The organism is Pseudoduganella sp. SL102 (genome assembly GCF_027856995.1).
In the GTDB taxonomy this organism is placed as follows: Bacteria; Pseudomonadota; Gammaproteobacteria; order Burkholderiales; family Burkholderiaceae_D; genus Rugamonas; species Rugamonas albidiflava.
On sequence record NZ_CP115554.1, the window covers coordinates 3,270,327 to 3,327,997 of the forward strand.

The 57,671-nt window shown below is 66.6% G+C and carries 38 protein-coding genes, 2 tRNA genes and 3 rRNA genes (2 of these 43 cut by a window edge); 23 read left to right on the forward strand and 20 right to left on the reverse strand.

Features of this window, described 5'->3' with window-relative positions:
- From OU994_RS13920 to rrf, 5 genes are all read left to right on the forward strand, one after another.
- Positions 1–150: ribosomal RNA gene (locus OU994_RS13920) — 16S ribosomal RNA — on the forward strand; it begins 1,381 nt to the left of the window's first position.
- Between the two features lie 97 nt (positions 151–247).
- A tRNA-Ile gene (locus tag OU994_RS13925) sits at positions 248–324 on the forward strand.
- 24 nt (positions 325–348) lie between these two features.
- A tRNA-Ala gene (locus tag OU994_RS13930) sits at positions 349–424 on the forward strand.
- A 222-nt stretch (positions 425–646) separates the two neighbouring features.
- Positions 647–3,520: ribosomal RNA gene (locus OU994_RS13935) — 23S ribosomal RNA — on the forward strand.
- Between the two features lie 131 nt (positions 3,521–3,651).
- Positions 3,652–3,764, forward strand: a 5S ribosomal RNA gene (gene rrf, locus OU994_RS13940).
- Together the 16S, 23S and 5S rRNA genes with 2 tRNA genes alongside form the textbook arrangement of a ribosomal RNA operon.
- Before the next feature lie 424 nt (positions 3,765–4,188).
- Here rrf and pqqE read toward each other — a convergent pair.
- The 7 genes from pqqE to OU994_RS13975 form a co-directional block, all read right to left on the reverse strand.
- On the reverse strand, positions 4,189–5,391 hold the full coding sequence (gene pqqE, locus OU994_RS13945; protein ID WP_373922617.1) for a pyrroloquinoline quinone biosynthesis protein PqqE: 1,203 nt from the start codon (positions 5,389–5,391) through the stop codon (positions 4,189–4,191).
- Positions 5,348–5,629, reverse strand: a complete 282-nt coding sequence (gene pqqD / locus OU994_RS13950) for a pyrroloquinoline quinone biosynthesis peptide chaperone PqqD (RefSeq protein ID WP_373922592.1) — start codon at positions 5,627–5,629, stop codon at positions 5,348–5,350. Before pqqD ends, pqqE begins: the two co-directional genes overlap by 44 nt.
- Positions 5,626–6,318 carry a pyrroloquinoline-quinone synthase PqqC gene (gene pqqC / locus OU994_RS13955; RefSeq protein WP_281611242.1) on the reverse strand — a complete coding sequence of 231 codons (693 nt, stop codon included), beginning with the start codon at positions 6,316–6,318 and terminating at the stop codon, positions 5,626–5,628. The genes pqqD and pqqC overlap by 4 nt, the downstream gene beginning before the upstream one ends.
- Complete coding sequence (gene pqqB, locus OU994_RS13960; protein ID WP_281611243.1) at positions 6,315–7,268, reverse strand: pyrroloquinoline quinone biosynthesis protein PqqB; 954 nt, start codon at positions 7,266–7,268, stop codon at positions 6,315–6,317. The genes pqqC and pqqB overlap by 4 nt, the downstream gene beginning before the upstream one ends.
- A gap of 66 nt (positions 7,269–7,334) precedes the next feature.
- Positions 7,335–7,409 (reverse strand): pyrroloquinoline quinone precursor peptide PqqA, encoded by a 75-nt coding sequence (pqqA, locus tag OU994_RS13965; RefSeq protein ID WP_131149146.1) that lies wholly within the window; start codon positions 7,407–7,409, stop codon positions 7,335–7,337.
- 341 nt (positions 7,410–7,750) lie between these two features.
- Positions 7,751–9,202 (reverse strand): sensor histidine kinase, encoded by a 1,452-nt coding sequence (locus tag OU994_RS13970; protein ID WP_281611244.1) that lies wholly within the window; start codon positions 9,200–9,202, stop codon positions 7,751–7,753.
- Positions 9,202–9,891, reverse strand: coding sequence for a response regulator transcription factor (locus OU994_RS13975; protein WP_281611245.1), 690 nt, complete (start codon positions 9,889–9,891; stop codon positions 9,202–9,204). Before OU994_RS13975 ends, OU994_RS13970 begins: the two co-directional genes overlap by 1 nt.
- Before the next feature lie 117 nt (positions 9,892–10,008).
- Here OU994_RS13975 and OU994_RS13980 point away from each other — a divergent pair, with 117 nt between their 5' ends.
- From OU994_RS13980 to galA, 5 genes are all read left to right on the forward strand, one after another.
- Positions 10,009–11,277 carry an ABC transporter substrate-binding protein gene (locus OU994_RS13980; protein WP_281611246.1) on the forward strand — a complete coding sequence of 423 codons (1,269 nt, stop codon included), beginning with the start codon at positions 10,009–10,011 and terminating at the stop codon, positions 11,275–11,277.
- Positions 11,274–12,563, forward strand: coding sequence for an ABC transporter substrate-binding protein (locus OU994_RS13985; protein WP_281611247.1), 1,290 nt, complete (start codon positions 11,274–11,276; stop codon positions 12,561–12,563). Before OU994_RS13980 ends, OU994_RS13985 begins: the two co-directional genes overlap by 4 nt.
- A gap of 406 nt (positions 12,564–12,969) precedes the next feature.
- Positions 12,970–15,963 (forward strand): TonB-dependent receptor, encoded by a 2,994-nt coding sequence (locus OU994_RS13990; RefSeq protein ID WP_281611248.1) that lies wholly within the window; start codon positions 12,970–12,972, stop codon positions 15,961–15,963.
- Between the two features lie 24 nt (positions 15,964–15,987).
- On the forward strand, positions 15,988–17,265 hold the full coding sequence (locus OU994_RS13995) for a glycoside hydrolase family 27 protein (RefSeq protein WP_281611249.1): 1,278 nt from the start codon (positions 15,988–15,990) through the stop codon (positions 17,263–17,265).
- A 308-nt stretch (positions 17,266–17,573) separates the two neighbouring features.
- Positions 17,574–20,453, forward strand: coding sequence for a beta-galactosidase GalA (gene galA, locus OU994_RS14000; protein ID WP_281611250.1), 2,880 nt, complete (start codon positions 17,574–17,576; stop codon positions 20,451–20,453).
- Positions 20,454–20,491: 38 nt separating this feature from the next.
- Here galA and OU994_RS14005 read toward each other — a convergent pair whose 3' ends face one another.
- Genes OU994_RS14005 through OU994_RS14015 form a run of 3 tightly spaced genes read right to left on the reverse strand, consistent with a single transcriptional unit; the run spans position 20,492 to position 23,053 of the window.
- Positions 20,492–21,958: a hypothetical protein gene (locus tag OU994_RS14005; RefSeq protein WP_281611251.1), complete on the reverse strand. Its 1,467-nt coding sequence runs from the start codon at positions 21,956–21,958 to the stop codon at positions 20,492–20,494.
- Positions 21,955–22,380, reverse strand: coding sequence for a biopolymer transporter ExbD (locus OU994_RS14010; RefSeq protein WP_281611252.1), 426 nt, complete (start codon positions 22,378–22,380; stop codon positions 21,955–21,957). The genes OU994_RS14005 and OU994_RS14010 overlap by 4 nt, the downstream gene beginning before the upstream one ends.
- Positions 22,370–23,053, reverse strand: a complete 684-nt coding sequence (locus OU994_RS14015; protein WP_281611253.1) for a MotA/TolQ/ExbB proton channel family protein — start codon at positions 23,051–23,053, stop codon at positions 22,370–22,372. Before OU994_RS14015 ends, OU994_RS14010 begins: the two co-directional genes overlap by 11 nt.
- Positions 23,054–23,479: 426 nt before the next feature.
- On the opposite strand from OU994_RS14015, the gene OU994_RS14020 reads away from it, so the two are divergent.
- Complete coding sequence (locus OU994_RS14020) at positions 23,480–24,271, forward strand: SDR family oxidoreductase (protein ID WP_131149145.1); 792 nt, start codon at positions 23,480–23,482, stop codon at positions 24,269–24,271.
- Between the two features lie 238 nt (positions 24,272–24,509).
- On the opposite strand, the gene OU994_RS14025 is transcribed toward OU994_RS14020, so the two are convergent.
- On the reverse strand, positions 24,510–24,848 hold the full coding sequence (locus OU994_RS14025; protein ID WP_281611254.1) for a hypothetical protein: 339 nt from the start codon (positions 24,846–24,848) through the stop codon (positions 24,510–24,512).
- A gap of 514 nt (positions 24,849–25,362) precedes the next feature.
- Here OU994_RS14025 and OU994_RS14030 point away from each other — a divergent pair.
- The 8 genes from OU994_RS14030 to OU994_RS14065 all read left to right on the forward strand — a co-directional run bounded on the left by OU994_RS14030 (position 25,363) and on the right by OU994_RS14065 (position 35,135).
- Positions 25,363–27,075, forward strand: coding sequence for a lactate permease LctP family transporter (locus tag OU994_RS14030; protein WP_281611255.1), 1,713 nt, complete (start codon positions 25,363–25,365; stop codon positions 27,073–27,075).
- Positions 27,076–27,159: 84 nt separating this feature from the next.
- Positions 27,160–28,050, forward strand: a complete 891-nt coding sequence (locus OU994_RS14035) for a LysR substrate-binding domain-containing protein (protein WP_281611256.1) — start codon at positions 27,160–27,162, stop codon at positions 28,048–28,050.
- A 93-nt stretch (positions 28,051–28,143) separates the two neighbouring features.
- Complete coding sequence (locus OU994_RS14040) at positions 28,144–29,754, forward strand: FAD-linked oxidase C-terminal domain-containing protein (protein ID WP_281611257.1); 1,611 nt, start codon at positions 28,144–28,146, stop codon at positions 29,752–29,754.
- On the forward strand, positions 29,747–30,814 hold the full coding sequence (gene glcE / locus OU994_RS14045; RefSeq protein WP_281611258.1) for a glycolate oxidase subunit GlcE: 1,068 nt from the start codon (positions 29,747–29,749) through the stop codon (positions 30,812–30,814). Before OU994_RS14040 ends, glcE begins: the two co-directional genes overlap by 8 nt.
- A gap of 2 nt (positions 30,815–30,816) precedes the next feature.
- Positions 30,817–32,103 carry a glycolate oxidase subunit GlcF gene (glcF, locus tag OU994_RS14050; RefSeq protein WP_281611259.1) on the forward strand — a complete coding sequence of 429 codons (1,287 nt, stop codon included), beginning with the start codon at positions 30,817–30,819 and terminating at the stop codon, positions 32,101–32,103.
- A 28-nt stretch (positions 32,104–32,131) separates the two neighbouring features.
- Positions 32,132–32,920: a (Fe-S)-binding protein gene (locus OU994_RS14055; RefSeq protein ID WP_281611260.1), complete on the forward strand. Its 789-nt coding sequence runs from the start codon at positions 32,132–32,134 to the stop codon at positions 32,918–32,920.
- A gap of 92 nt (positions 32,921–33,012) precedes the next feature.
- On the forward strand, positions 33,013–33,693 hold the full coding sequence (locus OU994_RS14060; protein ID WP_281611261.1) for a lactate utilization protein: 681 nt from the start codon (positions 33,013–33,015) through the stop codon (positions 33,691–33,693).
- Positions 33,690–35,135 (forward strand): LutB/LldF family L-lactate oxidation iron-sulfur protein, encoded by a 1,446-nt coding sequence (locus OU994_RS14065; protein WP_281611262.1) that lies wholly within the window; start codon positions 33,690–33,692, stop codon positions 35,133–35,135. Before OU994_RS14060 ends, OU994_RS14065 begins: the two co-directional genes overlap by 4 nt.
- Positions 35,136–35,153: 18 nt before the next feature.
- On the opposite strand, the gene OU994_RS14070 is transcribed toward OU994_RS14065, so the two are convergent.
- The 8 genes from OU994_RS14070 to OU994_RS14105 form a co-directional block, all read right to left on the reverse strand.
- On the reverse strand, positions 35,154–35,801 hold the full coding sequence (locus OU994_RS14070) for an NUDIX domain-containing protein (RefSeq protein WP_281611263.1): 648 nt from the start codon (positions 35,799–35,801) through the stop codon (positions 35,154–35,156).
- Positions 35,802–36,049: 248 nt separating this feature from the next.
- Positions 36,050–36,838: a ThuA domain-containing protein gene (locus tag OU994_RS14075; RefSeq protein WP_281611264.1), complete on the reverse strand. Its 789-nt coding sequence runs from the start codon at positions 36,836–36,838 to the stop codon at positions 36,050–36,052.
- 34 nt (positions 36,839–36,872) lie between these two features.
- Positions 36,873–37,760, reverse strand: coding sequence for an alpha/beta hydrolase (locus tag OU994_RS14080; protein ID WP_281611265.1), 888 nt, complete (start codon positions 37,758–37,760; stop codon positions 36,873–36,875).
- Between the two features lie 3 nt (positions 37,761–37,763).
- Positions 37,764–40,784, reverse strand: a complete 3,021-nt coding sequence (locus tag OU994_RS14085) for a glycosyl hydrolase family 28-related protein (RefSeq protein ID WP_281611266.1) — start codon at positions 40,782–40,784, stop codon at positions 37,764–37,766.
- 239 nt (positions 40,785–41,023) lie between these two features.
- Entirely contained in the window at positions 41,024–42,334 is a 1,311-nt protein-coding gene (locus OU994_RS14090) for a gluconate:H+ symporter (protein WP_281611267.1), read from the reverse strand.
- Positions 42,335–42,348: 14 nt separating this feature from the next.
- Positions 42,349–45,144: a TonB-dependent siderophore receptor gene (locus OU994_RS14095; protein WP_281611268.1), complete on the reverse strand. Its 2,796-nt coding sequence runs from the start codon at positions 45,142–45,144 to the stop codon at positions 42,349–42,351.
- Between the two features lie 418 nt (positions 45,145–45,562).
- Positions 45,563–46,096 (reverse strand): gluconokinase, encoded by a 534-nt coding sequence (locus OU994_RS14100; RefSeq protein WP_281611269.1) that lies wholly within the window; start codon positions 46,094–46,096, stop codon positions 45,563–45,565.
- A 453-nt stretch (positions 46,097–46,549) separates the two neighbouring features.
- Positions 46,550–48,289: an HAD family acid phosphatase gene (locus OU994_RS14105; protein ID WP_281611270.1), complete on the reverse strand. Its 1,740-nt coding sequence runs from the start codon at positions 48,287–48,289 to the stop codon at positions 46,550–46,552.
- Between the two features lie 196 nt (positions 48,290–48,485).
- Between OU994_RS14105 and OU994_RS14110 the strand changes: the two genes are divergently transcribed.
- The 4 genes from OU994_RS14110 to OU994_RS14125 all read left to right on the forward strand — a co-directional run bounded on the left by OU994_RS14110 (position 48,486) and on the right by OU994_RS14125 (position 55,181).
- Positions 48,486–48,788, forward strand: a complete 303-nt coding sequence (locus tag OU994_RS14110; RefSeq protein WP_281611271.1) for a hypothetical protein — start codon at positions 48,486–48,488, stop codon at positions 48,786–48,788.
- Between the two features lie 131 nt (positions 48,789–48,919).
- Complete coding sequence (locus OU994_RS14115; RefSeq protein WP_281611272.1) at positions 48,920–50,329, forward strand: GntP family permease; 1,410 nt, start codon at positions 48,920–48,922, stop codon at positions 50,327–50,329.
- Between the two features lie 185 nt (positions 50,330–50,514).
- Complete coding sequence (locus OU994_RS14120; protein WP_281611273.1) at positions 50,515–51,627, forward strand: Gfo/Idh/MocA family protein; 1,113 nt, start codon at positions 50,515–50,517, stop codon at positions 51,625–51,627.
- 401 nt (positions 51,628–52,028) lie between these two features.
- The gene (locus tag OU994_RS14125; protein WP_281611274.1) at positions 52,029–55,181 is read left to right on the forward strand and encodes a glycoside hydrolase family 2 TIM barrel-domain containing protein; all 3,153 of its coding nucleotides are present in this window, start codon (positions 52,029–52,031) and stop codon (positions 55,179–55,181) included.
- A 51-nt stretch (positions 55,182–55,232) separates the two neighbouring features.
- On the opposite strand, the gene OU994_RS14130 is transcribed toward OU994_RS14125, so the two are convergent.
- On the reverse strand, positions 55,233–57,671 hold the 3' portion of the coding sequence (locus OU994_RS14130; RefSeq protein ID WP_281611275.1) for a glycoside hydrolase family 95 protein. Its footprint extends 33 nt past the window's final position; 2,439 of the gene's 2,472 nt are visible here — the last part of the coding sequence; the start codon falls outside the window, past its right edge — the gene reads right to left on this strand; the stop codon is at positions 55,233–55,235.

The window sequence follows — 57,671 nt, forward strand, 5'->3', positions numbered from 1 at the left end:
TACACACCGCCCGTCACACCATGGGAGCGGGTTTTACCAGAAGTAGGTAGCTTAACCGCAAGGAGGGCGCTTACCACGGTAGGATTCGTGACTGGGGTGAAGTCGTAACAAGGTAGCCGTATCGGAAGGTGCGGCTGGATCACCTCCTTTCTAGAGTCGGCACTGATCAGAAATGATCGTGCATCAAACGCTCACACTTATCGACTGTCGAATGAAGAAGAAACAGTAGCACCGCTAGTATGAATGCGGGTCTGTAGCTCAGCTGGTTAGAGCACCGTGTTGATAACGCGGGGGTCGTTGGTTCGAGCCCAACCAGACCCACCAAGTATCAAGCGCATGTAATTCCCTGGGGGATTAGCTCAGCTGGGAGAGCACCTGCTTTGCAAGCAGGGGGTCGTCGGTTCGATCCCGTCATCCTCCACCACGCATTACTCGAGATATTAAACATAAGCGTGACGAGTTCACTTTTATGTTTAGTCTTTTAGAGACTACTGCTGTTTCGTTCTTTAACAATCTGGAAGAAGTAAAGTTTTATTAAGCGTATTCAGCAATGAATACACTTAGGGTAGTGTTCCGAAAGGAACGCATACAAAAACTCATCAAACACAGTAGTAAATGCTTGAAGCTATAGCCGTCAAGGTTATAGGGACAAGTGAATAAGTGCACATGGTGGATGCCTTGGCGATTACAGGCGATGAAGGACGTAGAAGTCTGCGATAAGCTTCGGGGAGTTGACAAACGAGCATTGATCCGAAGATTTCCGAATGGGGAAACCCGGCCTTATAGGTCATCACTCACTGAATACATAGGTGTGTGAAGCGAACGCGGCGAACTGAAACATCTAAGTAGCTGCAGGAAAAGAAATCAACCGAGATTCCCAAAGTAGTGGCGAGCGAAATGGGAAGAGCCTGCATATGATAGTCGGACTGGTAGTGGAAGCCTCTGGAAATAGGCGCCATAGTGGGTGATAGCCCCGTACGCGAAATCAGACCGGTGGTACTAAGTATGCGACAAGTAGGGCGGGACACGAGAAATCCTGTCTGAATATGGGGGGACCATCCTCCAAGGCTAAATACTCGTAATCGACCGATAGTGAACCAGTACCGTGAGGGAAAGGCGAAAAGAACCCCGGGAGGGGAGTGAAATAGATCCTGAAACCGTGTGCATACAAACAGTCGGAGCGGACTTGTTCCGTGACGGCGTACCTTTTGTATAATGGGTCAGCGACTTACATTCAGTAGCGAGGTTAACCGAATAGGGGAGCCGCAGAGAAATCGAGTCCGAACAGGGCGCTAGTTGCTGGGTGTAGACCCGAAACCAAGTGATCTATCCATGGCCAGGTTGAAGGTGCGGTAACACGCACTGGAGGACCGAACCCACTAATGTTGAAAAATTAGGGGATGAGCTGTGGATAGGGGTGAAAGGCTAAACAAACTTGGAAATAGCTGGTTCTCTCCGAAAACTATTTAGGTAGTGCCTCAAGTATCACCATCGGGGGTAGAGCACTGTTATGGCTAGGGGGTCATCGCGACTTACCAAACCATTGCAAACTCCGAATACCGATGAGTGCGAGCTTGGGAGACAGACATCGGGTGCTAACGTCCGGTGTCAAGAGGGAAACAACCCAGACCGCCAGCTAAGGTCCCAAAGATTGGCTAAGTGGAAAACGAAGTGGGAAGGCTAAAACAGTCAGGATGTTGGCTTAGAAGCAGCCATCATTTAAAGAAAGCGTAATAGCTCACTGATCGAGTCGTCCTGCGCGGAAGATGTAACGGGGCTAAGCCAGTCACCGAAGCTGCGGATATCCGCAAGGATATGGTAGGAGAGCGTTCTGTAAGCCTGCGAAGGTGTCTTGTAAAGGATGCTGGAGGTATCAGAAGTGCGAATGCTGACATGAGTAGCGATAATGCGGGTGAAAAGCCCGCACGCCGTAAGCCCAAGGTTTCCTGTTCAACGTTCATCGGAGCAGGGTGAGTCGGCCCCTAAGGCGAGGCAGAGATGCGTAGCTGATGGGAAGCAGGTTAATATTCCTGCACCGTCGTATGATGCGATGGGGGGACGGATCGCGGAAGGTTGTCTGACTGTTGGAATAGTCAGTTTCTGGTTCATAGAAGGTGCTTAGGCAAATCCGGGCACGTAATTCAAGGGACTGGGACGAGCGCCCACGTGGTGCGAAGCAATCGGAAGTGGTTCCAAGAAAAGCCTCTAAGCTTCAGTCATACGAGACCGTACCGCAAACCGACACAGGTGGGCGAGATGAGTATTCTAAGGCGCTTGAGAGAACTCGGGAGAAGGAACTCGGCAAATTGGTACCGTAACTTCGGGAAAAGGTACGCCCCAGTAGCTTGACTGCTTTACTGCAGAAGGGTGACAGGGTTGCAATAAAATGGTGGCTGCGACTGTTTAATAAAAACACAGCACTCTGCAAACACGAAAGTGGACGTATAGGGTGTGACGCCTGCCCGGTGCTGGAAGATTAAATGATGGGGTGCAAGCTCTTGATTGAAGTCCCAGTAAACGGCGGCCGTAACTATAACGGTCCTAAGGTAGCGAAATTCCTTGTCGGGTAAGTTCCGACCTGCACGAATGGCGTAACGATGGCCACACTGTCTCCTCCCGAGACTCAGCGAAGTTGAAGTGTTTGTGATGATGCAATCTACCCGCGGCTAGACGGAAAGACCCCATGAACCTTTACTGTAGCTTTGCATTGGACTTTGAACCAATCTGTGTAGGATAGGTGGGAGGCTTTGAAGCGGGGACGCCAGTTCTCGTGGAGCCAACCTTGAAATACCACCCTGGTTTGTTTGAGGTTCTAACCTTGGTCCGTTATCCGGATCGGGGACAGTGCATGGTAGGCAGTTTGACTGGGGCGGTCTCCTCCTAAAGTGTAACGGAGGAGTTCGAAGGTACGCTAGGTACGGTCGGACATCGTGCTAATAGTGCAATGGCATAAGCGTGCTTAACTGCGAGACCGACAAGTCGAGCAGGTACGAAAGTAGGACATAGTGATCCGGTGGTTCTGTATGGAAGGGCCATCGCTCAACGGATAAAAGGTACTCTGGGGATAACAGGCTGATTCCTCCCAAGAGTTCATATCGACGGGGGAGTTTGGCACCTCGATGTCGGCTCATCACATCCTGGGGCTGTAGCCGGTCCCAAGGGTATGGCTGTTCGCCATTTAAAGTGGTACGTGAGCTGGGTTTAAAACGTCGTGAGACAGTTTGGTCCCTATCTGCCGTGGGCGTTGGAAATTTGAAGGGGGCTGCTCCTAGTACGAGAGGACCGGAGTGGACGAACCTCTGGTGTACCGGTTGTCACGCCAGTGGCATTGCCGGGTAGCTAAGTTCGGAAGAGATAACCGCTGAAAGCATCTAAGCGGGAAACTTGCCTTGAGATGAGATTTCCCGGAGCCTTGAGCTCCTTGAAGGGTCGTTCGAGACCAGGACGTTGATAGGTCAGGTGTGGAAGTGCAGTAATGCATTAAGCTAACTGATACTAATTGCCCGTACGGCTTGTCCCTATAACCTTGACGGTTATGAATCAATGATGATTCCTCGCATTTACTCTGTGATGAGAGTTACCCTCGCTTTACTTCTTCCGGATTGAGCAGTGACGTTGCCCCATAGGGGACGGCACTGCGTACAAGTCATGCCTGATGACCATAGCAAGTCGGTCCCACCCCTTCCCATCCCGAACAGGACCGTGAAACGACTTTGCGCCGATGATAGTGCTGCAACCAGTGTGAAAGTAGGTTATCGTCAGGCTGTTATATAGAAAAACCCCCGCCCAGTGATCTGGCGGGGGTTTTTTGCTTTTGGCCACCCAGATTGTTACCAAAAAAACCGGGGACAGGCTCCGATTTCGAAAAAAACCGGGGACAGGCTCCGATTTCGCCGCGAAACCTGCAACGAAACCGGGGACAGGCTCCGATTTCGCCGCGAAACCTTTAGCGAAACCGGGGACAGGCTCCGGTTTCGAGAACCTTTCGAACATAATCGGAGCCTGTCACCGGTTTGCAGGAAGCTTTCGAAAGGAATCGGAGCCTGTCACCGGTTTGATGCTCTTCGGGGACAGGCTCCGCTCTCGCCGCGAAACCTGTAGCGAAACCGGGCACTGCCCGACCTCGCTTCATGAACACGATGCCGGCGTCAATGCCGCCACCATCCCCAGGCGGTCACGTAGCTGGTTCTACGGCCCGCTCCCGCGGCGGCGCGAGTTCGCATTCGTGCGGAATACGATCGGCTGGACCTGCTGCTGCAGCGTCGCTTCCTGTGCCCGTTGGGCCTCCATGACGATGGCATGTACGTCGGCGTGTTGCGGCGACCGTGAGCATACCGGGTCGGCATTTGCGGCGTCCCCGGTCAGTGCGTAGGCCTGGCAGCGGCAGCCACCGAAATCCTTGTCTTTCTCGGGGCAGGCGCGGCAGGGTGACTTCATCCAGGCATCGCCGCGGTAGCGATTGAAGGCGCCGCTGGCGTACCAGATGTCCTTCAGGCTGTATTCACGAACGTTGGGAAAAGCGATGCCCGGCAGCGAGCGGGCGGCGTGGCAGGGCAGGGCGGTGCCGTCCGGGGCAATGCCGAGGAAGACCGAACCCCAGCCGTTCATGCATGCCTTGGGGCGCTCCTCGAAATAGTCGGGCACGACGAACAGGATCCGCACCTTGCTGCCGATCCGGGCGCGATAGTCGTTGACCACGGCCTCGGCACGCCGCAGCTGCTCGCGCGTGGGCATCAACTGTGCCCGGTTGACCAGGCCCCAGCCGTAATACTGCGTGTTCGCCAGTTCCAGGTAGTCGACGCCCATCTCCAGCGCCATGTCGATGATGCGGTCGACGTGGTCGAGGTTGAAGCGGTGCAGCACGACATTGAGCACCATCGGATAGTCGTACTGCTTGATCAGCCTGGCTACCCGCGCTTTCAGCTCGAAGGTCCGGGTGCTGGACAGGAAATCGTTCATTTCGCGGGTCGAGTCCTGGAACGACAACTGGATATGGTCCAGCCCGAGCTCCTTCATGCGGGCCAGCCGCGTTTCGGTCAGGCCAACGCCGGAGGTGATGAGGTTGGTGTAGAACCCGAGCCGGCGGCCTTCGCCGACCAGTTGTTCGAGGTCGTCGCGCACCAGCGGCTCGCCGCCCGAAAACCCGAGCTGGGCCGCACCCAACTGGCGTGCCTGGCGCATCACGTCGAACCATTGTTCGGTGGAGAGTTCGGCGCGGTCCCTGGCGTAATCGACAGGGTTGTAGCAGAAGGCGCAGTGGAGCGGGCAGCGATACGTCAGCTCCGCCAGCAGCCAGAGTGGCGCCGCGATGGCCTGGCGAGGTCCGGGGGCGTTCACTGCCGCGGGCTCAGGCCAGCCAGCCACGTGCGCAGGCGGAGCGCAGGAATTCATCGACATCGGCCCCCAGGCCGCTGGCCTTGAACGCCTGTTCCAGTTCGTCGACGATGGCCGGTACGCTGCGCTGGCCGTCGCAGCGTTTCAGGATCTCGGCCGCGCTCTGGTTGAGCTTGACCATGCCTTCCGGGTACAGCAGAACATACGCGCCTTGCGTTTCCTCCCACTGCATGCGGAACAGGCGGGAAAGAAACGGCTTGTCGGGAATCGTCGTCATCGTGGCACCTGAGGTCATGGGTAGGCTTTTTCGATCGCATCGAGCATGGACCACAGGATGTCGAGCTTGAACTGCAGGATCTCGAGCGCACGCTCCTGCTGGGCGCGCGTCGTGAAATGATCGAGCGTGACCTGCAGGCCGTGCTCGACGTCGCGTTCGGCCAGCGAAATACGGCCGCGGAAATACTGCAGGCCCACCGGGTCGATCCAGCCATAGTGGGCAGGCCAGTTGGCCAGGCGGTCCTTGTGGATCTGCGGGGCGAACATTTCCGTCAGTGACGAGCAGACCGCCTCCTGCCAGGGCGCCCGGCGCGCAAAATTGACGTAGGCATCGACAGCGAAACGGACACCGGGCACCACGTGGCGTTGCGACCACAACACCCCGTCTTCGATGCCGACCGCCGCGCCGAGCCGCAGCCAGGCTTCGATGCCCCCATCGTTGCCGTCCCAGCCGTCATGGTCGAGGATGCGGCGCACCCATTTGCGGCGGGTTTCCCGATCGGGGCAGTTGGCGATGATCGCGCCGTCCTTTTGCGGGATGCTGACCTGGTAATAAAAGCGGTTGGCAACCCAGCCGCGGATCTGGTCCTCGCGCAGCAGGCCGCTGTTCATCCTGACGTTGAACGGATGATTGATGTGGTAGCCGGCGCCACGCGCGCGCAACTGCGCTTCGAACTCGGTTCGGCTCCAGGCCGGTGCGCCCGTCACAGGACGATCTCCATGCCGTCGAAGGCGACTTCGATGCCGTGGCGCGCCAGCAGCGCACGCTGCGCCGAGCCGTCGTCCAGGATCGGGTTGGTGTTATTGATGTGAATGAGGATCTTGCGCCGTTCCGCCTGGCGCCGCGCATCCGCGTGCGCATCCAGGCTATCGAGCACCGCGATCATCCCGGCCTCGCCCGACTGCGGCAAATGGCCCATGTCGGCCGCGCTTTTGCTGGAAAAGCCCAGTTCGATCATCTCGTCGGCGCGCCAGAACGTGCCATCGACCAGCACGCAGTCGGCCTGGCGCATCGCGGCATCGACCTGCGGCTCGATCATGCCCAGCCCCGGCGCGTAGAACAGCGACCTGCCGCTGCCGGTATCCTCGATCAGCAGGCCGATATTGTCGCCGATGCCCGGCTGCGTGCGGTGCGGCGAATACGGCGGCGCCTTGCTGGACAGGACCAGCGGCATGAAACGGATGCCGTCGATGCCCGGCACCTGCACCGCCTGCATGCCGGGCCCGTCGCCGATGGTGTGCAACGCATGCCAATGCACACCGCAGTAGTGCGACAGCACCGGCGCCAGGGGCAGGCTGGTGTTGAGATCGTTCCATACCGATGCGGTGCAGTAGAGTGGCAGCGGCGTTCCCTCGCGCAGCATCAACAGACCGGTGATATGGTCGATCTGCGCATCCATCAGCATCACGGCGGCGATGCGGGAATCGCGCTTTGCCCGCGACGGCTGCAGCGCCGGCGTCGCGCGGATCTGCGCCAGGATGTCGGGAGACGCGTTGATCAGCACCCAGTCGTTGCCATCGCCCGAGACCGCGATCGACGATTGGGTACGGGCCGTGGCGGCAAGCGTGCCGTTGCGCACGCCCGCGCAATTGCGGCAGTTGCAGTTCCACTGCGGGAAGCCGCCGCCGGCTGCCGAGCCCAATACGATGATTTTCATGGTGTCGTTCAGTGGACGGAAATCCGTGCCCGGCTCACCCTGCGGCACGGTTTCCCGAGCCAGGCCCTAGCGGTTTGCGATATACATCGTGATTTCGAATCCGAACCGCAGGTCGGTAAATTCCGGTTTGCTCCAGGTCATGACAGGTCTCCTCCAGGTTGGTGTGATGAGCAGGCCGGTTACGCGGACGGACGGCTCAAGGGCTTACCGCACGGTTCGTGCAGTCACGGGCATAAAGCGAGAATCGTGCCAAAGAGGGCGAGGCAGGCGAGGCAGGACCTGGCGCGCAGCGGGCACAGGTGGGAAGCCCATTGCGCCACCGGATGCGGAAGGGCTGTGACGCAGGTCGGCGCAACAGTGTGTCAAAACCGAACAGTGTGTCAGCCCCGATGACGCACTGTGCCAGTCGAAGGCCGGAAGGTCTGCACCACCGATGTATCGCCGGCCGGTTTGCAGGTGGAAGAGCCCTTCCTGCCGGCTTGTCACAGCAAGGGCAGCTTGACGATCACCTCCAGGCCGTGCGGATCGACATCTTCCAGCGCCACGCTGCCGCCATGCTGCATGACGATCTCCTGCACGATCGCCAGGCCCAGCCCGCAGCCCAGGCCCTGGTCCGTGGCACGCACGAACCGGTCGAACACGCGAGCATGGTCGGCGCGGGCGATGCCGGGGCCGTTGTCGCTGACGCTGATGCGGGCATGGCCGCCATCGCGCCACAGGGCCACGGTGATCTCGCTGCCCGAGCCGGCATATTCGATGGCGTTGTCGAGGATGTTGACGAGCGCCTCGGCCAGCAGCATCGGATTGGCCAGCACCTGCAGGCCAGCCGGATCATCCGCCGCGCCCTGGTCGGCGATGCCGAGATCGGCGCCGGCACGCAGCGCCTTCGGCACCATGTCCGCGACCACCTGCTCGACCAGCGCGCCAAGTTCGACGGGCGAGCGCTCCCGCACCATGGCCGCCTCGGGCTCGGCGCGCGCCAGCATCAGCATGCGGGAAATGAGGTGGGCGCTGCGCGTGGCGCTCTGGTGCAGCATGGTCAGGCGGGCCACCAGGGCCTTGTCGTTGGTCGCGCCCAGTGCCAGTTCGGCGTGGCTGATCAGGCCCGCCAGCGGCGTGCGCAACTGGTGGGCGGCATCGGCGATGAAGCGCTTCTGAGCATCGACATTCTGGCGCACCGCGGCCAGCAGCGCGTTCAGCGCGCGCACCAGCGAGCGCAGTTCGCGCGGGGCCGCTTCGGCGCGCAGCGGGGTGAGGTCGTTCGGCGAGCGGCCTTCCACTTCGCGGCGCAGGCGCAGCAGCGGCGCGAGCCCGGCGCCGGTGCCGGCCCAGACGATCACGGTCATCAGCATGATCAGTGCCGACAGCGGCAGCAGGGTGTCGAGCAGGATCCGCTTCCAGATGGATTCTCGCGCCGCTACGCCGCGCGCCACCTGTACCAGCATCCATTGCTGGCGGCCATTCACTTCGCCATTCTTCAGGTACAGCGCCGCTACCCGCACCTTGGCCGGGCCGGGCGTGGCACCCGAATCGTCCGGCTCCATTTCACCGTCGTAGAAATAGGGATCGTTCGGGCGCGGCAGCATGTGGGCGGGCGGCAGCGGGATGGCGTTGTTACCGAGGATGAACCGGCCGGGTGGCGTGCTGACGGTGTACAGGAAGCGGTCGTTCGGATCGGCTTCCAGGATGTTCTGCGCCGCGCGCGGCAGGTCGATCAACAGCCCGTTGCCGATCGGCTTGACCTGGCGTGCCAGCGTGCGCGCGGCCTGCGAAAGGGTGGCGTCGGCCGCTTCGTTGACGTAGTTCACCGCCAGGCGATAGGTGGCGGCACCGCCGGCGACCCACAGCACCAGTTGCGGCAGCAGCACCCAGGCCACCAGCTGCGAACGCAGCGACCAGTCGACCGCGGGCCTCGGGCGCCTTGGCCAGGGCATCAGCCGCGCGTGCCTGCCGGGTCGGCTTCCAGCAGGTAGCCCAGGCCGCGGATGGTGCGGATCGCCACGCCGGAACTATCGAGCTTGCGGCGCAGCCGGTAGATGTGGACTTCCGCCGAATTGCCGCTGCCGTCGTCGTTCCACAAGGCGGCGATCTGGTCCTTGCGGACCACCTTGCCCGTGTTGGCGAGCAGCAGGTCGAGCAGGATCGCTTCGCGCGGGCTCAGGTCGACCAGGTCGGAATTGACCATGGCGCGGCGCGTTTCGCGGTCGAAGCGCAGCGCGCCCGCGGTCAGCTCGGCGAAGGGAGCGGCGCCGCTGCCGGCATGGCGCGAGCGGCGCAATACCGCGCGCAGCCGCGCTTCCAGTTCGGAAAAGATGAATGGCTTGGTGATGAAGTCGTCCGCGCCGCCGTTCAGGCTGGCCAGCCGCGCATCGAGCTTGTCCAGCGCCGTCAGGATCACCACCGGCAACTCCGGGCGCACCGCGCGCACCGTCTTCAAGACGCTCAAGCCGTCGACCATCGGCAGGCCGAGGTCGATGATCGCGATATCGTAGGGCTGGCTGGTCAGCAGGTATTCGGCGACCGGGCCATTCGGCGCATGCTGCACCGCGAATCCGGCCTGTGCCAGCTGGGCGCCCAGGCCGGCTGCGAGTATCTGGTCGTCTTCGGCGAGTAATAGTTGCATTGCGCGATATTAACGGGTTATGGCAGGCGCTTCAACGCCGGCGCATCCCCGCCGCGGCTTTCCCCCGGAGCCCTTTGCATGATAATGTCCGGCTCTTCCGTTACGAAGGAACCGATCTTGACGCCACCCCGGAATCCGCTTCGTTCATGCACACGCGCGGCGATCCTGCTCGCCATGCTGGCGTGCGGCGGCGTCCGGACGGGGATGGCCGCCGAGCTCGAGGTCCTGCACTACTGGACCGGTGGCGAATATGCCGGGGCGCTGACGCTGCTGCATGGCCGCATGGCGGAACAGGGCCACGACTGGCGCGATGTCGGTGGCGGCGACGCCCAGGCCGACGCCATCACCCTGCTGCGCAAGCGGATCGCGGGCGGGGACCCGCCGGCCGCCGCGCAAATGATGCCGGTGGATGCCATCGGCCAGTGGGGACGCCAGGGCGCGCTGGGCGGCATCGACCGGCTGGCCAGGGACGAAGGATGGGACAAGCTGCTGCCGGCGGCGGTCGCCGCCACGCTCAAGTACCGCGGCAGCTATGTCGCGGTGCCGGTCCACGTGCACCGCAATAACTGGCTGTGGATGAATGCCGCCGTGCTGGCGCGTGCAGGGGTGCGCGCGCCTGGCACGTGGCAGGAATTCTTCGCGGCCGCCGAGGCGATCCGGCGCATAGGCGTCGTGCCGCTGGCGCACGGCGCGCAGCCCTGGCAGAACCTGCACCTGCTCGAAACCGTGGTGCTGGGCAGCGCCGGGCCGGCGTTCTATCGCCGGGCGCTGGTGGAGCTCGATCCGGCCGCGCTGGCGAGTCCCGACATGGAGCGCGCCCTGCAGACCTTCCGGCGGTTGAAACAGTACACGGACACGCGCCGGCCGGAGCGCGACTGGACCACCGCTTCGCAGGAGGTGATCCGCGGCGTGGCGGGCATGCAGCTGATGGGCGAGTGGGCCGGTCCCGTGTTTGCCGATGCGCAGGCGACGGGCAGGCTGGACTATGCCTGCGCCGCCGCGCCGGCCAGCGCGCCAGGCTATATCTTCGCCCTGGACTCTGTCGTGACGTTCAAGGTCGCGGCGGCCAAGGCTCCGGCACAGCGCGATTTTGCCTCGGCGCTGATGTCGCCACCGGTGCAGCGGCAGCTGAACCTGGCCAAGGGCGCGTTGCCGGTGCGCCTGGACGCCGACCTGGCGCCGTTCGGGCGCTGTGCCCAGGCATCGGGCGCGGCGTACCGTCTGGCTGCCCGCGGCGGCACGCTGGTGCCCAGCATGGGCGTGGCGGTGGCGCCGGCCGTGGTGGAAGCGCTGCAAGCGATCGTCACCGACTACTGGCGCGACGACCGGATGGCGCCGCGCACGGTCATGGCGCGCATGATTGCCGCGACCGGACGCAGGCCATGACAGCGCGCGCACGCATGCTGCTGGTGCCGGCCCTGGCGCTGGTCCTGGCCGGCGGCGCCGTCCCTGGCAGCGCGGCGGTCCTGGAAGTGCTCAACCATCTTGAAACAGGCCCCGACCAGCAGGCCGCCCGGGTACTGCAGGCGGCGCTGCAAGCGCGCGGGCACGAGTGGGTCGATTTCGCGGTGGCCAATGGCGCCGAGGGGCTGGCCGCGGCGCTGCTGGATTCGCGCGTGCGGCTGCGCAATCCGCCCGCCGTGGCGCAGATCAAGGGCCCCGTCATCGCCACGATGGCCCGGCGCGGTCTCGTGATGCCGCTCGACGACGTGGCGCGCGCCGAACGCTGGGACGAGGCGCTGCCCGGCGTGGTGGCCGACGCCATGAAGCACCAGGGCCGCTATGTCGGCGTGCCGCTCAATATCCACCGCATCAACTGGCTGTGGATCAACCAGCGCATCCTGAAGCAATCGGGCGCGCGGGTGCCGGCCAGCTGGGACGAATTCTTCGCCACGGCCGAGGCCATGAAGCGTGCCGGCCATACCGCGCTGGCCTATGGCGGCCATGCGTGGGAAGAGCAGCTGCTGTTCGAAAGCGTCGCGCTGGGCGTGGGCGGGCCGGCGTTCTACCGGCAGGCGCTGGTGGCGCACGATCCGGCCCAGCTGGCCGGGCCCACCATGGCGCGGGTGCTGCGTACCTTCCGCCGCATCCGTGCCTACACCGGCGCCGGGCAGCCGGCGTCGCCACAGCGGGAGGCCGCCGTGGCGCTGGCCAGCGGCGGCGCCGGCATGCTGCTGATGGGCGACTGGGCCAACCCGCAGCTGTATCCGGAAGCGCGGCGGCTGGGCGACAGTTTCGCCTGTGTTCCGTCGCCCGGATCGGCCGGCAGCTTTTCCTTCGTGGTCGATTCGTTCGCCATGTTCAAGGGGCCCGCCGCGCAGCGCCGCGGCCAGCTCGATCTCGCGGCGCTGGTCATGTCGCCCGCCATCCAGCACGACTTCAACCTGCGCAAGGGATCGATCCCGGCCCGCGCGGGCGTGGCCCTGGATGGCTACGGGCCGTGCGCGCGCCAGGCCGCCGGCGCGTTCCAGGCTGCTGCGCGCGACGGCACGCTGGTGCCCGCACTGGCCATGGCGTTGCCGCCGGACCTCGAACAAGCCTTCCGCAACGTGCTCAGCGAATTCTGGAACGACGAGCGCATCGCGCCGGAAACCACCATGCGCCGGCTTGTCGCGCTGACGCGCAAGCCGCCGGCATCGGTCGCCGCATCGCGCCCGGCCAGTGTTCCCTGAACGCGCATCCGGCCCAGCCAGCGTGCTCGGTCGGCGTGCTCAGTCAGCGTGCTCAGTGCCGTGCTCAGTGCCGTGCTCAGTCAGCGCGTTCATGCAAAGTTCATCCAGCTGAATGGGAGGCCGCCACCGCATGGCTGGCGATCCACTTGTTCCAGCATTTTCTCTGCGTCCGAAGGCAAGTGTTGCCGCCCCGGGGCGCTTGTTTAGTAAGCAGCGCGAAATAACTCCCGTTATGGACGGCGCCCTTGACGCTGCCGATGCCATGATTCATCGTTCCGCTTGAAATATTTCGTATATCTTCCGTTCAGGTTGATGGCGAAAACAGGAACGGCATGCACGGGCACGCCGTAAAAAAACAGACCAGGCGCACCATCGCTCGGCGCCTGGCCCATCAGGAGGGGACAACATGAATCGAACCAGCAGGACCGCCATTGCCCTGGCGGTAGCCCAGCTCGCGTGGACGGCCGGCGCCGCGCATGCGCAGGAAGCCGACGCCGGCGCGGTGGTGGTGGTCACCGGCCAGCGCGCCGCGCTCAATTCGGCCCAGAAGATCAAGCAGGATTCCGACGAGATCGTCGATTCGGTGGTTGCCGACGACATCGGCAAGCTGCCCGACCGCTCGGTCACCGAGGTGCTGCAGCGCGTGGTCGGCGTGAGCATCAACCGGCAGGCCGGCGACAACGAACGCTTCTCGGTGGAAGGCGCCGGCGTGAACATCCGCGGCCTGAACTATGTGCGCTCGGAACTGAATGGCCGCGAGGCCTTCGCCGCCAACGGCGGGCGCTCGCTCAGCTGGGGCGACATTCCGCCCGAACTGATGTCGGGCGTGGACGTCTACAAGAATCCTTCGGCCGAGCAGACCGAAGGCGGCATTTCCGGCCTGGTCAACCTGCGCACCGCGCTGCCGTTCGACTTCAAGGCGCAGCGCGTCGGCGGTTCGCTGGAAGTCACCCATTCGACACTGCGCAAGGGCAAGCCGGACCTGTCGGGGTCCCTGCTGTATTCGAACCGGTGGAAGAGCAGCCTGGGCGAGTGGGGCGTGCTGTTCGACGTGGCCTCGTCGGACAGCTCGACCCGCACCGACACCTTCCAGTTCGAGCCGTTCTACCCGCGCACCGGCATCGAGCCGGGACGCACCGTATGGATCCCGAAGGGCGCGCAGTGGCGCACCTACGAGTACGACCGCAAGCGCCAGGGCGCCTACGGTGCCCTGCAATGGCGCATGAAGGACGTGCGCAGCCACCTGACCCTGTTCCAGTCGCGCTACAAGGACAATGCGCTGGAACAGTCGATCTTCTCGTCGGCCGCCCCGTACGACCTTCAGGTGTCCGACGCCACGTACGACGACCGGGGCGCGCTGCTGACCGGCACCATCAGCGACCGGACCAACGGCGGCATCCCGTTCAGCAATGCGGGCGGCTTCAACAAGGGCAACTCGAAAACCACCGACATCGGCTGGAACGTGCAGTGGAAGGTATCGGAAGACTGGACCCTGTCCAGCGACCTGCAGCGCACCACCTCGAAGGCGGATGCCTTTTCGTCGGCGGTAGGCCTGGGCATGCTGATGCCGAGCCAGCGCCTCGACTACCGCGGCAAGCTGCCGAGCATCGAGTTCACCGACGCGCAGCGCACCTTCCTGGCCGACCCCGCGAACTACTACTGGGGCAGCACGATGGAGCACATGCACCGCAATACCGGCGAGCTGAAGGCGTGGAAGGGCGATGCACGCTATACCTTCGACCATCCGGTGCTGCGCGACCTGCGCTTCGGCGTGCGCCTGACCGACCGCGAGGCGCTGACGGTCAACTCCGATCCCAGCTACAACTGGAAGGGCGTGACGCAGCCGTGGATGGTGGACTGGGACATCGGCAAGCTGGCCTACCTCAGCGACCCGCGCTTCAACGCGCCGACGGTGACAAACAGCTTCCCGAACTTCTTCGGTGGCGACATCAGCGTGCCGGCGGTGGTGTTCCCGGCGCCCAGCGTGGCCGCCGGCTATCCCGACTCGTACCAGCTGCTGCACTCCTACCACATGCTGCTTTGCCAGGAGCAGAGGGTGGTCCTCGGCGGCGGCACCTGCGAGGCGTGGACGCCCGCGCGCTTCGGCGGCGACAACCCGGCCGGCACCAACGACCAGCGCGAGAAGACGCGCGCCTTCTACACCCAGCTGCGCTTCGGCTTCGACAACCTGGCCTATCCGGTCGACGGCAACCTCGGCGTGCGCTATGTGCAGACCCGTTCGCGCTCGCGCGGCTACACCTCGTTCCGGCCCGGCGCGGCGCCACCCCAGGGTGCCCAGGTCACCGGCCTGCCGGTGCCGATCATCCCCGCGTTCGAAGAGCGGCGCGACGTGAAGAACGACTACAACAACGTGCTGCCCACCTTGAACCTGCGCCTGAAGGCCAGTGACAAGCTGCAGTTCCGCGCCGCGTTCGGCACCTCGATGTCGCGCCCGGACTTCGACGACCTGCAGGCCTACACCAGGATGTCGCAGGACGTCGACTCCGTGCTCAACGAAGCCACCGGCGTCACCACTGTGACCGCGGTGCGCCGCACCGGCACCGCGGAAGGCAATCCTTCCCTGAAGCCGATCACCTCGCGCCAGCTCGACCTCACTGCCGAATGGTACTTCGCCAATTCCGGCTCGCTGACGCTGGCCGTGTTCGGCAAGCGCCTGAAGGATGTGATCATCGACCAGACGGTGTCGATCGGCCTGCCGGACGTGCAGGGCAACCTGCAGCAGTTCCTGGTAACGTCACCGGTCAACGGTGCGCGCGGCACCGTGCGCGGCGCCGAGATCGCCTACCAGCAGTACTTCGACGGGCTGCCCGACTGGCTGAAGGGGCTCGGCCTGCAAGCCAACTACACCTATGTCGACAGCCATCGCAAGCTGTACAACCCGGTGCGCAGCGAGTTCTGCTCGGGCAGCGAAGGCGGGGCCGCCAACATCAACCTGAACATGAACGGCTGCGATATCGATGGCCGGACCTTCGGCGACCTGCCACTGGCGCAGATGTCGAAGAACGCCTACAACGTGGCGATCCTGTTCGACCGGGGACCGTGGTCGGCACGCCTGGCCTTCAACTGGCGCTCGCGCTACTTCCTCAGCACGAACACCAACGGCACGCGCGGTTCGGACGGCACCGACACCAACCCGGCCAGCCCGGACTTCGGCGAGCGCAACGTGGCCTGGGGCCTGCCGCTGTGGGCCGACGATTACGGCCAGCTCGATGGCGGCGTGTCGTACAAGTTCAGCGAGAACTTCAAGATCGACTTCCAGGCGCAGAACCTGAGCGACGCGCGCTACGGACAGACCATGCACCAGGGGATCGGCGACAAGCGCCGCGCCCACTTCGTCTCGGGGCCGCGCTACAGCCTGCGCGCCGGATATTCGTTCTGAACCCACTTACCAACCCAAAGAGCCATGATGAAAGCACGACTGCCACAACTGATGCTCGGCGCACTGTTCGCCGCCCCCTTTGCCGTTTCCCTTGTTGCCACCGAGGCCCATGCCCAGGCCAGCGTCAAGCCCGCGGCGGCCGCCCCGGCCAAGTTCACCGAACTGGCCAAGACCCCGCAGATGGGCTGGAACACCTGGAACACCTTCGCCTGCGACATCAACGAGCAGCTGATCCGCGAATCGGCCGACGCGCTGGTCTCGTCCGGCATGCGCGAGGCCGGCTATGTATACGTCAACATCGACGACTGCTGGCACGGCAAGCGCGACGAGAATGGCTTCATCCAGCCCGATCCGCAGCGCTTCCCGTCCGGCATGAAGGCGCTGGCCGACTATGTGCACGCCCGCGGGCTCAAGCTGGGCATCTACTCGGATGCCGGCGCGCACACCTGCGCCGGCAAGCCGGGCAGCCGCGGCCACGAATACCAGGACGCGCAGACCTACGCGCGCTGGGGCATCGACTACCTCAAGTACGACTGGTGCGACACCGAGGGATTGAACTCGAAGGGTGCCTACACCACCATGCGCGACGCCCTGCGCGCCGCCGGCCGGCCAATCCTGTTCGCCATCTGCGAGTGGGGCGACACCAAGCCGTGGGACTGGGCGGCGGACGTGGGCCATTCGTGGCGCACGACGGGCGACATCTATCCATGCTGGGACTGCGACTTCAACCGCGGCACCTGGTCGTCGTGGGGCGTGCTGCCGATCCTCGACAAGCAGGCCGGCCTGCGCAAGTTCTCCGGCCCGGGGCGCTGGAACGACATGGACATGATGGAAGTCGGCAAGGGCATGACGGAGGACGAGGACAAGGCGCACTTCTCGATCTGGGCGATGATGAATTCGCCGCTGATCGCCGGGAACGACATCCGCAAGATGTCGGCCACCACCCGCAAGATCCTCACCAACCGCCGCGTCATCGCCCTCAACCAGGACGAGCGGGGCATCCAGGCATGGCGCTTCATGAACGACGGCCAGCTGGACATGTATGCCAAGCCGCTGGCCAACGGCGAGTGGGCGCTGATGTTCCTGAACCGCGCCGACAAGGCGCGCAGCTACCGGTTCGACTGGAACGAGCATGAACTGAAGGATGAATTCACCCACAACCAGGTCCACTTCGGCAAGGTGCGGCACAGCTTCACCGAGCTGTGGAGCGGCGACACCGGCGATACCGGCAAGCCGTATGCCATGAATGTGCCGGCGCACGGCGTGGTGGTGCTGCACCTGCGGCCCCAGAGCCCCCGTTAGGACCCGGCTCGTACCGTGTCTCCTCTTCGGCGCCCCGCAGTGTAATGCTGTTCAGATAAATCAACCCCAGGTGCAAACCCCGGGGTCAGAGAGGAGTGCTGGCATGCATGCCAGCACCGTTCCGCAGGCGCGAAGCATGCTTCGCGAAACCCCTGCTTCACCCCGGCGGGTCTGACCCGAGCCTCTCGCTTCTGGGGTGAACGCATGCGTATTGGATCGCTGCGTACCAACTGAACGGCGCTACCCTCGGGGCGCTATTTTTAGCGAGGCCCGGCATATTCACCGATCCACTCATCCACGGAGACCGCATGTGGCATTCGTTCAAACGCGCCTTGCTGGCGCTGTCGCTATTTGCCTGGCTGCTGCCGGCCGGCGCCCAGGCGCCGCGCGAGCGCATCAATCTCGACCGGGACTGGCGCTTCGCCCACGGCCACGCCCATGACGCCCGCCAGGACTTCGGCCATGGCCTGCGGGCGTTCTTCTTCGCCAAGGCGGGCTATGGCGACGGCCCGGCGGCACCCGGCTTCAAGGATGCCGGCTGGCGCAGGCTCGACCTGCCGCACGACTGGGCGGTGGAACTGCCGTTCGATGCGCGCGGCGATACCAACCACGGCTCGAAGGCGATCGGCCGCGCCTTCCCGGAAAACAGCGTGGGCTGGTACCGCAAGACCATCGAGATCCCGGCCAGCGATCGGGGGCGTCGTATTGCGCTGGAATTCGACGGCGCCTACCGCGACAGCGTGGTCTGGGTCAACGGCCACTATCTCGGCAGGGAGCCCAGCGGCTATTCGGGCTTCCGCCACGACATCACCGATTACCTCGACTACGGCGGCACCAACACGATCGCCGTGCGGGTCGACGCCACGATGGAAGAGGGCTGGTTCTATGAAGGCGCCGGCATCTACCGGCACGTGTGGCTGACCAAGACCGCGCCGCTGCACGTGGCGCAATGGGGCACGTTCGTGAAGACCGCCGTGGCCGATGGGCGTGCCGCGATCGAGGTGGACCTGAGCGTGCGCAACGATGCCCGGCAGGCCGCACGCTTCACGGTCGAACACCGCATCCTCGGCCCGGATGGTGGCACGCTGGCGCACACCCGTGCCGCCGGCCTGGCCGCGGGCGCCTCCGCGACGGCCGCCTCCCGCCAGCGCCTGGTGCTGGCCAAGCCGCGCCTGTGGTCACTCGACGACCCGCACCTTTACGTACTGCGCACCACGCTGCTGCAGGACGGCCGCACAGTCGACAGCTACGAAACCCGCTTCGGCATCCGCACCGTATCCTTCGACCCGGACAAGGGCTTTTCCCTGAACGGCAAGCGCATCAAGCTGCAGGGCACCAACAACCACCAGGACCATGCCGGCGTGGGCGTGGCGCTGCCGGATGGCTTGCAGGACTGGCGCCTGAAGCAGCTCAAGTCGTTCGGCGTCAATGCCTACCGCACGGCGCACCATCCTCCCACGCCGGAGCTGCTGGATGCCGCCGACCGTCTCGGCATGCTGGTGATCGACGAGCACCGCATGATGGGCACCTCGCCGGAGATCGTCTCGCAGCTCGAGCGGCTGGTGCGGCGCGACCGCAACCATCCGAGCGTGATCCTGTGGTCGGTCGGGAACGAGGAATGGGCCCTGGAGGGCAAGCCGCTCGGCACCCACCTGGCGCGGGAAATGCATGCCATCGTCAAGCGGCTGGACCCGACCCGGCGCACCTCGGTGGCCACCAGTTCGTCCGGCCGGGGTACCTCGCTGGGGGCCGACGTGATCGGCTTCAACTACGGCGCCCAGCACGATGTCGACGCCTTCCACCGCGCCCATCCCGGCAAGCCGGCCACCATGAGCGAAGAGGGCTCCACGCTGACCACGCGCGGCATCTATCTCGACGACCGCGCCAGAGTGCACCTGAATGCCTATGACCGGCAGGGGCGCCCGGGCAACAGCCTCAGCATCGAGGAAGGCTGGCGGCGCGTGCAGGAACGCGACTGGATGTCCGGCATGTTCATCTGGACCGGCTTCGACTACCGCGGCGAAACCACCCCGTTCGGCTGGCCGGCCATCTCGTCGCAGTTCGGCATGACCGACACCACTGGCGTGCTGAAGGACACCGCCTACTACCTGAAGGCGTGGTGGCGGCCGGAGGCCATGGTCCACATCCTGCCGCACTGGAACTGGCCGGGCCGGGAAGGGCAGCCCGTCGACGTGCGCGTGTACAGCAACGGCGACGAGGTCGAACTGCTGCAGGATGGACGCTCGCTGGGCCGCCAGCCGATGCCGCGCGATTCGCACCTGCGCTGGAGCGTGCCGTATGCGCCCGGCCGGCTGGAAGCCGTGGCGTACCGGCGCGGCGTGCGCATTGCCGATACCGCGGTGGCGACCACCGGCACGCCGGCGACCGTGCATCTTTCCGGGGACACGGAGCGGCTTGCGGCGGACGGCCGCGCCATCGCCGTCGTGTGGGTCAATGTCCGGGACCGCGAAGGACGGCTGGTGCCGACCGCGTCGGACCGCATGGACTTCGCGGTGACCGGGCCGCCGCGCATCATCGGTGTCGGCAACGGCGATCCCGGATCCCATGAAGCCGACCGGCCGGCCGAACGCCACGCATTCATCCCGCTGTCGGGCTGGCGCACGCTGGCGCTGGAGGGAGCGGATGCGGCTTCGGCGCCGGCCGCGCCGGATGTCGTTTCCGCGCTGGCGCCTGATGCCGACCTCGCGCGGTGGCGCGATCCGGCGCAATGGCTGCCACCCGAGCGGCAGCCGGCACGTACGCCGTACCTGGTGCTGCGCGGGCAGTTCGACCGTCCCCGCCTGGCCCCCGGCCAGGGTGCCAGGCTGTTCGTCGACCAGCTCGACCCGGGGCAGCAGGTGCATGTCAACGGCGTGCCGGTGAAGCCCGAAATCGTCGACGGCAGCCCGGCGGTCCTGCTGGACCCGGCGCTGCTGCGCGACCGGAACAGCGTGGCATACGTGCTGCCGACGCCGCCCGATGGCGTGGCGGGGATGTTCGACCGCTCGGCCGGCACCAGCCGCTGGGGCAGCGTGCGCGTGACCACGCCCGCCGCGCCGTGGCGGCGCAGCCTGTTCAATGGCTGGGCCCAGGTGATCGTGCAGTCGACCGGGGAACCGGGCACCGGCACGCTGACGGCGACCGCGCCAGGCCTGCCGCCGGCAACGCTGCAGCTGGACGTGCGCTGACTCGGGCGGGGCCGGAATGCAGTGCGAGCCGCGTCATCTCACTCCGGCTTCGCCTGCCCCGGCAACGTCAGCACCATCGAGAAAAACATCTCGTTCGTATCGTTCCACAGCTTGAGGAAAATCCTGTTGCGGCCCTTCTTGAAACGCACCAGCATCCGCCGCTCGGTGCGATTGAAACCGGCATCGTATCCCCGCCGGTTTCGATACACGGAATCGAAGAACCAGCCCTTGTTGCTGTCGTCGCTCTTCCACATGATCCTGTCGTTCAGGTACACCGTGGCGTCGTCGTCCACGCCCAGCCAGACCATCAGCTCGCGTTCCTCGTCCATCAGCACTTCGGTGTAGCCGTAATAGACGGCGTCCTCGACTGGCTCCCGCGGGATCAGCGGATAGGCCATGCCAGGCACGTATTCCCACCGGAGCAGCTGCTGGTCCTTGCCGCGATACACCGCATCGAGCAGCACGGCCTGCTCCGGCGGGTAGACCGGCGTCTTGGCAGTACCGCGATCCCGGCGGCCCGGGAAAGGCCCGATAAGATACCAGCTGTTGAGGTGGATGCGGTCGGCGTACTGGCCGCCGGCGCCCAGCATGCGGCCTTCGCCCTTGGTGACAGGGCCGGTACCCACCCCGGGAATCCGGCCGCTGCCGTATCTGATCAGGCGGCCGACCGTGCTGCGGTGACGCGGGGCGCGCGTGGCATCCACGCCCTGGCCCAGGAAATCATCGATCCTGTCGGCCGCATGGGTCCCGGCACCCGCCCGATCCTGGCCTGCCTGCCCGGACTGGCGATCGTGTCCATTTGCGCCGCTTCGCTCATCGGCTCCGTCCAGTCCCGTTGCAGGGCCGGTGGCGGCGCGTGCTTCGGCATTGCCGGATCCACCTTCGGCACCAACGGGCAACGGGGCGTTGGGCGCTTCGCCGTGCGGGCCGCTGGCGCTGACCGCTACGCCTTCCTGCTTGCGCCGCAGGTCGTCGGCGCGCCGGGCCAGCAGCTCGCGCGCGTGTTCTTCCAGTCCAGCGATTTCATCGGCCGGGTTGCCGGCCTCCGGTGGCGCAGGCGTTGTCGATGGCATTTCCGCATCGACCTCGGCGCGCGCCGCTTCCTTGCTCATCCCGGTCAGGCGCGCCAGTTCCTCGGCCCTGATATCCCGATGGATATCGTCGATGGCTTTCGACAGCACCCGGGCCCGGGCGAGCTGCTCGCGCGGATCGTCCGATACGGGCGGGAGAGCGGTCAAGGCTGCATCGGGTCCAGGCTCGGACCTGGTGGACTGCGCCATGAGCTCCTTGATCTTCTGCAGGTCGTCGACCCGGCGCACGGTGCGCGCGCGGTAGGTGGCCTGTGCGCTGTCGGCGACCTGCGTATCCTGGCGGCGCTGCTCCACCTGATACGCGCCGAACCAGTACAGGGTCCCTCCCAGGGCCGCATGCAGGGCCAGCGATACGGCCACGTAAGTGCGGAAAGGCGCCCTGCGAAGCGCGAGCGGGGTATCGCCGAAGTTCATTGGCGGGTATGCATGGAGATCCGGGTGAAACCCTCGAACTGGCACAGGTCGAGCACGTGCACGATGTCCTGGTAGCGCGCGTCCTCGTCGCCGTCGATACGGATCGGGCGCTGCGGGTTCTTTGCCGCTTCGGCCTTCAGCCGGTCGTGCAGCTCCTGTACCCCGACCTTGCTGCCGTCGAGGTAAAACTTGCCGCGCTTGTCGACGCCGATCGCCAGCGGGCTCGGGGCCGCGGCCGCGCGCGTCAGGCTCATCTGCGCGGCGGGCAGCACCACCGGCAGCTCCTTCTGCGGTTTCTCCTCCTTCTCCGGGGTCTTGAAGCTGGAGGCGACCATGAAGAACATCAGCAGGAAAAAGATACAGTCGATCAGCGCGATCAGGCCAATTTCCGGCGCTTCGTCCTCGCCCAGGTCAATGCGCATTCAGCACCTGGAGATGTGGCTGGACGGGCACCGGCACGAACCATTCGTTGAGCAGGGCATTGACCTGCTTTTCCAGCGCGAGGCTGAAGAACATCATGCGGTTCTTGAAGAAGTGGTGCATGCCCAGGGCCGGCAGCGCCACCGCCAGGCCGGCCGCCGTATTGATCAGGGCTTTCGAGATGCCGCTGGCCAGCAAGGCCGGATTGCCCATGCCCTCGGAATACGCGATCACGTGGAACGCCTCGATCATGCCGACGACGGTGCCCAGCAAGCCGACGATGGGTGCGACGGTGGCGATGATCGCCAGCGCGTAGAACTTCTGCTGGTGGTGGCGCAGCTCCATCGACGCGATGTCGCCGGCGCCGCCGCTGACGAAGGCGTGCGGCTGGTCGCGGTAGCGCGACATGAAGGCGATGATGCGCGCCAGCGTGCTGTCGTCCTGCTCGAGCAGGTTCGCCAGCGCGGCGTGATTGCGCGCCGCCCACAGGGGCCGGGCCTGCGCCACCAGCCCCGCGGGCAGTATCGCCCTGGCGCGGAAATGCACCAGCCGCTCGGCGGTGACGGCCACGAACAGGATCGACAGGGCGAGCGTCACCAGGATCGCCGCGCCGCCTTCCCGCAGCTGTTCCACCAGGTTGATTTCAGCGGCGCGGGTGCCGGTCGCACAGCACAACAGCGCCAGAAGCAGGACTGACCGATTGAATGTAAGCATTGGATGGCAGGTTTTCCAGGGATAGCGGTATGCAGCGATTGGCTTGCCACAGGATAGCAGCTTGCCGAGCGGGAAAATCCTCGGATTGTCACGAGTGGTCTCGTGTGACGACACCGACGCGCCGTGGCCTGCCGTCGGCAACCCTGCAATTCGACATGCGCTGGCCAGGGAGGCGGTGCAGCAGTTTCCAGCCCTCAAGCGTGCACCGCATCTTTGCCAGCTCCTTATAGTGGTGGCCTTCTTTTGATGTCATCACAGGAGAAGACCATGTCACAGCCATCGCAACAGCAATCGCAACAGCAATCGCAACAGCAATCGCAGCAAAAGGCACAGCAGGAAGGGAAGCAGGAGGCGCAACAGCAGCAGCCCCCTGGCACCGAGGACCAAATGCGCCCGGCCGCCGACCATGGCGAGGCCACCTATCGCGGCATGGGCAAGCTGCTGGACAAGGCCACCGTGATCACCGGCGGCGACAGCGGCATCGGCCGCGCGGTGGCCATCGCCTTCGCCCGCGAAGGCGCGGACGTGCTGATCTCCTACCTGAACGAAGACGAGGACGCCCGGGAAACGGCCAGGTGGGTCGAGGAGGCGGGCCGCAAGGCCGTGCTGGTGCGCGGCGACCTGGCCGACCCGGCGCACTGCCGCGCCGTCATCGCCAGGGCGGTGGAGGCGTTCGGCCGCATCGACGTGCTGGTCAACAATGCCGCCTTCCAGATGACCCGCGATTCGCTGGACGAGATTCCGGACGAGGAGTGGGACTATACCTTCCAGACCAACATCACCGCCATGTTCCACTTGTGCAAAGCCGCCGTGCCGCACATGCGGCCCGGGTCGTCGATCATCAACACAGCCTCGGTCAATTCGGATACGCCCAAGCCCAAGCTGCTCGCCTATTCCGCCACCAAGGGCGCCATCGTGAACTTCAGCGGCGGGCTGGCGCAACTGCTGGCGGAGAAGGGCATCCGCGTCAATTCCGTCGCCCCCGGCCCGATCTGGACCCCGCTGATCCCGTCCACCATGCCACCGGAACAGGTGGAAAGCTTCGGCCAGCAAGTGCCGCTGAAGCGCCCCGGCCAGCCTGCCGAGCTGGCGCCGACTTATGTGCTGCTGGCATCGAACGACGGCAGCTACATTTCCGGCGCGCGGATTGCCGTTACCGGCGGCGTGCCGGTGATCTGATCCAACGTGCCGAACGCTGGGGGATGCGTGATGCTGCCGGGCCGCGCCATGGAACAGAGATGCGCGGTATTACTACGCGGTTCCTGGCTGCCGACGGGCGTTTCAGGACGGCGCCCGTCCACCCCCGCATGGAGTTTTTGGATTGGCTGTTGTTTCTTTGCGCCAGGAGCGAACTGGCACCGGACCATTCAAAAGACTTTTGTCCCAGCTGCGCCGGTGTCGATGAAGAACTCCACCCTCACCGTGACTCAAGCGGTGCGGCGCATACCTCGACCGACCACGAGAAGTCGTATATATCTTGCTCGACTATCGCCGCATAGCCGTTCTCTGCGCAAAAACGCGCATACCCTTGAGCTTCCATCTGGGAAAGACAGAACTCTATATGCCCGACCGTGGGCGCCTGTTGGCTCGGCCGAGACAGCAATACTGTCCTGGCAACGGTCACGGATGGCGACTTTTCACCGCGCCCCCGGATAATGGTACGGAAACCCGCTAGCAGGCTTGCCAGAAAAAGCATAGCCCGGCGCTGCAGTACGGCAGCCGTTGCAGGGGGAAGTTCAACCGGATTGCTTTGCATAAGTTTCTCCTGAGCAGGATGCATGTAGGAATAGTACTACACGAAAATTGCATTATGCAAATAATAATTTTGAAGTGGAACAAAATATTTCCAGAATGGGCTGCTGTGTTGTTTATTATGTGTCGACGAAAAGCAAAGCTTGACACAATTTCTCAGTGGAAATATCAAGCGAATCCAGTAACGGCAAGACAATTAATATGCCGGCAGAATCCCGCGCGGATGATTTCCATTCATGCAGTTATTCATCAGCTTCGTGAAATAAATACTCGTTAAAGTTGTCGGGGTGACGCGCCGCCTGGCCTGGCAAGAAGGTCCGATCCCATGGCGTTTAACCGCGATATAGCGTGGCGAGCCCCGCCCCTTACAATCAGCTGACAAGCGGTGCCCGAGGCGGTGAAAGATTTTCACTTCAGGCGTCAATTCATTTCAACGCCCGGCGGCGGTTTTGACGCCGGGGCCGGCCATACACTTTCCTCCGACATAACATAAAACCAATCGTCTGGAGGAGCACACCATGCAGGTCTGGAACCAAGTCTATGCACCGCTCGGCAGCCTGGGGCTGTCCGCCCTGGCGGCCGCCGTTCCCATCATCTTCTTCTTCCTGGCCCTGGCGGTCATGCGGATGAAGGGCCACGTGGCGGGCGCCGTCACGCTGGGCCTCGCGCTGCTCGTGGCGGTGTTCGCCTACGGCATGCCGGTGCCGCAGGCGCTGGCGTCGGCCGGCTATGGCTTCGCCTACGGCCTGTGGCCGATCGCGTGGATCATCATCACCGCCGTGTTCCTGTACAAGGTGGTCGACCGGACCGGCCAGCTGGCGGTCATCCGCGCATCGATCCTGTCGATCACCGACGACCAGCGCCTGCAGGTGCTGCTGATCGGCTTTTCGTTCGGCGCGTTCCTGGAAGGGGCGGCCGGTTTCGGCGCGCCGGTGGCGATCACCGCGGCGCTGCTGGTGGGGCTGGGCTTCAACCCGCTGTACGCGGCCGGCATGTGCCTGATCGCCAACACGGCGCCGGTGGCCTTCGGCGCGATGGGCATCCCCATCATCGTCGCGGGGCAGGTGACGGGCATCGACCCGATGCACATCGGCGCCATGGCGGGCCGCCAGCTGCCGCTGCTGTCGCTGTTCGTGCCGTTCTGGCTGGTCTTCATGATGGACGGGCTGCGTGGCGTGAAGGAAGTGTGGCCAGGCGCGCTGGTGGCGGGCGGCAGCTTCGCCGTCACGCAATACCTCACCTCCAACTTCATCGGCCCGGAACTGCCGGACATCACGTCGGCGCTGGTCAGCCTCGTGTCGCTGACGCTGCTGTTGAAGGTCTGGCAGCCGGCCACCGCCAAGAATACCGCCCGCGGCGTGGTGGCGGCGGGTGGCGCGGCCGCGCTGTCCGGCATCGGTGGCTTCGGCGGCAGTGCGGGCGGCGCGCCGCTGGCCGGCCGTACCCGCTCGCCGTACACGCTGGCGCAGACGGTGCGCGCCTGGGCGCCGTTCGGCATCCTGACCGCCATCGTCACGGTGTGGAGCCTGCCGTTCTTCAAGGCGCTGTTCGCCAAGGGTCCGCTGGCCTGGACGGTGATCAAGGTGCACGTGCCGTACCTCGACGGGATGGTCATCAAGACCGCGCCGATCGTCACCGTGCCCAAGGCGTATGAAGCGGTGTACAAGCTCGATATCCTGTCCGCGGTGGGCACGCCGATCCTGATCACCGGCATCATCTCGATGATCCTGCTGGGCATGAAGCCGGCCGACGGCCTGCGCGCCTTCCGGGATACGCTGGTCGAACTGCGCCGGCCCGTGCTGTCGATCGGGCTGGTGCTGGCCTTCGCCTTCGTCGCCAATTACTCCGGCATGTCGTCCACGCTGGCCCTGGTACTGGCCGGCACCGGCGTGGCGTTCCCGTTCTTCTCGCCGTTCCTCGGCTGGCTGGGCGTTTTCCTCACCGGCTCCGACACGTCGTCGAACGCGCTGTTCTGCTCCCTGCAGAGCACCACCGCGCACCAGATCGGCGTGTCGGACACGCTGATGGTGGCCGCCAACACTACCGGCGGCGTGACGGGCAAGATGATCTCGCCGCAGTCGATCGCCGTGGCCTGCGCGGCCACCGGCCTGGTGGGCCGCGAATCGGAACTGTTCCGTTTCACTCTCAAGCACAGCCTGTTCTTCGCCGTCATCGTCGGCATCATGACGGTGCTGCAGGCCTACGTGTTCACGGGGATGATTCCCCATTAGAATGGCTGGCCGGACGCCCGACGCCCGTGCCGGCAAGGACGGGCGTTGCGGCGTTCCTGAAGAACGCACCTATTCCGGACCGCCATGCAAAAACGTTTCCCTCCTGTCCACGCGCTGGTCGCCTTCGAAGCCGCGGCGCGCTCCAGCTCATTTGCGGTGGCCGCCAACCAGCTGTGCATCACCCCCTCCGCGCTGTCGCACCGCATCCGCCTGCTCGAAGAGTTCGTGGGCGACCGCCTGTTCATCCGCGACGGCCGGGCGCCGGCGCTGACACCGTTCGGCCGCAGCTACCTGGAGGTGGTCTGCACCGCACTGCAGACGCTGACCGATTTCCCCATGCCGGGCCGCGCCTCGCCGGTGCAGCCGCGCATCAAGATCACCGTGCCGCCCACCTTTGCCCGCTACCTGCTGCTGCCGCGCCTGGCCAGCTTCACCAGCGCGCATCCGGAGATCGCGGTCGACGTGTTCCTGTCCGTGCCGCTGTACGACCTGGCCCTGTCGGAATCGGACCTGGAAGTGCGCTTCGGCGCCGGCAAGTATCCCGACCTGGAAACCCTGAAGCTGATGGAAGAGCCGGCCTTCCCGGTGGCCAGCCCGGCCTACCTGGAGCGTATCGGCGGCATCGCCAGCCCGGCCGAGCTGGCGAAGGCCACTCTGCTGCGCTCCGCGCTGGAACCGTGGAAGTGCTGGTTCGAGGTGGCCGGGCTAAACTGGCCGGAGCCCGCCACCGGCGTGCGCATCGACGATCTCGGCCTGCTGCTGGAAGCGGTGCGGCTGGGGCAGGGGGTCGGCCTCACGCGGCAGCACTTTTGCCAGGAGATGATCGCCAGGGGCGAAGTGGTCGAGCTGTTCGACATCCGGCTGGCCTCGCCGCCGCATGCGTATTACGTGGTGTACGACCAGGGCACGAAGCTGCGGCCCGAAGTGCAGCTGTTCGTCGACTGGCTGCTGGCGTCCTACGCCGGCGCTGAATAATATCGGATGCAGCGGTGAATACTTTTCACCGCGTGCACCGGCGCTCTGCCGCTACACTGGTTCCAGTGAAAAAAAGCCAGCAGGAGACGCCACATGAACGCCCCCCATCACGCCGGTGAAATCGACGCCGTGAGCGTAAAAAGCAAGAACGGCAAGAACGGCAAGAACGACACGATCCGCACGCTCGGCGCCACCGGCCAGCTCGCCGCGGAGCGCCAGCGCACCAGGGTTGCCGCGCTGCGCACCGCCTTGCACGCCGTACTCCCCCCGCGCTGCCTGCTGTTCGACGAAGAAGACACCCGGCCATACGAGTGCGACGGCCTGACCGCCTACCGCCAGTTGCCGCTGGCGGTGGCCCTGCCGGAAAACGAGGCGCAGGTGATCGCCGTGCTGCGCGCCTGCCGCGCACTGGGCGTGCCGATCGTGCCGCGCGGCGCGGGCACCGGCCTGTCCGGCGGCGCGATGCCGGTCGCCGAAGCCATCGTGCTGTCCACCGCGAAGATGAGCCGCATCGTCGCCATCGATGCGCAGGCCCGCACGGCCACCGTGCAGCCCGGCGTGCGCAACCTGGCGATTTCCGAAGCGGCCGCCGCCCACGCGCTGTACTACGCGCCCGATCCGTCGTCGCAGATCGCCTGCACCATCGGCGGCAATATCGCCGAGAATTCCGGCGGCGTGCATTGCCTGAAGTACGGCCTCACCCTGCACAACGTGCTGCGCGTGCGCATGGTGACCGCGGATGGCGAGATCGTCGAACTGGGCGGCTGCGCGCCCGACGCGCCCGGGCTGGACCTGCTGGCCGTGTTCATCGGTTCCGAGGGCATGCTGGGCGTGGTGACGGAAGCCACCGTGAAGCTGGTGCCGAAGCCGCCGCTGGCCCGGGTCATCATGGCCTCGTTCGACAGCGTGGTGCAGGGCGCGGACGCAGTGGCCGAGGTGATCTCGGCCGGCATCATCCCGGCCGGGCTGGAAATGATGGACCGCACCAGCGCGCGCATGGTCGAGCCGTTCGTGCGCGCCGGCTACGACACCGACGCGGCCGCGATCCTGCTGTGCGAATCGGATGGCCTGCCGGAAGAGGTGGAAGAAGAGATCGGCCGCATGAGCGCCGTGCTGGCGCGGTCCGGCGCCACCGCCATCGCCGTCTCGCGCGACGAAGCCGAGCGGCTGCGCTTCTGGTCCGGCCGCAAGAACGCGTTTCCCGCCGCCGGCCGCATCTCGCCCGACTACTACTGCATGGATGGCACCATCCCGCGCCGCAAGCTGGCCGAGGTGCTGACGGGGATCGATGCGCTGGCCGCCGAGTACGGGCTGCGCTGCGCCAACGTGTTCCACGCCGGCGACGGCAACCTGCATCCGCTGATCCTGTTCGACGCCAACGCGCCCGGCGAATTCTCCCGCGCCGAAGCCTTCGGCGAGGCGATCCTGGCGCTGTGCGTGGCGGCCGGCGGCACCATCACCGGCGAACATGGGGTGGGGATCGAGAAGCTCGATTCGATGTGCGAGCAATTCACCGTCGAGGAGATCGCCGCGTTCATCGCCGTCAAGGGCGCCTTCGATCCGGCGCGGCAACTCAATCCGGACAAGGCGATCCCCACGCTGGACCGCTGCGCGCAATACGGCCGGCGCAAGGTGGAAGCGGGCCTGTTCCGGTTCGCGCAAGCGCCGCTGGTCCGCCACGCCAAAGGAGAACAGGATGAATGACATGCTCGAGACCTTCCGCGCACGGGTGCTGCACGCCACGCGGGACAAGCTGCCGCTGCGTATCCGCGGGGGCGGCAGCAAGGACTGGTATGGCAGGCCGCCGGAAGGGGCGCTGCTGGAAACGGCGCTGCACCGCGGCATCACCAGCTACGAGCCGACCGAACTGGTCATCACTGCTCGCTGCGGCACGCCGCTGCGCGAGATCGAGGCCGCGCTGGCCGCGCAGGGGCAGATGCTGGCCTTCGAGCCGCCGCACTTCGGCGACGCCGCCACCGTCGGCGGGGTCGTGGCAAGCGGCCTGGCCGGGCCGCGCCGCCAGGCTGCCGGCGCGGTGCGCGACTTCGTGCTGGGCGCCACCTTGCTGAACGGGCAGGGCGAGGTGCTGCGCTTCGGCGGGCAGGTCATGAAGAACGTGGCGGGCTATGACGTGTCGCGCCTGCTGGCCGGATCGCTCGGCATGCTGGGACTGATCCTGGATGTCTCGCTGAAGGTGCTGCCCCGGCCGGCCATGGAAGCCAGCCTGCGCCTCGCGTGCGACGAGGAAGCCGCGCTGCGCCATGTGAATGCCTGGGCCGGCCAGCCCTTGCCCGTGTCGGCGACCGCCTGGCACGCCGGCGAGCTGACGGTGCGGCTGTCCGGCGCGGCCGCCGCGGTCGATGCCGCCGCACGCCGCATCGGTGGCGACGCATTGCCCGCAGCGGCCGCGGAGTCGTTCTGGCACGACGTGCGCGAGCAGCGCCACGGCTTCTTCACGGGCGAACCCGCCATGCCGCTGTGGCGGTTGTCGGTGCCAACCGTGGCGCCCCTGCTGGCGTCCGGCACGGAACAATTGATCGAATGGGGCGGCGGCCAGCGCTGGCTGCGCTCGAACGATGCGCCGGACAGCATCCGCGCGCTGGCGGCGCGGCTCGGCGGCCACGCCACGCTGTACCGCGGCGCGGCCCGGCACGACGTGTTCCATCCGCTGGCGCCCGCCGTCCACGCCATCCACCGCAACCTGAAGAACGCTTTCGACCCGGCCGGCATCTTCAACCCGGGCCGCATGTACGGAGACCTGTGACCATGCAAACCAATCTCGCTCCCCAATACCAGGGCACGCCGGAAGGGCAGGAAGCGGAAGCCATCCTGCGCAGCTGCGTTCACTGCGGCTTTTGCACGGCCACCTGTCCCACCTACCAGTTGCTGGGCGATGAACTCGACGGCCCGCGCGGGCGCATCTACCTGATCAAGCAGGTACTGGAAGGCACCCCCGCCGGGCCGGGCACGCAGCTGCACCTGGACCGCTGCCTCACGTGCCGCAACTGCGAAACCACCTGTCCCTCCGGCGTGGAGTACGGCCGGCTGCTCGATATCGGGCGCGGCATCGTCGAGCAGCAGGTGCCGCGGCCAGCCATGCAGCGCGCCGCCCGCACGCTGCTGCGCGAAGTGCTGCCGCGCGGGTGGATCTTCAAGCCGGCCATGAAGGCCGGGCAGTGGCTGCGGCCGGCGTTGCCCGCCGCGCTGCGCGCCAAGGTGGCGCGGCCGGCATCGCCTGGCCAGTGGCCGGCGGCGCGGCACGCGCGCACGATGCTCCTGCTCGACGGCTGCGTGCAGCCGGCCATGGCGCCGAACATCAATGCCGCCACCGCACGCGTGCTCGATGCCCTCGGGATCGGCTTGGCCGTCGCGCCGAAAGCCGGCTGCTGCGGCGCGATCCGCTACCACCTGAACGACCAGGCCGGCGGGCTGGACGACATGCGCCGCAATATCGACGCGTGGTGGCCGCTGGTGGAAGCGGGCGCCGAGGCGATCGTGATGACATCTTCCGGCTGCGGCGTCACCGTCAAGGAATACGGGCACCTGCTGCGCCACGACGCCGCCTATGCGGCCAAGGCGGCCCGCATCTCGGCGCTGACCAGGGATGTCAGCGAAGTCCTGTGCGACCTGCAGGCCGAACTGGTCGACAGGGTCGGCGAGCGCAACGCTGCCGGGCCGGGGCACAAGGTCGCGTTCCATCCGCCCTGCACCCTGCAGCACGGCCAGCAGATTCGCGGCAAGGTGGAAGGCTTGCTGCGCGCGATGGGTGTCGACGTGCGGCTGTGCGCCGACAGCCACCTGTGCTGCGGCTCGTCCGGCACCTACTCGCTGCTGCAGCCGGAACTGTCCACCCAGCTGCGCGACCGCAAGCTTGCGGCGCTGCAGGCCACGGGGGCCGGCGAGATCGTGTCTGCCAACATCGGCTGCCAGAGCCACCTGCAGGGCGGTACCGCCACGCCGGTCGGGCACTGGATCGAGTTGCTGGACCGCTTGCTGCGGCAGCCGCGGCAGGCGCGGCAGGAGCGGAAGCCGGCGGCGCAAGCCGCGGCCTGACATCGCCACGCGAATGACGGAGACCACCATGCAACCCCGCCCGTATCCGGCGACGCCGCCGTCCCACGTCTACCTGTTCGGCACCTGCGTCATCGACCTGTTCATGCCGCAGGCCGGCCTCGATGCCGTGCGGCTGCTCGAACGCGAAGGCGTCACGGTGCATTTCCCCCGTGGCCAGAGCTGCTGCGGCCAGCCCGCCTGGAGCAGCGGCAATCCGCAGCAGGCGCGCGACGTGGCGCTGGCGCAGATGGCGCTGTTCCCGCATGACTGGCCGATCGTGGTGCCGTCCGGCTCCTGCGCCGGCATGATGCGCCACCACTGGCCCGAACTGTTCGCCGGCGATGCGGACCTCGGCGCGCAGGCGCGCCGGCTATCGGGACGCATCTATGAACTGAGTGAATTCCTGCTGAACGTGCTGCACGTGCGCTACCCGGCCGGCCGGCTGGACGACGAGGACGTGGTGCTGCACACCTCGTGCGGCGCACGGCGCGAGATGGGAACGCGGGGGCATGGCGTGGCGCTGGTCGACGGCCTGCCGGGCGTGCGCCGGCTGGAACATGCGCGCGAATCCGAGTGCTGCGGCTTCGGGGGCACGTTCTGCCTGAAGCATCCCGATATTTCCGGCGCGATGGTGGCGGACAAGATCGCCGCCGCCTGCGCCACCGGCGTGCGGCGCGTCGTCTCCGCCGATTGTGGCTGCCTGCTCAACATCGGCCATGCGGCCCGGGCGAAAAACGCACCGCTGGAGGTGGAGCACATGGCCAGCTTCCTGTGGCGGCGCGCCAGTGGCATTGCGCCCGGCGGGGAGGGCGCATGATGAATCGACACGCATCCCATCGAAGCCAACCCCATGCACGCGAACCCCATGCACTTGAACCCCATGCACTTGAACCGGATTCCCGCGAGCGCATGCTGGGCCGCCTGCGCGCCGCCGCGCCGGTGCCTTCCGAGCACGATGCCTTCGCGCTGGATGATCGCATTGCCGCGCACTATGCGGCTGTTGAGCCGGACCCGGCGCAGGATCAACTGCCCGATGCGCTGGTGGAGGCGATGGAAGCCGCCCTGCGCGCTTCGCGTGCCGACGTGTGGCGTGCCACGGCCGATGAATGGCCGGCGCAGCTCGCCGGAAGGCTGGCACGGCATGGCGTCAGCCGGCTGCTGCTCGACCCCGCCAGCGCCGAGGGCGCGGCGCTGGCCGCCGCGCTGCCGGGGGACATCGAAGCGCTGCCGTTCCGGGCGCCGCTGGAAGAGTGGAAGGACGAGCTGTTCGCCACGGTCGATGCCGGTTTCACGGTGGCCCGGTCAGGTATCGCCGCCACCGGCACGCTGGTCCTGGCGCCGGATGCGGGCACGCCGCGCACCGTGTCGCTGGTGCCGCCGCTGCATGTGGCGCTGGTGTATGCCGATACGCTGCATGCCACGCTGTTCGACGCCGCTCGCGCCGAACGCTGGCGCGACGGCATGCCGGCCAACCTCGTGCTGGCCTCCGGGCCGTCGAAAACCTCGGACATCCAGCAGACCCTGGCCTTCGGCGCGCACGGGCCGCGCTGGATGTGGGTGGTGATCGTCACGCCAGGGAGGCAGCCATGAGCACGCAGGCCATGCATTTCGTGGCGCCGCAAGATTTCCATGCGCGCGCCCGCATTGCGCTGGACGATCCCAAGCTGCGCGCCAGCTTCCGCGGCGCGATGGACTTCCTTCAAGCCAAACGCGGCGCCCAGTTCCCCGATGCGCTGGAACTGGAACGCCTGCGCGACCTGGGCGAGGCGATCCGCCGGCATGCGCTGGCCAACCTGCCGGAACTGCTGCTGCGGCTGGAAGAGAAACTGACCGCCGCCGGCGTGCAGGTGCACTGGGCCGAAACGGGCGACGAAGCCAATGCGATCATTGCCCGCATCGCCGGGCGGCGCGGCGCGCGCAAGGTCATCAAGGGCAAGTCGATGGCCAGCGAGGAAATCGAGCTGAATCATTACCTGGCCGAGCGGGGCGTCGAGTGCATCGAATCGGACATGGGCGAATACATCGTGCAGATGGCCGGCGAAAAGCCGTCGCACATCGTCATGCCGGCGATCCACAAGACGCGCGAGGATATCGGTGCCCTGTTCGAACGGCACATTCCCGGCACGGCGTACAGCACGGACGTCGACACGCTGATCCAGACCGGCCGGCGCGCCTTGCGCGCCGCGTTTGCCGAGGCGGACATCGGCCTGTCCGGCGTGAACTTCGCCGCCGCCGATACCGGCACGCTGTGGCTGGTGGAAAACGAGGGCAATGGCCGGCTGTCGACTACCGTGCCGGACGTGCACATCGCCATCATGGGCATGGAAAAGGTGGTGGCGAAACTGGAGCACATCGTGCCCCTGGCCAGCCTGCTGACGCGCTCCGCCACCGGCCAGCCGATCACCACCTATTTCAACCTGATTTCCGGCCCGCGCCGCGCCGGCGAACGCGATGGCCCCCGTGAAATGCACCTGGTCCTGCTGGACAATGGCCGCACGCAGGCTTATGCGGACGAGCAGTTGCGCGCCACGCTGCAGTGCATCCGCTGCGGCGCATGCATGAATCACTGCCCCGTGTACGGGCGCATCGGCGGCCATGCCTACGGCACCACATATCCGGGGCCGATCGGCAAGATCATCTCGCCGCACCTGCTGGGGCTGGAGGCGACGGCCGACCTGGCCACCGCGTCCAGCCTGTGCGGCGCCTGCGGGGAAGTCTGCCCCGTGCGCATTCCCATCCCGGCCCTGCTGGTGCGCCTGCGCACCGAAGCGAACCGGGATCCGCGCGAGCGTGTGGCGCATCCGCTAAAGGGGCAGGGCGCGAAGTTCAGCCGTGGCGACAAGCTGGTGTGGCGCTTCTGGAGCGGCGCATTCTCGCACCCGTCGGTCTACGGACTGTTCCGGAAGGCGGCAACCCGCCTGCGCACGCTGACGCCCTCCGCGCAGCTGGGCTGGACGCAGCACCGCGCACCGCTGGAGCCGGCGCCGCGCAGCCTGGCCGACATGATGCGGGAACGGAACCAGCCTGAATGATTTCCGCTGGCGCCGGCTTCAGCGCAGGTGCGCCTCGATCCACTCGCGCGCCGCCTTGATCACCGGGAAGTCGTTGTGGTGCGTCGCCACTCGGTCCAGCTGCGCGATGGGAACCAGGTGCACGGCCTGGGTTTCCCAGCCCATGGCGGCAGGGGTGCCGCCGATACGGCGGGCGATGTAGTAGCGCGTATAGGTCAGCGTGCGGCGGCAGTCGGCAAGGAATGCGACCAGTTGCACCTGGAGGCCCGCTTCCTCGAAGGTTTCGCGGATCGCCGTGCAATGCAGGGTGGCGCCGGAATCGGTGCGTCCTTTCGGGAAGGTGGCGCTGTAGCCGCCGAAGCGGTTCGACGGGGCGACCAGCCATACGCGCCCGTCGTCCTCCACGATCACCGCGCCGGCCGCGGCGGACATGCCGGCCGGCGGCACGAACGGCGGCTCCTCGAGCAGGGCCCGGTCGGCCAGCGCCGCCCATCCCGCCGGGCTGTCCGGTACCGTGCTCCACGGCGCAAGCGGAATGCCGTTGATGGCATCCGGCAGGGCGCCGCCGGGGACTACCGTGGCGAGGCGGGCGCTTTCCTGCCATGCGGCGAGCGCGGTCGGCGTGGAAGGCATGCGGATGACGACGGGATTGCCAGCGTCATCGGGGCAGGGGTGCAGTTGTGGCATCGGATCGCGCGCTCGGGTAAAAGGTTTGTCCAAGCGCCAGATAGTAGCAAAAACGGTTAACTAGCGGAAAATTTTGCTGCCGAAAGCGAAAGTTGCCCGGAAAATGGGGCAGGCACATTGGAAGCACATGCATTCACCCCAACAGCGAAGGGCTGGGGTCGGACCCGCCGGGTCTGACCCCGGAATTTGCCCTTGGGGGTAGGCTTGATTTACCGGCATCAGAGTGCGATGTGCGCTGCCGGCCCCGACTATTCTTTCCGCGCCGGCCCCGCCGCCGCCTGCCCCTTGCCCGTGACCGCCCAGTAGATCCCGCCCATCAGGTGCCCCAGGTACTGCGGATCCCGGTACATCTCGCCGTTGTGCCCCAGCGTGGTGACGAACACGCGGCCCTTTTCCACCTGGTGGTGCCACGCGATGGGATGGTCTTTGCCCATGCCCTGGACGGACTGGCCGGGCCAGATCTTGGTCGGGTCGTAGCTGCTTTCGTCCACGCCCAGCACCGTGTCGATCTTCACGTTGTAGGGATTGGTGGTCACGTAGAACTCGTCGCTCCAGATCCACCGGTCGGGCAGCCCGAAGGTGGCCGGGAAAGCCTTGTCGACGACGGTGACGACACCGGTCTGCAGCATCGGATGGGGCCCCACGCTGCGGCCTACCAGCTTTTCGTACCACACCCACCCGTTCGGCGGCGTGATCGCCGCGCGGTGCACCACGACCGCGTTGCCGCCGCCGCGCATGTAGGCCTCGAAGTTGGCGCGCTGCGCCGCGTTCAGTTCCTCGCCCGGGGTGTTCAGGAACATCACCGCGCCATACTGTTTCAGGTCGCCGTCGAACACGGCGGGCTTGTTCGTGTACGTGAACTCGAACGAATGCAGCTTCGCCAGCCGTTCCAGGCTGTCGCGGGCGATCGGGATGTATTCATAGTGGTACTTGCCGGGCATCGCCAGCACCAGCAGCTTGAACTGGCTGTCGGCGTGGCTGGCGCCGGCGGCGAGCAGCGTGCAGGCGGCGGCAATGGTCGTCAATACGGATTTCATGAAAAAACCTTCAAGGGAGGATTCGCTGGGCAACTCACGGCGCCGGCACGCCTTCCGGCGCCCGGCCGCCACGTGGGACCAGCCAGCCGCCGTCGGCCAGCCAGTCGGACAGCCGGTCGGGCCAGTGCTGCAGCGAGATGCGCTCGCCGCGCTGGCCCACGTTGAATGCATGGTCGGTATCGGCATACAGGTGCAGCTCGGCGGAGACGCCGGCCGCCACCAGTTGCTGGTACAGCGCGATGGTCGGCGGCATGCAGCAGGTGTCGCGCGAGCCGGCCACCAGGAAGGCCGGCGGCGCGCCCTTGACGGCCTTCGCGGGCACGCCCAGCGGGCCGGGGTAGACCAGCACCTGGAAATCCGGCCGGGCGCTGGCGCGGTCGACGGCGTCGCGCGCCACGAAGCCGGGCGGTTCCGGATTGTCGGCCACCAGCGAAACCAGTTCGCCGCCCGCCGAAAAACCCATCACGCCGACGCGGGCCGGATCGACGCCGTATTCGGCCGCATGCGTGCGCACCCAGCGCACGGCGCGCCGCAGGTCGGCTGCGCCGTCGCCTTCGATCGTGTAGCCGGAATCGCCGTCGCGCGCCAGCCGGTACTTCAGCACGAACGCGGTGACGCCGGCGCGGTTCAGGTTCTTCGCCGCGGCCACGCCTTCGTTCTGGAACACCAGCATGCGGTGCCCGCCGCCGGGAACCACGATGACGGCCGCGCCGTTGGCATGGCGCGGATCGGCGCGCAGCACCGTCAGCGACGGGTTGTGCACGTTGCTGAAGTAGACGCCGTCCTTCACGGTTTCAGGCTCGCCGCGGCGTTGTTCGGCGCCCGGTGCGCCGTTCGGCCACAAGGGGAAAGAGCCCTGCTGGGCCAGCGCGCCGGTGCACGCGAAGGCCAGCAGGAGGGCAGGGAAGCGCTTCAGTGGCATGGCTCAGATCCGCGTCGAGTACAGGCTGTGGTGCGTGAGGATGTACAGCGTGCGCCTGTCCGCGCCGCCGAAGATAAGCTGCAGCGGGCGTTCCGGCACGTCGATGCGGCCGGTCTGTTTGCCATCCTTCCCGTAGATGAAGACCTGGCCGTTCGCCACGTATACATTGCCGGCGCCATCCACCGCCGCGCTCTCGCCACCGCGGTCGGCCACCTGCTTCAGGTCCGTCAGCGCGCCACCGGCGCCCAGCACGCCGCTGAACGTGCGGTTCTCGGAACCGTTCGTGAACACCACCCGTTCACCGATCCGGCCGCTGACGAAGCCATGCGTGTTGAGCGCATCCGACCAGCGCCAGCCCAGGTGGTCCGGCGGACCCTGGCGCAGCACGCGGTAGGCCGGCAGGGCCAGCGAACCGTCCGGCGACACGTACTCCTGCGCCTTCGGGAGGGCAACGTCGCGCGCGAACATCTCGGCCAGCGTGGTGAACTCGTACGTCTCCGGATCCAGCTGGTCGCGGAATTCGCCGTTCTGCCAGAAATTGACGGGCACCGCCACGCGGGCCTTCGACCCGGCTTTTACCTGCGTCGGCTTGAGCATCGTGACCTCGGTACCCGGCGTTCCCGGCTTGAACGCATAGACGGATGCCTGCGGGCCGAACGACGATTGCACGATCACGTTGCCGCTGGCGTCGATCGCCAGGTTGACCGGGTCGAGCGGGGCGTCGCGCACCACTTCCAGGCCCCGTTCCGGGCTGTAGGCATGGATGCGGCGCCAGTGGCGGTCGACGAAGTACAGCTTGCCCGCCGCATCGACGGCCGCGCCGGCGATCGACCAGAAGCCCGTTTCCAGCTTCTCGACCTTGCCCTGTGCCGGCGGCGCATCCTTCTGGCGGCCCGTGTAGTCGAACACGGCGAATTCGCGCTCGCGCACCTCGAGCCGGTTCGTCACGTCGCGGATGGCGTTCTCGTACGGGTATTTGGAAGCGCGCAGGTACGTCGTGCAGCCGTTGTCGTCGCAAGTGGAAAAGCCGCTCTCGCCGTTCACGTGCACGTTGCGGAAGCGGATGTCGGACGAGTTGGCGATCGTTACCGCGGCCGGCATGGGCTTCAGCGACCGCGTCACGCGGTAGCCATGGTAGTTGGCGAACAGGATGTTCTTCGAGTTGCGGATTTCCAGCGACACGGCATCCATGCCGTCGCGTACTTCCTCCTCGGTCTGCGGCGCGAGGAATTCCCAGTTTTCCACGCCATCGAGCACGATCTCGGCGCGCACATGGTGCTCGGCCGACAGTTCGTACACATGGCCCGGCGTCTTCGTGTTGGACACATGGAAGCCGGACTGTGCGTAGCCGCTGGGCGACCAGATGCCGGAGAACGTGCCGCCGCCACCGTCGGTCACCCACACGCTGGGATACTGGCGGTCCCAGTGGGCCGTGGTGTCGAACCTGGCGTCCTTCTTGTACGGGTCGGCGCGGCTGCCATCGTACAGGCGGGTGCCGTGGCCACCCTGGATGCGCACGTCGTCGACCAGCGACTGTTCGCCGGCGCGCCACAGCAGTGCCACGGCGCGCGGGTTCACTTCGCCCGTCGCCAGGCCGATGCCGGACACGATGGCGTCGCCGCCGCGCGCGCTTTCCAGCAGTGCCCTGGGCGCATCGACGCCCTGGTACTTCGGCGAGCCGTTCGGGATCAGCAGCTGCGTCAGGCCCGGGTGCAGGCCCACCAGCACGGTGTCCGGCTTCAGGCGGATCGTGTCGTTGACCACGTAGAAGCCCAGCGGCAGGTACACCACGCGGTGCGTGTCGATGGCTTTCTGGAGCGCCGCGGTATCGTCGGTGGTGCCGTTGCCGGCGGCGCCCAGGGTCTTCGCGTTCACCCATTCCTTCGATGGTGGCAGCAGGCGCAGTGCCCGGTTGCGCGCCGGAGCGGCGGCGGGCAGCGTCGACGTCTTGTAGTTGGTCGCGAACTTGCCCGGTTCGCCCAGCTTGTCCAGCGTCAGCCCGTAGTTGAATTCATCGATGCGGTAGTCGCGGCCCTTGCCGTCCAGCGCCTTGCCGCTGTCGCGGAAGCGGGCGAACACGGGCACGTTGCGGGCCATGGCGTTTTCAAAGCCGACCTGCGTGTAGACGTTGTTCTCGTTGCTGACGATGAGCGCGGCCTTCGAGACGTTCTCGAAGCGCACGTCCTTGCCCCACAGCCAGTCGCCATACCCGCGGTCGATCTCGACGCCGACCGGCGTGTTGCGGATGTCGACGTTGACCATCGTCAGGCCGGCCTCGTGCTCGCGGATCGCCGCGTCGCGCTGGCCTTCGAAGGTGGAATCGAGCAGCGTGAACTGCCATGCCGGCGAGGTCTTCTCGGCCAGGATGCCGTAGCGGCCGCCGTAGAAGCGCAGGTTGTAGGCGACATTGCCGACGTGGTAGACGCCGGCCAGGCCGGAACCGATGTGGAAGTCGATGTGCGACAGGTTCGAGTGCTGCGCCGTGTGCATGCGCACCGCCGCGGCGGCCGGGTTGCCGTCGCCGATCTCGAAGTCCACGTTCGACAGCGCCGAATAGAAGGTCGACGAATTGGCGTCGCGCACCGGCTTGTTCTTCGGATCGAACGGCACCGCGCTCGGCACCGGCATCGGCACCTTGCCGACCCGGTACTGGTCGCCGCCGGTGAAGATCACCATGTTCGCCACGCCCTTCTGGAAGCCGGGCGTCTTCGGTGCCAGCACCAAGACCGGGCGGGTGGGGCCCACGCCATACAGGCGCACCGCCAGCGGGATCGTCAGCGTGCGCGTCAGCCGGTAGCGCCCGGACGGCAGGAAGACCACGCCGCCCTGTTCGTCGTTGGACGCCTTGTCGAGCGCCGCCTGGATCGCCGCGGTGTCATCGGTGGTGCCGTCGCCCTTGGCCTTGGCGATGACGGCACGCCCATCCTCGGGCATGGTCTGGTAAGCGGAAGTGGAAGCCGCCTGCGCCGCCGATACCGCCAGGGTGGCGGCCAGGGTGGCGGCCTGTAAGAGCTGGGTGTTCAATGCCTGTCTCCTTTTTATAGTGCCATTCAGATCTCAACCCCGATGCAAAATCCAGGGTCAGACCCGGCGGGTCTGACCCTGGGCTCTGCCGTTGGGGTATGCCTTCGATACGGCGAGGCCGATATTGCTCGGTTCGGCTTCCTGGTGCCGGCCACCGGTTCTCCTGCGCGGACGTCAACCGTTGTTAGCGAAAACCGGTGTCCGACACCAGCGACATCATGCTTGCTGTCGTCATTCCATCAACCCACCGCCGCCGACAGCAGCAGCACGAACAGCAGCCCGAAGGTGCCGACCAGCGTTTCCATCAGCGTCCACGAGCGGAACGTGTCGCGCAGCGACAGCCCGAAATATTCCTTGAACATCCAGAAGCCGGAATCGTTGACGTGGCTGCACATCAGGCTGCCGGCGCCGACGGCCAGGACCATCAGGTTCGGGTCCACGCCGGTGCTCTGCACCAGCGGTTCGACGATGCCGGCCGCCGTTACGCCCGCCACCGTGGCGGAGCCGAGGCAGATGCGGATCAGCGTGGCCACCAGCCAGCCCAGCACCAGCGGCGGCACCGGCGTGTCGGCCAGCAGGGCGCCCAGCTGCGCGCCGACGCCGGTCTCCACCAGCACCTGCTTGAGCGCACCGGCGCCGGCGATGATCAGCAGGATCGGGGCGATCTCCCGCATCGCCTCGGCCGGCCCCTGCATCACCCGCGCCAGGTTCCAGCCGCGCGCCAGCCCGAGCGTGACGATGGCGACGGCATACGACAGCAGCATCACGATCAGCGGGTTCGACAGCACCGCCAGCGCCGGCGCCAGCGCCGGCTGCGCCATCGTCAGCAGCGTCGTCGCGCCCAGCAGCACCACCGGCAGCAGCGCCGTGGCGAAGCTGTTGAAGACGCCGGGCAGCTCGCTTTCCGGCACCTCGGCGCTGCGGAAGATCTGCGCCGGTTCGCCGCGGATGTGCTTCAGCGTGGTGGCGAACACGGGGCCGGACAGGATCAGCGTGGGAATCGCCACGATCAATCCGTACAGCAGCGTGGTGCCCATGTCCGCATGCACCGCCGCCACCAGCGCCACCGGCGAAGGATGCGGCGGCAGGAAACCATGCGCGATCGACAGGCCCGCCAGCACCGGGATCGCCAGCGCCACCGCCGGCCGCCCCGACTGGTACACCAGCGAGAAGATCAGCGGCACCAGCAGCACGAAGCCGACGTTGTAGTACAGCGGGATGCCGACCACGAAGCCGGTGATCGTCAGCGCCGCCGGCAGCCGGCGCGGCCCCAGCGATGCGATCAGGCAGGTGGCGATGCGCCGCGCGGCGCCGCTGTCGGCGATCAGCTTGCCGAACACGGCGCCCAGGCAGATGATCACCACCAGGGAGCCGAGCAGGTCGCCGATGCCCTTTTCGATCATCGCCGGGATGCGCGCCGGCGGCACGCCCAGCAGCAGGGCGGCGGTGAGCGCCGCCACCACGAACGCCAGCAGCGGCTGCACCTTGCCCCAGGCGATCAGCACCGTCAGCAGGCCGACCGCGAACAGCACGGAGAGCAGGTTCCACACTGTGACGGTACCCGTCAGTACGTGCCGCGCAGGCCGATGCGGTAGGTGCGGCCGACCACGTCATACAGCGTGGGGTTGATCGCGAAGCTGGCGTTGGCCTGCGGCGCCGGTTCCGGATCGCGGTCGGCCAGGTTGTCGATCTTGAAGTACGCCTGCAGCTGCTTGGTGAAGTTGTAGCTGCCGCCGAAGTCGACGTAGGTCGCGCCCTTCATCTTGTTGTCGAAGATGGTCGGATGGATGATCGTCGAGGTCGGGCAGTTGGTCTGGCATTCGATGAACTCGTTGTTGTACACGCCATCGGAGAACCAGCGCTCGCTGAGCGTGAAGCTCATCTTGTCGTTTTCCCAGGTCTGCTGCGCCAGCAGCTTCCATTTCGGCGTGCCGCCCAGGTTGACGCCCGCGCCCTCGGCCGGAATGGTGCCGACCACGCCGGTGTTGGTGATGAAGTTCAGCGTGCGCGTGGCCAGGCCGCGCACCGTGAAGCGGCCCGGCAGGTTCAGCTTCGCGAGGCTGGTGCGGTAGGCCGCTTCCACGTCCACGCCCTTGGTTTCCAGCGATGCCAGGTTGAAGTTCTGCAGCGTGACCGAGTTGTTGCCCGGGCTGTTCAGCACGAGCGCGCCGCAGATTTCCTGGTTGCCGGCCACGCACAGGTCCACTTCCTGCTGCGCGGTCAGTGCCGAGATCACGTCCGTCACCTTGATGTCGAAGTAGTCCACCGACGCCGAGAAGCCGGGCGCCCACGACGGTTGCGACAGGATGATGCCGAATGAGCTGTTGCGCGCCACTTCCGGCCGCAGGTTGGTGTTGCCCACGGTGCGCTGCTGCACGGAGATCGTGTCGCCCTGGTACTGCACCACGTTGTTGATGACCACCGGCGCCGCGAACAGCTCCGAGAGGTTGGGCGCGCGCACATCCTTCGACGTGACGGCGCGCAGCCGCAGGCCGTCGACCGGGGTCTGCCAGGTAGCGCCGGCCTTCCAGGTGTTCACGCTGCCCGCCGTGCTGTACTTCATCGGGCGATCGGCCAGGTTCAGGTTGATCTCGCCCCAGCGGTCCGATTTCAGCAGTGGCATGTTCAGTTCCAGGTAGGCTTCGCGCACGCTGTAGCTGCCGTCGCCGTTGTGGTAATTGCCCGCATACCAGTTGTTGCCGACGGTACTGTTCAGGATCGGGTCGGCCGGGTACCGCGCGCTGCTCGGCGACAGGTCGTCGACACCGGCGCCATACGGATCGCCGCGCACCTGGTACTTCTCGCGGCGGTACTCGGCGCCGAACGCCATCAGCACCGGCCCGGCCCAGCCCTCGAAGGCTTCGCCGTTCATGTTCAGGCTGGCCACGTCCTGGCTTTGCGTGGTGTGCTGGCGCGGGCCGTTCAGCGGCGCGATGTAGGCCCATGCACCCGGCGAGATCGGGTTGTTGCCGATGATGTTGACGGGTATGCACCCGGATGCCGCGGCCACCGGGTTGCGGCAGGCGATGCTGCCGTTCGGCAGGCGCACGGCGTCGATCGCCGCGTTGTAGCGCGCGTTCAGCGTGATGTCGTGGACGTTGATGGTGGTGGTGTTTTCGCCGCGCGTCACGTAGGCGTCGTACGACCATTCCTTGCCGAACAGCGGCACCTTGCCGTCCGCGCCGACCACGAAGCGGCGCTGGGTACGGGTCGGGTGCACGTTGATGTTGGCCGGGAAGTTGGCGTTCGCCGTGCCGTACTGGAAACTGGTGATGTTGTTTGCGGCGCAGGCGGCCTGGATCGATGCGGGCACGAACGGGTTGTCGCACTGGATCGTCAGGTTGGCGTTCTTGGCCGCGCCGGGATTGGGCGAGAAGTGCGACTTGACCTGCGCCCAGTTGGCCGTGAAGTAGATCTCGTTGTCCGCATCGAGGTCCCAGGAAACGCGCGTGTACGCCACCTTGCGCTTCAGGTCCATCGCCAGGTTGGTGCCGGCGCCCACGCTGCCGGACAGGTCGCCGCCGATGCAGAACGGGTTGACGCAATTGGTCACGGCGCCGGTACCGGTCGGCACGCCGCCCGAACCGTACTGGAAGCGGTAGGGCGCGCCGCCTTCGCCGAACGCGGTGCCCTGCAGCGGGCCGTTGGTGATCAGGCCGTACTTCGCGTACTGGTACTGCTGCGCGTGGTGGATCACCGTGTACTGCGGGCGGCCATCGGTGGTCTGGGCCAGCGGGCGGATCTGGTAGGCCGAGTTCTGGAACCACGTGCGCCCGTTCGGCCCGACTTCGCCGAAGCCCGGCGAGTCGATGCCGTTTTCCTTCATGAATTCGCCGGACAGCGTGACGTGCAGGCGGTCGTCCATGAAGCTCTTGCCCCACGCGGCCTGCAGCGTGCCATGTTCGTCGTCGTGGTATTTCGTCTGGCCGCCCTCGACGTTGAACTTGAAGCCCTTGAACTTCTTGTCGGTGATGAAGTTGACGGCACCGCCGATCGCGTCCGAACCGTACGAGGCGGAGGCACCGCCCGTCACCACGTCCACGCGCTTGACCAGCAGCTGCGGGAACTGCGAGACGTCGGTCACGCCGGTGACGTTGGCGCCGACCACGCGCTGGCCGTCGAGCAGGGTCAGCGTCCGGATCGTGCCCAGGCCGCGCAGGCTCAGGGACGACAGGCCCTGGATGCCGCTGCTGGTGCTGTTGGTGCTGGTGGTGCGGCCCGTGCTGCCCTGCAGGGCGGGCAGTTCGGCCAGCGTGTTGAACAGGTTGGGCTTGGCCGCCCGTTCCAGGTCCGCCGTGGACAGGCTGGTGGTCGGCGTGGGCTGCGAGAAGCCGCGCGCGGCGATGCGGGTGCCGGACACCTGCACCACCTGGGTCGGCGTGCCGGCCGGGGGCCGCCTTGCTCGGTTCCTGGCGCCGTGCTCTGGCCCGAGGTTTGTGCCGCGGTGGCCGGCGCAACGTCCTGCTGCGCGGCAGCGGTGCCTTCCTGTGCCGGCTCGGGCGTAGCCGCAGCCGCCTCGCCTGCAGGGGATGCGGGAGTGGCGGGAGTGGCGGGGCTGGCGGTGTTGCCCGCTGTATCGGCGGCGCCGGTGGCCTGCCGCGCATGGCCCGGTGCCGCCAGCAGTGCGCAGGCGCCGATGACGGCCAGGTTGATCAGGGTCCTCTGGGTAGGTGTACGCATGTCTGTCTCCATTCTTTTGATGATCGGTGCGCTGCCCCGGACGGAGGGCGCGGCACGCTCGCTTGCGACGACTGTGATGTGAAACCTGTTCCGTCCGTTCAGCCTTGGTCGATGATGCGTTCCACCAGCAGGGAAGGCGCCAGCGCGATATCGAGGCGCAGGCCTCCCTCATCGTCCTGCAGCGGTTCCAGGTCGCGCAGCTGGCTGTCCAGCAGCGCCGGTGGCATGTAGTGGTCGGCGCGCCTGCCGAGGCGATCGGCGACCAGTTCGCGCGGGCCGTGCAGGTGGGCGAAGCGCAGCCCGGGGTCGGCCTGCCGCAGCAGGTCGCGGTAGCGCCGTTTCAGCGCCGAGCAGGACATCACCAGCCCCGCGTCGTGCTCGCGCGCCGTGCGGATCTCGTCGGCCAGCGCCTGCAGCCAGCCGGCGCGGTCGGCATCGTCGAGCGGAATACCGGCGGACATCTTGGCCACGTTCTCGGCCGGATGGAAGCGGTCGCCTTCGATGAACGGCGTGCCCAGCCGGTGGGCCAGGGCCGCGCCGACGGTGCTCTTGCCACAGCCGCAGACACCCATCACGACCCAGCGGGCAGTGCGGGCAGGCAGGGGATGTGGCGAGGTACTTGCTGGGGTCATCGACGTCTCCGTATTGGTTAAATGACTAGTTAGCGCTATCATCGCGCTGCTTTCGGCGCACGTAAAGCGCTTATTTGTGCTGCAGTGCAGCATGGAATCGCGATGCTCTGCGACCGCTGGCAGTTTTCGCCCGGGGATTTTCCCTCTATCGGACGTCAGGAAAGCTGATAGCGCTATCAGTTTGTGCGGAGCGGAAATCGTGGGTTTGCTGTGGGGTTTTTTACAACGGGTCGAGGCGCCGCAATGCTCACGATGTCGTTCACTGGGGGCTTTGCCGGCAAAATGCCAGCGCATGCCTGTACCCCAATGGCGAACTGCCGGGGTCAGACCCGCCGGGTCTGACCCCAGAATTTGCACCTGGGGTGGGCTTATCCCAGCGGCACCAGGGCCTTACCCTGGAATTCGCACCTGAATGGGTTCAGCTTGGGGACACTGTGGACGTCCCCGATCTCCCTACTGGATCGTCAGCACGGCCGGGCAATGATCCGGAAACTTGTACCGGACCGCGGTGTCGCCATCGAACGTGATGCGCGCATACGAGAGGTGGCCCAGCGCGGCCAGCGAGCGGCTGGCGAGGATGTTGTCGATCGCGGCTGGCGGGTGGCGGTCGAGCGGGGAGCAGCGCACGTGCGCCTGGCCGGCGGTGGCGCGCAGCAGCATGGCGCCTTTCGGCTGCTCGTCGCTGAGGGCCTGGAACATGGCGTCGGGCTTTGCTTCATCCGGGCCGGCGGGAAGCCCGGCATCGAGTTCGAGCCGCCGGTTGAAGTCGCCCAGCACGGCGAAGCGCGCGTTCTCGGCGGCGCGGGCATCGATCCACCGTTCCAGCACCGGGATCTGCTTGCGCAGCGCGCCGCAGGGCGTGCCTGGCGCGGCATCGGCCAGGGAGCCGGTGAAGCAGCCGCTCTTCAGGTGGATCGACAGCAGCCGCACGGCGCGCGGCGTGCCCGGGTGGAGCGTGATGTCGGCGCCGGAGCGCGTGGCGCCATCGATGTCGAGCGCTTTCACTTCCTCGTTGCAGGCGAACGGGATGCCGGCGCGCACGGCGAATCCCACTTTCTGCGGATGGGCGCGCGAGGTGAAGCAGGCCAGCTGCCAGCCGTCGCGGAACACCGTGGCAGCCGCTTCCGGCCCGTCGACCTCCTGCAGCGCCACCACGTCCGCGGGAATGCGGCGTGCCACCTCGGCCAGCGCATCGAAGTCGGCGGCCACGCGGCGAGGCAGGGGCGGGCGGTCCTTGTTGCACGGGATCGCCCGCGCATGCGAGGGCGGCGAGCCGGCCGTGCAGGTCGCCTTCAGCGCGTCGTAGGTGGCCGTGGTCATCAGCCATTCCATGTTCCAGGTGGCCAGCGCGATGCGCTCCGCGGCGGGCAGCGCGGCGGTGTCCAGCGCCGCGTACTGGCCATCCAGGGCGCCCAGGCGTTCCATCCACGAACCGTACATGGGATTCGGGATGACGAACCAGCGGCGGCCGATTTCCGCTTCGGCCAGCCTGGTCAGCTCGCGGTCGCGCGCATGCAGCGCGTGCGCCTGGGCCGGGGACACGAAGTCGCGCATGTCGTCGCCGACCAGCATCACGATGCGGTGGGTGGCCGCCACGTGCCGGCGGCGGCTGGTCTTGTCGGTGCGCCAGTCCGGCCGTTCGCCCTTGAGCAGGAAGGCTTCCGGGTCGTCCGCGCGGGGGAAACCCAGCTTCGCCATGTTCGCCATCGTGTCAGCCTTGGCCTTGCACGGGTTCTCGCCGGCGAAGCATTCGCGGTTCGTCACGTAGAACATGCGCGCGCCAGCCTTGTCGGCGGCCTTCGCGAACTCCAGCGCGCCGGGGACCGGGACGGCGCTGCGCATGCCGATCCAGCGCGCCCACGCCGCCTCGTCGAACGCCGCGCCGTTACGCACCATGTAGGCTTCGAAGGGGCTGTTGTCGAGCATCGTTTCATCGACGTCGACGATGACGGCGGTCGGCACGGTGGCGGCGGCTTGCTGGCCGCGCTGTTCGATGGCCGCGCTGTCCGGCGCGGCGATCGCCTTCTTCAGCATGCCGGTGGCGTTGCGGTAGATGGACAGCGTGGCCAGCCGCGCTTCGGGCGCCTGCTGCAGCCACAGCACGCCGCCCAGCAGTTCGCGCTGTTCGACCGGCGGCGGGGCGGCACTGGCGGCCAGTGGCAGCCAGGCCGCCAGCAAGAAGTTGAAAGGCATGAAGGGTCGCATCGGTTCTCCCGTTGTTCTTGAACAGGGAGGATGCTGGGGGCAGCCTGCGGAAATGTCCAGTATCGATGTGGCAGGCCCGGAACGTGTGGCCCATGCCGGATGACCCGACGTTCCCGCAATGCTCCCCGCGGTGCTACCCGCAGTGCTACCATGATGGTTCGACACCACCGCCCGGGAGGCCACCATGCACAGCGCGACCGACAGCCAGGCAAGCAAGCCATTTACCAGCCGCAATGTCCTGCGCGTGCTGCTCGTCACCGGCGCGTTGTTGCTGGTGCCCGCCGTTTCGATGCTGCTGGGCGGCGGATTCGACTGGGGCCCCGGCGATTTCGTCGCCGCCGCCATCCTGCTGGCCGCGACCGGGCTGGCGCTGGAACTGGCGCGGGCGACACTCCGCAGCCGCACGTCGCGCCTGGCCGTGGCCGGCGCCATCGTGCTGGCCCTGCTGACGCTCTGGGCGGAGCTGGCGGTCGGCATTTTCCACTAAACCAGCGCAGCAAATTCATACAAGAACGCGGGGCCCGGCTTGTCATCCGCAAGCCGGGCCCGCGCTTCCTGTGCGCGCAGGAAGGCGGGGAATCGTTAGCATGGCGGCTTGCCAACCCGACAATAGCCGCCATGTCTTTCCTGATCGTCCTCGCCGCACTGGCATTCCTGATGTTCGCCGCCTACCGCGGCTACAGTGTCATCCTGTTCGCTCCCGTTGCCGCGCTGGGCGCCGTGCTGCTCACGGAACCCGGCGCCGTCGCTCCTGTCTTTTCCGGCATCTTCATGGAAAAGATGGTGGGCTTCGTCAAGCTGTACTTCCCCGTGTTCCTGCTCGGCGCCGTGTTCGGCAAGCTGGTCGAGATGGCCGGCTTCTCGCAGTCGATCGTGCATGCGGCGATCCGCTACATCGGCAGCACCCGCGCCAACGCCGTGATCGTGGCCGTGTGCGCGCTGCTGACGTATGGCGGCGTGTCGCTGTTCGTGGTGGTGTTCGCCGTGTATCCGTTCGCGGCGGAGCTGTACCGCCAGAGCGGCATCCCGAAGCGGCTGATGCCCGGCGCGATCGCGCTGGGCGCGTTCTCGTTCACGATGGACACGCTGCCCGGCACGCCGCAAATCCAGAACATCATCCCGACCACCTTTTTCCAGACCACCGGCTGGGCCGCGCCATCGCTCAGCATCGTCGGCGCGATCGCCACGGTGATCGCCGGCCTGGCCTACCTCGAATGGCGCCGCCGCACCGTGATGGCGACCGGGGAGGGCTATGGCGCCGACGACGGAAAGGATGCGGGCAAGGCCGGCGGGCCGGCCGCCGCCGACCTGCCGCATCCGCTGCTGTCGTTGGCGCCGCTGGTGCTGGTGGGCGTGGCCAACTTCGTGCTCACGGCCGCCATCGCCAACTGGTACGGCACCAGCTACACGCTGACGTCCGACCTGCTGCCGGGCCTCAAGACGCCGGTCGAAACACCGATCAAGACCGTGGTCGGCATCTGGGCCGTGGAGGGGGCGCTGCTGCTGGGCATCCTGCTGGTGTGCGTGACCGCGTTCCGGCGCATCAAGGCCTCGTTCGCCGAAGGCACCAAGGCCGCCGTCGGCGGCGCGCTGCTGGCGGCGATGAATACCGCCTCCGAATACGGCTTCGGCGGCGTGATCGCCGCGCTGCCCGGCTTCATCGCCGTCAGCGAAGCGCTGCGCAAGATCCCCGACCCGCTGGTGAACGCGGCCATCTCGGTGACCACGCTGTCGGGCATCACCGGTTCCGCATCCGGCGGCATGAGCATCGCGCTGGCGGCCATGGCGGACAGCTTCATCGCCGGCTGCAACGCCGCCGGCATCCCGCTCGAAGTGCTGCACCGCGTGGTGGCGATGGCCAGCGGCGGCATGGACACGCTGCCGCACAACGGCGCCGTGATCACGCTGCTGGCGGTCACCGGGCTGACGCACAAGCAGTCGTACAAGGACATCTTCGGCATCACGATCATCAAGACGGCGGCGGTGTTCTTCGTGATCGCCGTGTATTACTTGACCGGACTGGTGTAGGTCGACAGGGCGCGGCTGGACGCGCGCGGGCTTGCCTCGGATAGTGCTTCCGGGGCGGTTGGCGTGAAGCGTTTTCCGGCGTCCGCCATATTGACGGAAACATTTCAAGTGAAACACCGCCCGCGTTGAGATAGAATTCCCGGCAGCCTGAAATCGTTGTCATAACAACTGGAGAGGAGCTGGGCATGACTGTGGATCTGGATCGACGTGGTTTCGTTCTCGCCGCCGGCGGCGCCATCGCGGCGTCTGCAATGGGGTCGTCCGCGCTGGCGCAAACGCCGGCGCGCAAGCTGGGGTATGCGATCGTGGGCCTGGGCGGTTACGGGCTGGGGCAGATCATCCCCCAATTCAAGAACTGCGAACACAGCCGGCTGGTGGCGCTGGTGTCCGGCGACCCGGCCAAGGCCAAACGCGTGGCGGCGCAGTACGGGGTGCCGGAAAAGAATATCTACAGCTACGAGAGCTACGACAGCATCCGCGACAATCCGGACATCGACATCGTCTACGTCTGCCTGCCCGTGTCGATGCATGCCGAGTACACGATCCGCGCGGCCAAGGCGGGCAAGCACGTGATGTGCGAGAAGCCGATGGCGCTGTCGTCGAAGGAATGCGAGGCGATGATCGCCGCCTGCCGGCAAGCCGGCAAGAAGCTGATGATCGGCTACCGCTGCCATTTCGAGCCGTACAACCTGGAGGCGATCCGCCGCGCGCGGGCCGGCGAGATCGGCAAGCTGCGCTACTTCCGCTCCGAACACGGCTACACGGCCGGCGACCCGACCGCATGGCGGCTGAAGAAGGCCATGTCCGGCGGCGGTTCGATCATGGACATCGGCATCTACGCGCTGCAGGCGGCCCGCTACATGACCGGCGAGGAGCCGGTGGCCGTGTACGCGAAGGAGACCACCGACCGCAACGACCCGCGCTTCCGCGAAGTGGAAGACATGATCGAGTTCCAGCTCGAATTCCCGTCCGGCGTGATCGGCTCGTGCATGTCGATGTACAGCGCCAACCGCAACCAGATCCTGCTGATGGGCGACAAGGGCCGCATCGAGCTGGAGCCGGCCACCAACTATACCGGCCAGCGGATGTGGGTGGGCAAGGGCCGAGAGAACGAGATCACGCCGCCGCCGGGGCCGGGCAAGAACCAGTTCGCCGGCCAGCTCGATCACCTGTCGCAGTGCATCCGCGAGAACCGCGAACCGATCGTGGCGGGCGAGGAGGGCTTGCGCGACATCCGCATCATCGAAGCCGTCTACCAGTCGGCACGGGAAAAGCGGCGCATCGTGCTGAAGGCCTGACGAACGTCGGCGGGAAGCGAGCGCCAAACCGAAACCGGAGCGAAACCGGTGACAGGCTCCGATTATGAACGAAACCCGTGACAGCCTCCGATCGTGAAATCGAAAGGTGTGACAGGCTTCGATCACGGAATCGAAAGCCGTGGCGTGCCGGTGTTTTGAGGAGGCTCGCTCGTCGCCTGCCTCACGGAGCTTGCCAGCAGGGGAGCGCTCCCCCGGGCCCGGTGTCGGGTACAACCTGTGAAAAATGGTGCCTGTCACCGTTTTTCGAGAAACATTTCTTTGTAATCGGAGCCTGTCACCGGTTTTCGCGAAACATTTCCGCGGAATTGGAGCCTGTCACCGGTTTTTTTGCAAAGTTTCCGTTAAGCTAACGTCTCCGACAACGATAACAGTGGGAGACCATGCTGAAACGTACGACCCTGTCCGCTGCCATTGCGGTAGCGCTAGCATTTTCGGCCGCCGCGGCGGAGAAAACCAGAGCCGAGTGGGAGCTGCCGGAAGTGGTGGCCGTGAACCGCGAGCCGATGAAGGCCACGTTCTTCAACTTCGAATCGCCGGAGAAGGCGCTGGCGGGCGAGAAGGCGGATTCGGCCCGTTTCCGTTCGCTGGACGGCACCTGGTGGTTCGCCTACTCGCCGAATCCGGCGGCGCGGCCGAAGAACTTCTACAAGCCTTCGTTCGACATCGGCAAGTGGGCCACCGTGCAGGTGCCCGGCATGATGCAGGCGCAGGGCTACGGCAAGCCGATCTTCACCAACATCAAGTATCCGTTCCCGGCCAACGAGCCGCTGATCCCGCACGAGCTCAATGAAGTGGGATCGTACCGGCGCGATATCGACGTGCCGGCCGACTGGAATGGCCAGGACGTGTTCCTGCATATCGGCGCTGCCGGCGCGGCCTACTACGTGTGGGTCAACGGCGAGCGGGTGGGCTACTCGGAGGACTCCAAGCTGCCGTCCGAATTCGACGTGACGCGCTTCGTGCGCCCGGGCCGCAACACCGTGGCGATCGAGGTCTATCGCTGGGCCGACGCGTCGTACCTGGAAGACCAGGATTTCTGGCGCGTGTCCGGCATCGAGCGCAGCGTCTACCTGTACGCGGAACCGAAGACGCGCCTGCGCGACTTCAAGGTCACGGCCCTGCTCGACAAGTCCAACTACCGCGACGGCGTCTTCGAACTGGCGGCCGAAGTGGCCGGCCAGCCGGGCGCGGTCGAGGTGCGCGCCCAGGTGCTCGACGGCACGCAGCCGGTGCTGGGCCTGAAAGGCACGCCGGGCGCCGACCGCAAGGCAGTCCTGTCCGGCGCCATCCCCAACGTGAAGCCGTGGTCGGCCGAGACGCCGAACCTGCACACGCTGCTGGTCGAACTGTATGACGGGCAGGGCAAGCTGCTGTCGGCCACCTCGCGCCGCATCGGCTTCCGCACCGTGGAAATCGCCGATGGCGAAGTGCGCGTGAACGGCAAGCGCGTGATGATCCGCGGCGTCAACCGGCACGAGCACGATCCGGTCACCTACCGCGTGATGTCGATGGAATCGATGCGCCGCGACGTCGAGCTGATGAAGCAGGCCAACGTCAACGCCGTGCGCACTTCGCATTACCCGAACGATCCGCGCTGGTACGACCTGGCCGACGAGTACGGCCTGTACGTGATGGACGAGGCGAACATCGAATCGCACGAGTACATGGAAAAGGGCGACCAGGCCGGCAGCCCGGAAGCGCGGGAGAAGATCCAGCTGGGCTACAAGCCGCACTGGCGCGCGGCCCACCTCGACCGCGTCAGCCGCATGGTGGAGCGCGACAAGAACCACCCGTCGATCATCTTCTGGTCGCTGGGGAACGAGGCCGGCACGGGCCCGAACTTCGAGGCCGCCGCCGCATGGATCCGCCAGGCCGACCCGAACCGGCTGATCAGCTACCTGGGCCACGGCACCCTGATCGAACGGCACGCGCCGAACGACTACGTGGACATCTACGCGCCGATGTACGACGACATCACCAAGATGATCGACTACGCGCAGGATCCCGCCTTCAAGCAGCCGATGATCCAGTGCGAATATGCGCACGCGATGGGCAATTCGCTGGGCAACCTGGAAGATTACTGGGAAACCATCCGCGCCCACCGCAAGCTGCAGGGCGGCTTCATCTGGGACTGGGTCGACCAGAGCGTGTACGCACGGGATGCGCAGGGCCGGCAATACTGGGCTTCCGGCTTCGACCTGAACCCGGCGCGCGGCGACAACAGCGTGATCGGCGACGGCGTGGTGCGCGGCGACCGCACGCCCGACCCGGAATACTACGAGCTGCAGAAGGTGTACTCGCCGGTGGTCTTCGAAGGCAATCCGGAAAAGGGCCGCGTCACGGTCGTCAACCGCTACGACCTGCGCGACCTGGACCACCTGGACTTCGAGTGGGAACTGCTGCATGACGGCATCGCCGTGGCGCAGGGCCGGCTCGACGGCGTGAAGGCGGCCGCCGGCGCCAGGAAGGATGTCAGGCTGGCGCTGCCGGCACGCACGCACGGCGAAGGCGAATACGTGCTGACGGTCCAGGCCCGGCAGCGCGCCGCCGAGCCGGGCGTGGCGGCCGGCTCGGTGGTCGGCTGGTCGCAGTTCATCGTGCCGCCGGCGGGCAGGGCGGCCGCCGCGCGAGGCGCCGCCGTCAAGCCGCAGCGCGACGGCGATGCGATCGTGCTGGCCTCGCCGGCCGCGCGCCTGGAACTCGATGCGCGCACCGGCACCGTCAGCTACAGCGTCGATGGCCAGCCACTGCTGACCGGCGGCACGCCGAACTTCTGGCGCGGCCTGACGGACAACGACGAAGGCACCGGCACCATGAAGAGCCACCAGGTCTGGGGCGACTTCACGCGCGAGCGCAAGGTGCGCGACGTGTCGGTCGACGGCAACGCGGTGAAGGTGCTGTACTCGTTCGGGGCGGGTGCCGTGCACTGGGAGAACGTGTACCGGATGCGGGCCGACGGCAGCGTCGACGTGCAGGCCACGTTCACGCCGCTGCGCGACGACCTGCCCGATCCGCTGCGCCTGGGCCTGCGCTTCGACAGTGCGCCGCGGCTGGACACGGTGAGCTGGTACGGCCGCGGGACGCACGAATCGTATGTCGACCGCAAGACCGGCGCGGCGCTGGGGGCCTGGACCGGCAAGGTGGCCGACCAGTACCACGGCTACATGCGGCCGCAGGAGAGCGGCAACAAGACCGACGTGCGCCGCTTCGAACTGCGCGGCGACGGCGTGCCCGGCGTGGTCGTACGGGGCAGCAAGCCGCTGGCGTTCACCGCGCTGGCCTTCCCGTACGAAGACCTGTACCTGCGCCCGCGCGGCACGTGGAAGAGTTCCGAGATCCGGCCCCACGGCAATGGCAGCGTGCTGGTCGACCTGGCCCAGGCCGGCGTGGGCGGCGACGACGGCTGGAGCAGCAACGGCCGGCCACTGGTCAAGTACCGCATCCCGCTGGCGCCGGCCAGCTACGGCTTCACGCTGTCGCCGAAGCCGCCGACGCCGTTGCAGACGCAAGCGCAGGCTCCCGCGCAGCAGTAGGTGCGGGCGGCACCTCGGTCCCGCTTCGGCGGGCGCGTGGTGCCGGGCCGGTCAGGCAAGCGAAAGCAGCGCCTGGCCGGTGCTCCGGAAGGTGCCGCCGGCATCCAGTATTACCTGCGCCAGCTTGCCCTGGTAGCGCAGCGCCACCGCATCGCCAGGCTTGCCGCCGATGCGCAGCGCCGTCAGCCGGCCCCGTTCCCAGCTCATGTCGACCGTCAGCCCGCCCCGGGCGCGGATGCCCCCGACACGCCCCGTCGGCCAGGCGGCGGGCAGCGCCGGCAACAGCAGCACCTCGCCACCCCACGATTGCAGCAGCATTTCCATGATGCCCGCCGCGCCGCCGAAATTGCCGTCGATCTGGAAAGGGGGATGGGCATCGAACATGTTCGGGTAGGTGCGCCGCGGTCCGGTCAACCCCTTCAGCACCGAATACGCATGTTCGGCGTCGCCCATCCGCGCCCACAGGCACAGGCGCCACGCGGTGCCCCAGCCGGTAGCCAGGTCGCCCCGGTCGACCAGGGTCTGGCGCACCGCCCGTGCCAGGTCGGGCGTGTCGCGCACGTTGATCTGCGCGCTCGGGTACAGGGCGTACAGGTGCGACACGTGGCGGTGCTTGCGGTCCGGCGCGCGCGCATCCCAGTCTTCCAGCCATTCCTGCAACTGGCCCTGCTGGCCGATGCGGTCCGGCGCCAGCCGGCCGCGCGCCCCGGCGATGCGTTCCAGCAGGGCGGCATCCTGCCCGAGCAGGCGGCCCGCTTCCAGCGTGTGGCCGAACAGGTCGCGCACGATCTGGCGGTCCATCGCCGGGCCGGCGGCAAGCGACGAACCGTACGGGTGGCTGTTCTCGGGCGACATCGACGGCGACGTGACCAGCCCGCGGCCCTGCGGGTCCTCGACCAGCGTGTCGAGGAAGAACTCGGACGCGCCGCGCAGCAGCGGATACAGCCGCCGCAGGACCTGGGCATCGCGGCTGTAGTCATAGTGGTCCCACAGTGAATTGCATAGCCAGGCGCCGCCGCATGGCCACATGCCGTACTTGGCCGCGTCGATCGGCGCGGCGGCGCGCCACAGGTCGGTGTTGTGGTGCGTTACCCAGCCGCGCGCGCCATACATCGTCTTCGCGGTTTTCGCGCCGCTCTGCGCCAGGTCTTCCACCATGCGCAGCAGCGGTTCCACGCACGCGCCCAGGCCGGCCGGATCGGCGGGCCAGTAATTCATCTGCGTATTGATGTTGATGGTGTACTTGCCGCCCCACGGCGGGTTGGTGCCCTCGTTCCAGATGCCCTGCAGGTTGGCCGGCTGTGTACCGGGCCGCGACGAGGCGATGAGCAGGTAGCGCGCATATTGCAGGTACAGCGCGTCGAGCGCGGGGTCGTCCTGCTGGCCGACGGCGGCGATGCGCTCGTCGGTGGGGCGGGCGGCCGCCGGGGTGGTGCCCAGGTCGACCGACATCGTGCCGAACAGCCGGCCGTGCTCCTCGACATGGCGGCGCTTCAGCGTGGCGTAGGGCGTGTTCGCCACGGCGGCCATCTGGCGGCGCACGATGGCCACCGGATCGCCGCTCACGTCCCGATAGTTGACATGGCTGGTGGCGGCGGCGACGAGTACCGTGGCCGTGGAAGCGCCGGCCAGCGTCAACTGCCCGTCGGCGTAGCGCAGCTTGCCGTCGCCGAGCACCTGGATGCGCAACGCATAGCGCAGGCCGGCCGGAATGCCGTGCATCGCCTCGTTGCGGCCCGTGATGAGGATCGCGTCCGGGCCGTCCGCGGCGATGGCGGCATCGGGCGGCAGCGGGCCCGCTTCCTCGACCTGCAGCCAGTCGGTGGGCGAGGCGTTCGCCAGGTCCGTGGCCAGCCCCGGGTAGTTCGATGCGATGGATTTCACCTTGCGCGGACCGCGCCAGCCCAGCGTGAAACCCAGTGTGCCGCGCGGTGCCTGCAGGCGCATGGCGATCACCTGGTCCGGCGCCGAGACGAAGCTTTCGCGCGTATGCTGGCCAAGCGAGGTGCGGTAGCGCGTGGTGGTCACGGCGCTGGCCAGGTCGAGCGAGCGCTCGTAGTCGGCGGGCGCCTGGGCGTCGCGCATCGTCAGCAGCACGTCGCCCAGGGTGCCGTACGACATCTGGCGGACCGGCTTGCCCATCATGGCGGCGCCCACTTCTTCCGTCGCTTCGGCGTACTTCCCCTGCGCGAGCAATTGCCGCACTTTCGGCAGCGCCGCCAGCGCGGCGGGGTTGTCGGGCGTGTACGGCGCGCCGGCCCACAACGTGTCTTCGTTCAACTGCAGGCGGTCCTGCGCCACGCAGCCGAACACCATCGCCCCCAGCCGGCCATTCCCCAGCGGCAGCGCCTCTTCCCAGCGCGCGGCGCTCTGGCGGTACCACAGCGTGTTCGCACGATTGTCCGCGCGGGAAGCGGGGGCATGTGCCGGCGCTGCCAGCGCCACGCCCGGCGCCGCCGCCAGCGCACCCATGCCCAGTACCAGTTGCCG

Bases quoted from the DNA above. Each gene is read 5' to 3' on its own strand.
- pqqE (WP_373922617.1), bottom strand. From the start codon at position 5,391: ATGAATTCCTGCGCTCCGCCTGCGCACGTGGCTGGCTGGCCTGAGCCC.
- pqqD (WP_373922592.1), bottom strand. From the start codon at position 5,629: ATGACCTCAGGTGCCACGATGACGACGATTCCCGACAAGCCGTTTCTT.
- pqqB (WP_281611243.1), bottom strand. From the start codon at position 7,268: ATGAAAATCATCGTATTGGGCTCGGCAGCCGGCGGCGGCTTCCCGCAG.
- OU994_RS13970 (WP_281611244.1), bottom strand. From the start codon at position 9,202: ATGCCCTGGCCAAGGCGCCCGAGGCCCGCGGTCGACTGGTCGCTGCGT.
- OU994_RS13975 (WP_281611245.1), bottom strand. From the start codon at position 9,891: ATGCAACTATTACTCGCCGAAGACGACCAGATACTCGCAGCCGGCCTG.
- OU994_RS13985 (WP_281611247.1), top strand. From the start codon at position 11,274: ATGACAGCGCGCGCACGCATGCTGCTGGTGCCGGCCCTGGCGCTGGTC.
- OU994_RS13990 (WP_281611248.1), top strand. From the start codon at position 12,970: ATGAATCGAACCAGCAGGACCGCCATTGCCCTGGCGGTAGCCCAGCTC.
- OU994_RS13995 (WP_281611249.1), top strand. From the start codon at position 15,988: ATGATGAAAGCACGACTGCCACAACTGATGCTCGGCGCACTGTTCGCC.
- galA (WP_281611250.1), top strand. From the start codon at position 17,574: ATGTGGCATTCGTTCAAACGCGCCTTGCTGGCGCTGTCGCTATTTGCC.
- OU994_RS14005 (WP_281611251.1), bottom strand. From the start codon at position 21,958: ATGAACTTCGGCGATACCCCGCTCGCGCTTCGCAGGGCGCCTTTCCGC.
- OU994_RS14010 (WP_281611252.1), bottom strand. From the start codon at position 22,380: ATGCGCATTGACCTGGGCGAGGACGAAGCGCCGGAAATTGGCCTGATC.
- OU994_RS14020 (WP_131149145.1), top strand. From the start codon at position 23,480: ATGCGCCCGGCCGCCGACCATGGCGAGGCCACCTATCGCGGCATGGGC.
- OU994_RS14025 (WP_281611254.1), bottom strand. From the start codon at position 24,848: ATGCAAAGCAATCCGGTTGAACTTCCCCCTGCAACGGCTGCCGTACTG.
- OU994_RS14030 (WP_281611255.1), top strand. From the start codon at position 25,363: ATGCAGGTCTGGAACCAAGTCTATGCACCGCTCGGCAGCCTGGGGCTG.
- OU994_RS14035 (WP_281611256.1), top strand. From the start codon at position 27,160: ATGCAAAAACGTTTCCCTCCTGTCCACGCGCTGGTCGCCTTCGAAGCC.
- OU994_RS14040 (WP_281611257.1), top strand. From the start codon at position 28,144: ATGAACGCCCCCCATCACGCCGGTGAAATCGACGCCGTGAGCGTAAAA.
- glcE (WP_281611258.1), top strand. From the start codon at position 29,747: ATGAATGACATGCTCGAGACCTTCCGCGCACGGGTGCTGCACGCCACG.
- glcF (WP_281611259.1), top strand. From the start codon at position 30,817: ATGCAAACCAATCTCGCTCCCCAATACCAGGGCACGCCGGAAGGGCAG.
- OU994_RS14055 (WP_281611260.1), top strand. From the start codon at position 32,132: ATGCAACCCCGCCCGTATCCGGCGACGCCGCCGTCCCACGTCTACCTG.
- OU994_RS14060 (WP_281611261.1), top strand. From the start codon at position 33,013: ATGCTGGGCCGCCTGCGCGCCGCCGCGCCGGTGCCTTCCGAGCACGAT.
- OU994_RS14065 (WP_281611262.1), top strand. From the start codon at position 33,690: ATGAGCACGCAGGCCATGCATTTCGTGGCGCCGCAAGATTTCCATGCG.
- OU994_RS14070 (WP_281611263.1), bottom strand. From the start codon at position 35,801: ATGCCACAACTGCACCCCTGCCCCGATGACGCTGGCAATCCCGTCGTC.
- OU994_RS14075 (WP_281611264.1), bottom strand. From the start codon at position 36,838: ATGAAATCCGTATTGACGACCATTGCCGCCGCCTGCACGCTGCTCGCC.
- OU994_RS14080 (WP_281611265.1), bottom strand. From the start codon at position 37,760: ATGCCACTGAAGCGCTTCCCTGCCCTCCTGCTGGCCTTCGCGTGCACC.
- OU994_RS14100 (WP_281611269.1), bottom strand. From the start codon at position 46,096: ATGACCCCAGCAAGTACCTCGCCACATCCCCTGCCTGCCCGCACTGCC.
- OU994_RS14105 (WP_281611270.1), bottom strand. From the start codon at position 48,289: ATGCCTTTCAACTTCTTGCTGGCGGCCTGGCTGCCACTGGCCGCCAGT.
- OU994_RS14110 (WP_281611271.1), top strand. From the start codon at position 48,486: ATGCACAGCGCGACCGACAGCCAGGCAAGCAAGCCATTTACCAGCCGC.
- OU994_RS14115 (WP_281611272.1), top strand. From the start codon at position 48,920: ATGTCTTTCCTGATCGTCCTCGCCGCACTGGCATTCCTGATGTTCGCC.
- OU994_RS14120 (WP_281611273.1), top strand. From the start codon at position 50,515: ATGACTGTGGATCTGGATCGACGTGGTTTCGTTCTCGCCGCCGGCGGC.
- OU994_RS14125 (WP_281611274.1), top strand. From the start codon at position 52,029: ATGCTGAAACGTACGACCCTGTCCGCTGCCATTGCGGTAGCGCTAGCA.